52 protein-coding genes, 2 pseudogenes and 1 riboswitch (1 of these 55 only partly in view) are annotated in these 54,389 nt (G+C 67.7%); of the genes and pseudogenes, 22 read left to right on the plus strand and 32 right to left on the minus strand.

Going from position 1 to position 54,389, the window contains the following annotated elements:
- Both PVZ72_RS22125 and PVZ72_RS22130 read right to left on the minus strand, forming a co-directional pair.
- Positions 1–284 (minus strand): annotated as a pseudogene (locus PVZ72_RS22125) (DUF4398 domain-containing protein); the annotation flags it as partial.
- A gap of 106 nt (positions 285–390) precedes the next feature.
- Positions 391–1,554, minus strand: coding sequence for an HPP family protein (locus tag PVZ72_RS22130; protein WP_187980323.1), 1,164 nt, complete (start codon positions 1,552–1,554; stop codon positions 391–393).
- A 257-nt stretch (positions 1,555–1,811) separates the two neighbouring features.
- Between PVZ72_RS22130 and nhaA the strand changes: the two genes are divergently transcribed.
- Complete coding sequence (nhaA, locus tag PVZ72_RS22135) at positions 1,812–2,981, plus strand: Na+/H+ antiporter NhaA (protein ID WP_187980322.1); 1,170 nt, start codon at positions 1,812–1,814, stop codon at positions 2,979–2,981.
- 12 nt (positions 2,982–2,993) lie between these two features.
- Complete coding sequence (gene crcB / locus PVZ72_RS22140) at positions 2,994–3,371, plus strand: fluoride efflux transporter CrcB (RefSeq protein WP_187980321.1); 378 nt, start codon at positions 2,994–2,996, stop codon at positions 3,369–3,371.
- Positions 3,372–3,390: 19 nt separating this feature from the next.
- Here crcB and PVZ72_RS22145 read toward each other — a convergent pair whose 3' ends face one another.
- The gene (locus tag PVZ72_RS22145) at positions 3,391–4,443 is read right to left on the minus strand and encodes an acyltransferase family protein (RefSeq protein WP_187980320.1); all 1,053 of its coding nucleotides are present in this window, start codon (positions 4,441–4,443) and stop codon (positions 3,391–3,393) included.
- 351 nt (positions 4,444–4,794) lie between these two features.
- Positions 4,795–5,316, minus strand: a complete 522-nt coding sequence (locus PVZ72_RS22150) for a hypothetical protein (protein ID WP_187980319.1) — start codon at positions 5,314–5,316, stop codon at positions 4,795–4,797.
- Positions 5,317–5,550: 234 nt separating this feature from the next.
- On the opposite strand from PVZ72_RS22150, the gene PVZ72_RS22155 reads away from it, so the two are divergent.
- Positions 5,551–6,987 carry a dihydrolipoyl dehydrogenase gene (locus tag PVZ72_RS22155; RefSeq protein WP_273863025.1) on the plus strand — a complete coding sequence of 479 codons (1,437 nt, stop codon included), beginning with the start codon at positions 5,551–5,553 and terminating at the stop codon, positions 6,985–6,987.
- 300 nt (positions 6,988–7,287) lie between these two features.
- Here the strand turns inward: PVZ72_RS22155 and PVZ72_RS24395 are convergent, their stop codons facing one another.
- The 4 genes and pseudogenes from PVZ72_RS24395 to PVZ72_RS22170 form a co-directional block, all read right to left on the minus strand.
- Positions 7,288–8,055, minus strand: a complete 768-nt coding sequence (locus PVZ72_RS24395; protein ID WP_372240067.1) for a methyl-accepting chemotaxis protein — start codon at positions 8,053–8,055, stop codon at positions 7,288–7,290.
- Between the two features lie 87 nt (positions 8,056–8,142).
- Positions 8,143–9,231 (minus strand): annotated as a pseudogene (locus PVZ72_RS24400) (cache domain-containing protein); the annotation flags it as partial.
- A 153-nt stretch (positions 9,232–9,384) separates the two neighbouring features.
- Positions 9,385–10,797, minus strand: coding sequence for a sugar porter family MFS transporter (locus PVZ72_RS22165; RefSeq protein WP_187980316.1), 1,413 nt, complete (start codon positions 10,795–10,797; stop codon positions 9,385–9,387).
- 184 nt (positions 10,798–10,981) lie between these two features.
- Complete coding sequence (locus PVZ72_RS22170; RefSeq protein WP_208693927.1) at positions 10,982–11,875, minus strand: LysR family transcriptional regulator; 894 nt, start codon at positions 11,873–11,875, stop codon at positions 10,982–10,984.
- Positions 11,876–11,971: 96 nt separating this feature from the next.
- Here PVZ72_RS22170 and PVZ72_RS22175 point away from each other — a divergent pair, with 96 nt between their 5' ends.
- Entirely contained in the window at positions 11,972–13,141 is a 1,170-nt protein-coding gene (locus tag PVZ72_RS22175) for an MFS transporter (RefSeq protein WP_273863026.1), read from the plus strand.
- A 13-nt stretch (positions 13,142–13,154) separates the two neighbouring features.
- On the opposite strand, the gene PVZ72_RS22180 is transcribed toward PVZ72_RS22175, so the two are convergent.
- Positions 13,155–13,712 carry a carboxymuconolactone decarboxylase family protein gene (locus PVZ72_RS22180; RefSeq protein WP_273863027.1) on the minus strand — a complete coding sequence of 186 codons (558 nt, stop codon included), beginning with the start codon at positions 13,710–13,712 and terminating at the stop codon, positions 13,155–13,157.
- A 180-nt stretch (positions 13,713–13,892) separates the two neighbouring features.
- On the opposite strand from PVZ72_RS22180, the gene PVZ72_RS22185 reads away from it, so the two are divergent.
- On the plus strand, positions 13,893–14,393 hold the full coding sequence (locus tag PVZ72_RS22185) for a GNAT family N-acetyltransferase (RefSeq protein ID WP_133861392.1): 501 nt from the start codon (positions 13,893–13,895) through the stop codon (positions 14,391–14,393).
- A gap of 9 nt (positions 14,394–14,402) precedes the next feature.
- Here the strand turns inward: PVZ72_RS22185 and PVZ72_RS22190 are convergent, their stop codons facing one another.
- Positions 14,403–15,449, minus strand: a complete 1,047-nt coding sequence (locus PVZ72_RS22190) for an alpha/beta fold hydrolase (RefSeq protein ID WP_187981258.1) — start codon at positions 15,447–15,449, stop codon at positions 14,403–14,405.
- A 359-nt stretch (positions 15,450–15,808) separates the two neighbouring features.
- Between PVZ72_RS22190 and PVZ72_RS22195 the strand changes: the two genes are divergently transcribed.
- Entirely contained in the window at positions 15,809–16,060 is a 252-nt protein-coding gene (locus PVZ72_RS22195) for a hypothetical protein (RefSeq protein ID WP_133861391.1), read from the plus strand.
- A 178-nt stretch (positions 16,061–16,238) separates the two neighbouring features.
- On the opposite strand, the gene PVZ72_RS22200 is transcribed toward PVZ72_RS22195, so the two are convergent.
- From PVZ72_RS22200 to PVZ72_RS22230, 7 genes are all read right to left on the minus strand, one after another.
- Positions 16,239–17,069: a glucose 1-dehydrogenase gene (locus tag PVZ72_RS22200; RefSeq protein WP_273863028.1), complete on the minus strand. Its 831-nt coding sequence runs from the start codon at positions 17,067–17,069 to the stop codon at positions 16,239–16,241.
- Between the two features lie 69 nt (positions 17,070–17,138).
- Positions 17,139–17,618 (minus strand): hypothetical protein, encoded by a 480-nt coding sequence (locus PVZ72_RS22205; protein WP_187980311.1) that lies wholly within the window; start codon positions 17,616–17,618, stop codon positions 17,139–17,141.
- Positions 17,619–17,742: 124 nt separating this feature from the next.
- A complete protein-coding gene (locus tag PVZ72_RS22210) occupies positions 17,743–18,864 on the minus strand; it encodes a hypothetical protein (RefSeq protein WP_273863029.1) in 1,122 nt (373 codons plus the stop codon).
- A 259-nt stretch (positions 18,865–19,123) separates the two neighbouring features.
- On the minus strand, positions 19,124–20,560 hold the full coding sequence (locus tag PVZ72_RS22215) for an NAD(P)(+) transhydrogenase (Re/Si-specific) subunit beta (protein WP_187980309.1): 1,437 nt from the start codon (positions 20,558–20,560) through the stop codon (positions 19,124–19,126).
- Position 20,561: 1 nt separating this feature from the next.
- Positions 20,562–20,876, minus strand: coding sequence for an NAD(P) transhydrogenase subunit alpha (locus PVZ72_RS22220; protein ID WP_133861386.1), 315 nt, complete (start codon positions 20,874–20,876; stop codon positions 20,562–20,564).
- Positions 20,877–20,911: 35 nt separating this feature from the next.
- Positions 20,912–22,030 (minus strand): Re/Si-specific NAD(P)(+) transhydrogenase subunit alpha, encoded by a 1,119-nt coding sequence (locus tag PVZ72_RS22225; protein WP_273863030.1) that lies wholly within the window; start codon positions 22,028–22,030, stop codon positions 20,912–20,914.
- A gap of 123 nt (positions 22,031–22,153) precedes the next feature.
- On the minus strand, positions 22,154–23,026 hold the full coding sequence (locus tag PVZ72_RS22230) for an alpha/beta hydrolase family protein (protein ID WP_273863031.1): 873 nt from the start codon (positions 23,024–23,026) through the stop codon (positions 22,154–22,156).
- 73 nt (positions 23,027–23,099) lie between these two features.
- Between PVZ72_RS22230 and PVZ72_RS22235 the strand changes: the two genes are divergently transcribed.
- Both PVZ72_RS22235 and PVZ72_RS22240 read left to right on the plus strand, forming a co-directional pair.
- Positions 23,100–23,663 (plus strand): TetR/AcrR family transcriptional regulator, encoded by a 564-nt coding sequence (locus PVZ72_RS22235; RefSeq protein WP_187980307.1) that lies wholly within the window; start codon positions 23,100–23,102, stop codon positions 23,661–23,663.
- Between the two features lie 60 nt (positions 23,664–23,723).
- Complete coding sequence (locus PVZ72_RS22240; protein ID WP_166655913.1) at positions 23,724–23,861, plus strand: hypothetical protein; 138 nt, start codon at positions 23,724–23,726, stop codon at positions 23,859–23,861.
- Positions 23,862–24,372: 511 nt separating this feature from the next.
- On the opposite strand, the gene PVZ72_RS22245 is transcribed toward PVZ72_RS22240, so the two are convergent.
- From PVZ72_RS22245 to PVZ72_RS22265, 5 genes are all read right to left on the minus strand, one after another.
- Positions 24,373–25,149: an SDR family oxidoreductase gene (locus PVZ72_RS22245; RefSeq protein WP_187980306.1), complete on the minus strand. Its 777-nt coding sequence runs from the start codon at positions 25,147–25,149 to the stop codon at positions 24,373–24,375.
- Positions 25,146–26,006, minus strand: coding sequence for an amidohydrolase family protein (locus tag PVZ72_RS22250; RefSeq protein ID WP_133861381.1), 861 nt, complete (start codon positions 26,004–26,006; stop codon positions 25,146–25,148). Before PVZ72_RS22250 ends, PVZ72_RS22245 begins: the two co-directional genes overlap by 4 nt.
- Positions 26,003–27,295 (minus strand): L-fuconate dehydratase, encoded by a 1,293-nt coding sequence (locus tag PVZ72_RS22255; protein ID WP_273863032.1) that lies wholly within the window; start codon positions 27,293–27,295, stop codon positions 26,003–26,005. The genes PVZ72_RS22250 and PVZ72_RS22255 overlap by 4 nt, the downstream gene beginning before the upstream one ends.
- Positions 27,296–27,401: 106 nt before the next feature.
- Positions 27,402–28,250 carry an ureidoglycolate lyase gene (locus PVZ72_RS22260; RefSeq protein WP_108582447.1) on the minus strand — a complete coding sequence of 283 codons (849 nt, stop codon included), beginning with the start codon at positions 28,248–28,250 and terminating at the stop codon, positions 27,402–27,404.
- Positions 28,251–28,293: 43 nt separating this feature from the next.
- Positions 28,294–29,034: an SDR family oxidoreductase gene (locus PVZ72_RS22265; protein ID WP_133861378.1), complete on the minus strand. Its 741-nt coding sequence runs from the start codon at positions 29,032–29,034 to the stop codon at positions 28,294–28,296.
- Positions 29,035–29,185: 151 nt separating this feature from the next.
- On the opposite strand from PVZ72_RS22265, the gene PVZ72_RS22270 reads away from it, so the two are divergent.
- Complete coding sequence (locus PVZ72_RS22270; RefSeq protein WP_273863033.1) at positions 29,186–29,950, plus strand: FadR/GntR family transcriptional regulator; 765 nt, start codon at positions 29,186–29,188, stop codon at positions 29,948–29,950.
- Positions 29,951–30,409: 459 nt separating this feature from the next.
- Positions 30,410–31,240, plus strand: a complete 831-nt coding sequence (locus tag PVZ72_RS22275) for a PhzF family phenazine biosynthesis protein (protein WP_187980301.1) — start codon at positions 30,410–30,412, stop codon at positions 31,238–31,240.
- A gap of 7 nt (positions 31,241–31,247) precedes the next feature.
- Here PVZ72_RS22275 and PVZ72_RS22280 read toward each other — a convergent pair whose 3' ends face one another.
- Positions 31,248–33,065 (minus strand): alkaline phosphatase family protein, encoded by a 1,818-nt coding sequence (locus tag PVZ72_RS22280; protein WP_273863034.1) that lies wholly within the window; start codon positions 33,063–33,065, stop codon positions 31,248–31,250.
- Between the two features lie 133 nt (positions 33,066–33,198).
- Between PVZ72_RS22280 and PVZ72_RS22285 the strand changes: the two genes are divergently transcribed.
- The gene (locus PVZ72_RS22285; protein ID WP_187980299.1) at positions 33,199–33,981 is read left to right on the plus strand and encodes an aldolase; all 783 of its coding nucleotides are present in this window, start codon (positions 33,199–33,201) and stop codon (positions 33,979–33,981) included.
- Between the two features lie 9 nt (positions 33,982–33,990).
- On the opposite strand, the gene PVZ72_RS22290 is transcribed toward PVZ72_RS22285, so the two are convergent.
- Positions 33,991–34,272, minus strand: a complete 282-nt coding sequence (locus tag PVZ72_RS22290; protein WP_187980298.1) for a hypothetical protein — start codon at positions 34,270–34,272, stop codon at positions 33,991–33,993.
- Positions 34,273–34,642: 370 nt separating this feature from the next.
- Complete coding sequence (locus PVZ72_RS22295) at positions 34,643–36,730, minus strand: PAS domain-containing protein (protein WP_187980297.1); 2,088 nt, start codon at positions 36,728–36,730, stop codon at positions 34,643–34,645.
- 316 nt (positions 36,731–37,046) lie between these two features.
- Between PVZ72_RS22295 and PVZ72_RS22300 the strand changes: the two genes are divergently transcribed.
- The gene (locus PVZ72_RS22300) at positions 37,047–38,408 is read left to right on the plus strand and encodes an MFS transporter (RefSeq protein ID WP_133861371.1); all 1,362 of its coding nucleotides are present in this window, start codon (positions 37,047–37,049) and stop codon (positions 38,406–38,408) included.
- A 151-nt stretch (positions 38,409–38,559) separates the two neighbouring features.
- The gene (locus PVZ72_RS22305) at positions 38,560–39,630 is read left to right on the plus strand and encodes a 2-isopropylmalate synthase (RefSeq protein WP_160923929.1); all 1,071 of its coding nucleotides are present in this window, start codon (positions 38,560–38,562) and stop codon (positions 39,628–39,630) included.
- On the opposite strand, the gene PVZ72_RS22310 is transcribed toward PVZ72_RS22305, so the two are convergent.
- Together PVZ72_RS22310 and PVZ72_RS22315 are read right to left on the minus strand one after the other, a co-directional pair.
- Positions 39,611–40,399: an AraC family transcriptional regulator gene (locus PVZ72_RS22310; RefSeq protein WP_160923928.1), complete on the minus strand. Its 789-nt coding sequence runs from the start codon at positions 40,397–40,399 to the stop codon at positions 39,611–39,613. The two genes, PVZ72_RS22305 and PVZ72_RS22310, sit on opposite strands and share 20 nt — an antisense overlap.
- Before the next feature lie 4 nt (positions 40,400–40,403).
- Complete coding sequence (locus tag PVZ72_RS22315; RefSeq protein ID WP_187980294.1) at positions 40,404–40,898, minus strand: MarR family winged helix-turn-helix transcriptional regulator; 495 nt, start codon at positions 40,896–40,898, stop codon at positions 40,404–40,406.
- Between the two features lie 78 nt (positions 40,899–40,976).
- On the opposite strand from PVZ72_RS22315, the gene PVZ72_RS22320 reads away from it, so the two are divergent.
- Positions 40,977–42,191, plus strand: coding sequence for an MFS transporter (locus PVZ72_RS22320; RefSeq protein ID WP_273863035.1), 1,215 nt, complete (start codon positions 40,977–40,979; stop codon positions 42,189–42,191).
- Here PVZ72_RS22320 and PVZ72_RS22325 read toward each other — a convergent pair.
- Positions 42,188–43,549 carry an ATP-binding protein gene (locus PVZ72_RS22325; protein ID WP_187980293.1) on the minus strand — a complete coding sequence of 454 codons (1,362 nt, stop codon included), beginning with the start codon at positions 43,547–43,549 and terminating at the stop codon, positions 42,188–42,190. The two genes, PVZ72_RS22320 and PVZ72_RS22325, sit on opposite strands and share 4 nt — an antisense overlap.
- The gene (locus PVZ72_RS22330) at positions 43,546–44,211 is read right to left on the minus strand and encodes a response regulator (RefSeq protein ID WP_044341620.1); all 666 of its coding nucleotides are present in this window, start codon (positions 44,209–44,211) and stop codon (positions 43,546–43,548) included. Before PVZ72_RS22330 ends, PVZ72_RS22325 begins: the two co-directional genes overlap by 4 nt.
- Positions 44,212–44,364: 153 nt before the next feature.
- On the opposite strand from PVZ72_RS22330, the gene PVZ72_RS22335 reads away from it, so the two are divergent.
- Positions 44,365–44,631 carry a PepSY domain-containing protein gene (locus PVZ72_RS22335; RefSeq protein ID WP_133861367.1) on the plus strand — a complete coding sequence of 89 codons (267 nt, stop codon included), beginning with the start codon at positions 44,365–44,367 and terminating at the stop codon, positions 44,629–44,631.
- Positions 44,631–45,179 (plus strand): cytochrome b/b6 domain-containing protein, encoded by a 549-nt coding sequence (locus PVZ72_RS22340; protein WP_133861366.1) that lies wholly within the window; start codon positions 44,631–44,633, stop codon positions 45,177–45,179. The genes PVZ72_RS22335 and PVZ72_RS22340 overlap by 1 nt, the downstream gene beginning before the upstream one ends.
- On the opposite strand, the gene PVZ72_RS22345 is transcribed toward PVZ72_RS22340, so the two are convergent.
- Positions 45,176–46,138 carry a cation diffusion facilitator family transporter gene (locus PVZ72_RS22345; protein WP_208693958.1) on the minus strand — a complete coding sequence of 321 codons (963 nt, stop codon included), beginning with the start codon at positions 46,136–46,138 and terminating at the stop codon, positions 45,176–45,178. The two genes, PVZ72_RS22340 and PVZ72_RS22345, sit on opposite strands and share 4 nt — an antisense overlap.
- Positions 46,139–46,381: 243 nt before the next feature.
- Between PVZ72_RS22345 and PVZ72_RS22350 the strand changes: the two genes are divergently transcribed.
- Together PVZ72_RS22350 and PVZ72_RS22355 are read left to right on the plus strand one after the other, a co-directional pair.
- Entirely contained in the window at positions 46,382–48,055 is a 1,674-nt protein-coding gene (locus tag PVZ72_RS22350) for a phosphoethanolamine transferase (protein ID WP_273863036.1), read from the plus strand.
- A gap of 78 nt (positions 48,056–48,133) precedes the next feature.
- Positions 48,134–48,676, plus strand: coding sequence for a cytochrome b (locus PVZ72_RS22355; RefSeq protein WP_187980290.1), 543 nt, complete (start codon positions 48,134–48,136; stop codon positions 48,674–48,676).
- On the opposite strand, the gene PVZ72_RS22360 is transcribed toward PVZ72_RS22355, so the two are convergent.
- Positions 48,673–49,509 carry a hypothetical protein gene (locus PVZ72_RS22360; protein WP_187980289.1) on the minus strand — a complete coding sequence of 279 codons (837 nt, stop codon included), beginning with the start codon at positions 49,507–49,509 and terminating at the stop codon, positions 48,673–48,675. The two genes, PVZ72_RS22355 and PVZ72_RS22360, sit on opposite strands and share 4 nt — an antisense overlap.
- Positions 49,509–50,081 carry a manganese efflux pump MntP gene (gene mntP, locus PVZ72_RS22365; RefSeq protein ID WP_133861361.1) on the minus strand — a complete coding sequence of 191 codons (573 nt, stop codon included), beginning with the start codon at positions 50,079–50,081 and terminating at the stop codon, positions 49,509–49,511. Before mntP ends, PVZ72_RS22360 begins: the two co-directional genes overlap by 1 nt.
- 4 nt (positions 50,082–50,085) lie before the next feature.
- Positions 50,086–50,253: riboswitch (yybP-ykoY riboswitch) on the minus strand.
- A gap of 449 nt (positions 50,254–50,702) precedes the next feature.
- On the opposite strand from mntP, the gene pstS reads away from it, so the two are divergent.
- The 4 genes from pstS to pstB form a co-directional block, all read left to right on the plus strand.
- Positions 50,703–51,716, plus strand: coding sequence for a phosphate ABC transporter substrate-binding protein PstS (gene pstS, locus PVZ72_RS22370; protein ID WP_007160735.1), 1,014 nt, complete (start codon positions 50,703–50,705; stop codon positions 51,714–51,716).
- 76 nt (positions 51,717–51,792) lie between these two features.
- Positions 51,793–52,767, plus strand: a complete 975-nt coding sequence (gene pstC / locus PVZ72_RS22375) for a phosphate ABC transporter permease subunit PstC (protein WP_187980287.1) — start codon at positions 51,793–51,795, stop codon at positions 52,765–52,767.
- Positions 52,767–53,642, plus strand: coding sequence for a phosphate ABC transporter permease PstA (gene pstA, locus PVZ72_RS22380; RefSeq protein ID WP_044341612.1), 876 nt, complete (start codon positions 52,767–52,769; stop codon positions 53,640–53,642). The genes pstC and pstA overlap by 1 nt, the downstream gene beginning before the upstream one ends.
- Positions 53,643–53,647: 5 nt before the next feature.
- Positions 53,648–54,389, plus strand: partial view of a phosphate ABC transporter ATP-binding protein PstB gene (gene pstB, locus PVZ72_RS22385; protein WP_044341611.1) — the 5' portion only. 23 nt of this gene lie beyond the right edge of the window; 742 of the gene's 765 nt are visible here — the first part of the coding sequence; it begins with the start codon at positions 53,648–53,650; the stop codon falls past the right edge of the window.

Below are 54,389 nucleotides of genomic sequence, written 5' to 3' on the forward strand. Positions count from 1 at the left end.
CACTCGGCCTGCTCGGCCAGTTGCTTGGCTTCGTCGTACTTCTCGTTGGACAAGGCCGCCTGGGCCTGGGTCCACTTGTCCTGGGCCGACTTGGTCTCGATCGGAGCGAACTGGTTGCCGCCGCCGCTCACGGCTTCGTTGACGGCCGACTGGGTCACGGCCATCTGCGCGGTCGGCGGATTGCCGGCGCAGCCCGCGAGCAGCAGACCGCCGCCCAGGACCAGGCTGGCGAGCAGCGCACGAGGCGCGGAGAACGGGGAGGCGCGAGAGGGACCGGTTTTCATCCGAACATTCCTGGCAGGTCGCCCGGAATGGGCGACAGTGCTTTTGAGACGGCGAAAACGCGGCGAGGTTCGCTGCAGAGCCCCAGCCGAGGGCAGTTGAATGCGGTTAGGCCCGCACCGCCTGGTACAGCGCCCGGATCAGATCCGACTGGGTGATGATGCCGACCAGGCGGCGCGAGCCATCGATGATGGGGATGTGGCGGTGGCCGTTCTCGGAAAACACCGGCACCAGGTCGATCAGCAGGCGGTCGGCGCTGGCCACCCGCACGGTGCGGGTCATGATGTGGCCGACGCTGTTTTCGTCCTGGCGGGCCTTCGGCCGGACCAGCGAGCGCAGGCGCCAGCCGAGGCCTTCGTGGACGTCCAGGTCGATCTGCCGCATGAAGTCGGCGACGGTGACGATGCCCAGCAGATGGCCCTGGCGATCCACCACCGGCAGCGCCTTGATGCGGCGGGCGCGCATCAGCGCCCAGGCTTCCTGCAGCGGCATCTCGGCACGGGCCGTCACCGGTTCGTGGCTCATGACATCGGCGCAGCGCAATTCGCCCATCTTGCGCTGGTAGGCACGCGCCTCCACCTGTTCGAGCAATTCGGCGAGGTCGTCGCGGCTGATGTCCAGCACCTGGTTGTAGCGCGCCAGCACGGCGTCCAGGTCGGCGCGCTGCAGGCGCGTCTCGCCGCTCGGCTCGGCCGGGCGTGGCACATGGGGCCAGGGGCGCCGGGTCAGGTTGTTGTAGAGCAGGCCGGCACTCACCAGCAGCAGCGAGTCCAGCGCCACCGGACTCCAGGCATAGCTGAAATCCTGGGCGCCGATCAGCACCATCAGCAGCGCCGAGGCGCCGCCCGGGGGGTGCAGACAGCGCAGCGTGAACATGGCGGCGATGGCCAGCGCAACCGCCACCGCGGCGGCCAGGTTGGCTTCGGGAATCCACAGCGCGCAGGCGATGCCGATCAGCGCCGACAGGGTATTGCCACCCACCACCGACCAGGGCTGCGCCAGCGGACTGGAGGGCAGGGCGAACACCAGCACGGCGCTGGCGCCCAGCGGCGCCACCAGGGCCAGCGCCAGGGCGCCATGCTGATGCACCGGCTGGCCTTCCAGCCACCAGGCCGCCAGGAGCGCGGCGAGCAGGATGCCGAGGCCGGCGCCCAGGCTGGCGCGCAGGCGTTCGCGACCGTCGATGGGCAAGGGCGCTGGCCAGAAGGCACGCAGGCCCTGGAGCAGACGGGCGAAGAGGGAGGGAGACGGCGTAAGGGGTTCCTGGGGCATGGGCTAGCAACTGCTGGGCAGAACGCGGGCGCTGATGGTCCTCCCTGTACGGAGCCCTGGCAATACCGGCGAAGACCGCGGGCCGCCACCGCAAGCGGCCAGGCGGCGTCCCAGAGCGCCCGCCACCGTGAGGCGATTTTCTGCTGCGACCACCCGCGCTGCCGTAGTAGGATTATCGGCTGGGTGTCGCCGCAATCGTGCGGTAGGACAGGTTGAATCGAGCGCAGGTCGGGCCGCCGCGCGGAGTCCTGCTGCCCATGTCACCTCTGCCTTCCCCCGCCAAGGCCCTGGCCTTTCTCAATCGCTTCTGCGCCGCCGAAGCGGCCGGCGGTATCGTGCTGATGGTGGCCGCGGCCATCGCCCTCATCGTCGCCAACTCGCCGCTGGCCGACGGCTATTTCGCCAGTCTGCACTGGTATGTGGGTGGCCTTTCGCTCGGTCACTGGATCAACGACGGCCTGATGGCCATCTTCTTCCTGCTGGTGGGGCTGGAGATCAAGCGCGAGATGGCGGTCGGCCAACTCGCCAGCTGGGGCGATCGCGCCCTGCCGGGTCTCGCCGCCCTGGGCGGCATGCTGGTGCCGGCGCTGCTCTATGCCCTGGTCAATCGCCACGACTCCCAGACGCTCGCCGGCTGGGCCATTCCCGCCGCCACCGACATCGCCTTCGCCCTCGGTGTGCTGTCGCTGCTGGGTTCGCGGGTGCCGGCATCGCTCAAGGTGTTTCTCTCGGCGCTGGCGATCCTCGATGACCTCGGCGCCGTGCTGATCATCGCGCTGTTCTATACCAGCGACCTCTCCACCACCATGCTGCTGGCCGCGGCCGGTCTGGTGGCCGTGCTGTTCCTGCTCAATCGCCTCAAGGTCACCGCCCTGCTGCCCTATCTGCTGGTCGGGGCGCTGCTGTGGTTCTGCATGCTGCGCTCGGGCATCCATGCGACCCTGGCCGGGGTGATCCTGGCGCTGTTCATTCCGCTGGGCGATACCGAGGCCGACGATGCCTCGCCGCTGCTCCGGCTGGAGTCCGCGCTGCACCCCTGGGTGGCCTTTCTGATCGTGCCCCTGTTCGGCTTCGCCAATGCCGGGGTGTCCCTGGCCGGGATGTCGCCCGCCAACCTGCTGGATCCGGTCCCGCTGGGTGTGACCCTGGGGCTGTTTCTCGGCAAGCAGGTAGGCATCACGCTGATGGCGGTGCTGGCCATCCGCAGCGGTCTGGCGCGACTGCCCGAAGGTGCCAGCTGGCTACAGCTCTATGGCGTGGCGCTACTCTGCGGCATTGGCTTTACCATGAGTCTGTTCATTGGTGCCCTGGCCTTTCCGGGTGCGCCCTTCCTGGTCGACGAGGTCAAGATCGGCGTGCTGCTGGGGTCGCTGCTGTCCGCCCTGGCCGGCATTGCCGTCCTGCTCCTGGCCGCCCGCCGTCGTTGAGAGGAACCTGAGATGCCCTATGCGCTGTTCGCGGTGATGGTTGGCGGTGCTCTGGGCAGCGCCTGTCGCTGGTGGGTCGGCCTGCGGCTGAATGCGCTGTTCCCACTGCTGCCCCTGGGCACCCTGCTGGTGAACCTGGTCGGCGGCTTCGTCATCGGTCTGGCGCTGGGACTGTTTTCCCGCTATCCGGGGCTGGAAGCCCAGTGGCGATTGCTGCTGGTGACCGGCTTCTGCGGCGGTTTCACCACCTTCTCGACCTTTTCCGCCGAGGTGGTGGGGCTGCTGCAGAGCGGTCGCCTGGGCTGGGCGGCGCTCACCATCACCATCCATGTGCTGGGATCCTTGCTGTTGACCCTGGCCGGTTTCGCCCTCGCCGGTCGCCTCGGCTGAGGCGACCGGCCATCCGGGGTCAGGCCGGTGCCACCGGCGCGGTCGGGGCCTGGCGGCGCGGCTTGAATCTCAGCGCCGGCGCCTCGATCAGGTGCCAGGAGAGCACCGCGAAGCCCAGGGTCAGGACGTAGCTCACCAGCAGGAAGCCGGGCAGCGAGAAGCTGTCGGGAAACCAGTGCATGAGCAGTTGCTGGACCGGGAAGTTGAACAGGTAGAGGCCGTAGGAATAGTCGCCGAAGCGGCCGAAGCCGTGCAGCACCGGTACCTGCACCTGGGCCAGGTAGATGATCACATAGGCCAGCGACACCAGGTGGATCACCGGCAGGATATGCCAGACGATGGCCGCCAGCGACAGCAGGCAGAGCGCCAGGGCGATATCCAGGCGCCAGGGGATGCGCGGCCCCGCGAGTTGCAGCAGGGCGCCGGCGAAAAAGAACATCCCCAGGCTGAACACCTTGTGCAGCACGAAACTGGCGACGCCCATCTGCGGCAGCAGCAGGAAGTTGCCCAGCACCAGCACCACCAGAGTGGCCATGACCACCGAGCGGGTCAGCAGCCCCAGCACGCCGATGATCAGCAGCGACAGGTACATGAACACCTCGTAGGGCAGGGTCCAGTAACTGCCGTTCACCGTGTCCGGAAAGGGATTGCCGGTGAAGACGCCGGGCAGCTCGAAGCGGGTCATCAGCAGGATGTTCTTGAAGAAGCCCAGGGTCTGGCGATCGCTGAAGTAGGCGCTCGTCTCGCGACTGGTGGCGAGCCAGCCCACCACCAGCACCGAGAACAGCACCGAGACGATCAGCGCCGGAAAGATCCGCAGGGCGCGCTTGAGGATGAAGTCCAGGGGATTGCGACTGCGCTGGAAGGACGCCGTGATCAGGAAGCCGCTGATCACGAAGAACACATAGACGGCGATATTGGCCGCGTCGGTAAAGCCGGTGAAATTGAGGATCGGCTCGGCGCCGATGTGTCCCGAGAGCCAGAAGCCATGGCCGATCACCACGGTGGACGCCGCGGCGAATCTCAGGAAATCGAAGTTGTTGCGTCCGTGGGGGACGTGAGCGGTGGTCATGTCTGCTCCTCGCAGCCGTGGCCCATGCCGCGGCCGCCGCCCGGGAGCGAACTCCAGGCGGACAGCGACGCAGACGGCATCGGCGGAAACGCCCGTCGTGAGACGCGCGCAGGCAAAGGCCGCTGCCGGCTGGACCGGCAGCGAAAGGGCGACAGCCGACGCGATCAGCGCGATCGGTCGGCCGGCGAGGGCAGGGGCGCTATGGGGGGCTGAGCGGCGCGAAAGCGGGCGTCATGCGCCAGGACTCCGGAAAAGCGGTACTGCAAGAAGGAACGGGGGCGGCGAGGCGCGCGCAGGCGATCGGGGTCTGGGGCCTCCCGGCCGCCCCGGTCGTTGCGTACGCCTCGCTCATCAGGCGCTGGCCTGCAGCGGCTGTTCGTGCACGTCTTGCGACTGTTCCAGGGCGAAGGGTTCCTGGGCGAAATAGAGGGCGGCGCTCTGGCGGGCGTGATCGCCGAATTCATGCGGATGGCGCATGACGATCTGTTCGAAGGCGCCCGGCTCCAGGCCGTCTTCGTAGAAGCCGTTGTGGCACTGCAGGATGCCCGAGGCGCAGACGCTGCGCTCGACCGCGGCGATCAGGCCGCCGGCTCTGAGGCTCTTGACGATGTTGTGCGGCAGCCGCTGGCGGCGTCTCAGACTGGCGGCGGTGTCGCTGAGGGTATCGAGGATCTCGGTCTCGGCCGGCGACAGCTTGCGCACATCCAGCTTGGACTTCTGCACCAGGTAGCGACGGGAGAGCAGACGAGCCTGGTCATTGAGGGCCTTGAGTACCACGCCGCTGAGTTCACCACGGGTGAACAGGCCGGTTTCCAGGGCGATCAGGTAGGACCAATCGTTGATGAGCGGAATCTTGCTGATGTCACGTTCCATGTGAGTGCCTGCGTCCATTTAAGTTGGCTAATTGAGGATAGGACACCCTCAATGGTTCCAGTTCGCCAGTATAAAGTGACGAGTGGCATGGAATTTGACAGTCCTGACAAGAATTGTCGGTTTTTTGTCGAAGTGGGTCACGCCTTGGGAATGCAACCTCAACGCTGCGCTTGGGGTCCCTTGCTGGAGCCCTGGCGCGAGTCGGGTTAATCCTTCGCAACGTCAGGTGATGAGATGAGTGATCCCGCAGCCCCTTCCAGCTCTGCCGATCTCGACTGCGATGTCGCCGTGATCGGCGCCGGAACCGCCGGCCTCGCCGCCGAACGCGCCGCCCGGCGCCAGGGCGCGCGGACCCTGCTGATCGACGATCGCTGGGCCGGGACTACCTGTGCCTCCGTGGGCTGCATGCCCTCCAAGCTGCTGATCGTTGCCGGTGAGGCTCATCACGCCGTCCGCCGTGCTGCTACCTTCGGCATCGAAGTGGGTAGCGTCAGCGTCGATGGCGCGGCGGTCATGGCGCGGGTACGCCGTGAGCGCGACCATTTCGTCGCCGCCACCAAGCAGGGTTTCGCCAAGTTGCCCGCGGGCGTGGCCCAGCAGGCCACCGCGCGCTTCGTGGCGGCGGATCGTCTACAACTGAGCAATGGTAAGACTATAAGTGCCCGCAGCGTGGTCATCGCCACCGGCTCCTATCCCCTGGTGCCGGAACCTTTCGCCGCGCTGGGCGAGCGGGCGCTGACCAACGAAACGATCTTCGAGCTGCCCGATCTGCCACGCTCCCTGGCGGTGATCGGCACCGGTCCGGTGGGCCTGGAACTGGCCCAGGCCATGGCCCGTCTGGGCGTGGCCGTCACCCTGTTCGGCCAGGACGATGGCCTGGGCGCGCTCAAGGATCTGGAGGTCAAGGCCGAGTTGCGCAAGATCCTGGAACAGGACCTGACCTTGCTGCTGGACGTCGAGGTGGACGCCCGCCGCGAAGGCGAGGGCGTGCGATTGTCCTGGTCCGGCGCGGCGAGCGGCGAGGGCGCGTTCGACTACGTGCTGGTGGCCGCCGGGCGACCGCCACGGCTCAAGGGCCTGGGTCTGGAAAGCACCGGCATCGAGCTGGACGACCATGGCACCCCGGTCTACGACCCCGAGACGCTGCAGTGCGGCGCTTCGTCGATCTTCATCGCCGGCGATGCCGACCACGACCGGCCGATCCTCCATGAGGCCTCCGACGAGGGCGCCATCGCCGGGCACAATGCCGCCTGCTATCCCGAGGTCCGACCCACCCCCAGGTCGCCGCTGTTTTCGCTGATCTTCACCGATCCGCCGGTGGCCGTGCTGGGCAGTCCGCCCGACAAAGGCAGTCTGATCGGCACCTCTTCCTACCACGACCAGGGCCGCGCCCGGGTCGAGGCGCGCAACCAGGGCATCGCCCGTTTCTATGCCGAGCCGGGCACCGGCAAGCTCACCGGCGCGGCCATGGTGGGGCCGGGCATGGACCATATCGGCCATCTGCTGGTGCTGGCGCTGATCCATGGCGAGACCGCCAGTTCGCTGCTCGACATGCCCTTCTACCACCCCACCCTCGAAGAAGGCCTCAAGAGCGGCCTGCGCGAGATTTGTCAGGCCGCCCATAGCAGCCTGCGTGGCGATCGCGACCAGGGCTTGCCGTCCGGAGCTTGAGGGGAGTGTATCGGGACCGCGTCGTGGCGTCGTAGGCTGGGTTGAGCGCAGCGAAGCCCAACGGGGTTGCCAGATCCAGCAGTGGAAAAGGCTGCGCCGTTTTCCACGCTACGGTTTTGCTAGAGGCACCCTCATCCAAGCCCTCTCCCAGGGGGAGAGGAGGCCGTTCGGCGCAGTGGGTAGGTTCAACGTCCGTAGGGCGGATAACGGCGCAGCCTTATCCACGCGCCACCGAAATCCCGCCCAACAAAAAGCCCCGCCGGAATAACCCGCGGGGCTTCTGCTACCGCCAAACAGCCATCAGGCCTTGAAGCGCCTTACCAGGCCATCCAGTTCGCCCGACAGTTGCGACAGGCGCGAGGAGTCGCGGGTGGTGGACTGGGCCAGGCCTTCCACCTGCTGGGCGTCGTCGTGGATCTGGGCGATGTGGCGGTTGATGTCCTCGGCCACCTGATGCTGTTCCTCGGCCGCCGCGGCGATCTGCAGCGCCTGGTCGCGGATCTCGTCCACCGACTGGCGGATGCCTTCGAAACTGCCACGCGCCTCGCTGATGGAGGTCACGCTGGTCTGCGACAGCTCCAGGCTGGTCTCGATCTGGCGGGTGACCTCCTGGGTGCGCCGCGCCAGACTGCCGAGCAGGCCGTCGATCTCGCCGGTGGAGTCGGCGGTGCGCTTTGCCAGGGCCCGCACCTCGTCGGCCACCACGGCGAAACCGCGCCCCTGCTCGCCGGCCCGCGCCGCTTCGATGGCGGCGTTGAGCGCCAGCAGGTTGGTCTGTTCGGCGATGCCGCGGATGGTGTCGAGGATGGTGTTGATGTTGTGGCTGTCCTGCTCCAGCACCGCCATGGCCTGGGCCGACTGGGCCAGGCTGCCGCTGAGGCGGTTGACGTTGCCGGTGGCCTTCTCGATCTGGCCGTAGCCTTCCTGCACCTTGTGATGACCGGCGTCGGCGGAGGCCGCGGCCTGGCTGCAGGAGCGCGCGACCTCGTTGGAGGTTGCGACCATCTCGTTGAAGGCGGTGGAGACCAGCTCCACGGCTTCGCGCTGGCGACCGGCTACCTCGTTCATGCTGGCCGCCGCCTGGGTGGTGGTCTGCGAGGCCTGCTGCAGATCGTTGGAGGCCTGGCCGATGCGTTGCACCAGCTGGCGGATGCTGGCAAGGAACTGGTTGAACCAGCCCGCCAGGGCGGCGGTTTCGTCCTTGCCCTGCACGTTCAGGCTCTTGGTCAGATCGCCTTCGCCCTGGGCGATGGATTCCAGGCCGGCGGAGACACCGCGGATCGGCCGCACGATCATGCCGGCAAAGGCCGCGCCGAGCACGGCGAACAGCAGCGCCAGCACCGCGGTGATGCCGGCGATCTGCCAGGTCAGGGCGGTGGCCTTACCCATGACTTCGCTGCGCTCGATCAGGCCGATGAATTTCCAGCCGAGGTCCTTGGCCTGATAAACGTTGACCATGTAGTCGGTGCCGTTGAGATTGACCTCACCCAGCCCGCTCTGGATGCCGCTGAGGGTCTGGTAGGCGTCGCCCAGCTCCTTGAGCTGCTTGAAGTTGTGCTTGGGATCGCGGGGGTCGACCAGCACGTTGCCGTTGTCTTCCACCAGCATCAGGTAGCCGCTCTGGCCCAGGGTGATGCTCTTGACCAGGTCGGTGAGCTGCTTGAGCGAGATGTCCAGGCCCACCACGCCGCGGACCTTGCCGCTGGCGTCTTCCATGGTCCGTACCACGCCCATCAGCGAGACGTCGTCGGTCGCCCAGTAGTAGGCCGGGGTGCGCACCACCTTGCCCGGATTGTTCATGGCCGCCTGGTACCAGGGGCGCACGCGCGGATCGTAGTTGGCCAGCTTGGCGTCGTCCGGCCAGCTGACGTAGCCGCCATCGGCCAGGCCCACCGACAGGTAGGCGGTGGTGGGGTGGGTCTTGGCGAAGCGGGTGAAATAGCTCAGCGCCTGCTGGCCGGCTGCCGGTTGCGGGATCTGGGCGGCATCGGCGCCGCTGTAGTTCTTCAGCCCCTCCAGGGCCAGGATGTTCGGCTCCTTGGCGAGGAAGTCGACGTTCTGCTGGATGCCGGCAAAGAACTGCTGGATGTTGCGATCGATCTGGCGGATTTCGCGCCCGCTGCCGTCGAGGAAGTCGCCGGTGGCCTGACTGCGCACGTTCATGATGACCACGCCCGCCACTAGGATCACCGGGAGGCAGGCGGTTACCGCGAAAAGCGAGGTGAGTTTTTGTTTGATGTTCATCGAAAGCCCCGGTCGCGCGCTGCGCGAAGAGTGACGGCAACATGCCTTCACTCTGCATCGGCTTGGATAAGTCCGACTTGATACGGAATGAAAAATTATTCCATTCGGTCCGCAGCAAGCCGGAAAATCGCCGATCGGTCGGCTAACGACCCGCTATAGCTCTTTCTTCAGATGGCGTTCGATTTCTTCCAGAGACTTGCCGCGGGTCTCCGGCAGGCAGAAATAGACGAATACCAGCGAGCCCAGGTTGATGGCGGCGAATACATAGAAGGTGTAGTTGCCGATGGCTTCCAGGGCCACCGGAAAGCTGAAGGCCACGGTGGCGTTGCACAGCCATTGCACGGCCACCGCCACCCCGGTCAGCAGGCCACGGACCTGGTTGGGAAACAGCTCGGACATCAGCAGCCAGTAGACCGGGGCGATGCACATCTGCATGAACAGCAGGAACACCAGGATGCAGGCCAGCGCCAGGTAACTCTGGGTGAGGTTCTGCGGCAGCCACAGCAGCACGCTGCCCAGCGCCAGTTGCGCCACGACCACGATCACCAGGCCGATCAGCAGCAGGGTGCGCCGTCCGGCGCGGCCGATGGCCCAGATGCCGAGCAGGGTGGCGATCACCGAGACCACGCCATTGCCGATGGTGGCGGTGAGGGCCGCGCTGGTGCCCATGCCGGTGCTCTTGAGGATGATCGGGGTGTAGTACATGAAGGCGTTGACCCCGGTGAACTGGGCGACGAAGCCCAGGCCGATGCCCAGCAGCAGCAACTTGACCACCCAGTCCTGGCCGAGCAGTTCGCGCAGGGGTGGGCGATGCCTGGCCTGCTCCTCGCTCTCGCGCATCTCCTGGACCTCGCGCTCGACCTCCTCGGGGGTGTCGCGCAGGCGCTCCAGCACGGCTTCGGCTTCTTCGATGCGGCCCTTGGCCGCCAGCCAGCGCGGCGAGGTGGGCAGCAGGAAGGTACCGGCGAACAGCAGGATGCCCGGCACCATGGCGATGGCCAGCATGTAGCGCCAGATGCCGTTGTCGTGCACCAGCCAGGCGAGCAGGGCGCTGAGCACATAGGCCAGCAGCTGGCCGCTGACGATCATCAGCTCGTTGCGACTCACCAGGCGACCGCGGCGCTTGGGCCCGGCGATCTCGGCGATGAACACCGGCACCGTGGCCGATCCGCCGCCCACCGCCAGGCCGAGCACGAAGCGCGCGACCACCATCAGCTCCACCGAGGGCGCCACCGCGGTACCCAGGGCGCCGACGACGAAGAGGATCGACAGCAGGCGCAGGGTGGTGCGGCGGCCGTAGCGATCGGCGAGATAACCCGCCGCCAGCGAGCCGAAGGCCGCGCCGACGATCAGGGCGGCGGTCACCAGCCCCTCGGTGTAGGCGTTGAGGCCCAGGCCACCCTGGTCGGGTGGCAGGGTCATGAAGGGTAGGGCGCCGGCGATGATGCCGGTGTCGTAGCCGAAGGCCAGGGCGCCCATGGTGGCGACCAGCACGGTAATGAAGATCAGCCGACGGGCCGAGGCCTTCTGGTCGGGGTCGACGGCGGGGGAAGCGGAAGCGGACATGGCAGAGCGGGATCCTGGCAAGACACGAGAGGGACCGGCGAACGGGGCGCCCTCAGGCCAGCGAAGCGAACGATTGGAGCGTTGCGAGTCAGCGAAGGGGCGCCATGGATGCGGGCGTGGGGGGTTAGGGCAGGGATGCCGGCTGGAGTTCCCGAGGTGGGCCGGCCGGGCGCGCCGCGCACCTTCAGCTGCCCAGCCGCTCCACCAGGAAATCCACGAACACCCGGACCCGCGCCGGCATGGTCGAGCCGCCGACGAACACCGCGTGGATGGGCTCCAGATCGCCCGGATTCCAGGCCTCCAGCAGCGGCACCAAGGCGCCGCTGCGCAGGTCCTCGGCCACGCTGAATTCGCCGATGCGGGCGATGCCGGCGCCTTCGCGGGCGAGCAGGGCCAGGGCCTCGCCACTGTTGCATTCGATGTTGCCGCTGATCTTCAGGGCGAAGGCCTGGCCGTCACGGACGAAGGGCCAGTCGGGCAGGGCGCGGCGGAAGTTGAATCTCAGGCAGTTGTGGTCGAGCAGGTCTTCCGGCACCTGGGGCGTGCCGTGGCGGGCGAGATAGGCGGGCGAGGCCACCACCACCTGCCCGGTGACGCCGATGGGGCGGGCGCTGAGGGGGCTGTCGGCCAACTGGCCGAAGCGGATCGCCACGTCGGCCTGGCCGGCGAGGATGTCCACCACCTCGTCGCCCAGCGCCAGGTCCACGACGATATCCGGATAGCGCGTGCTGAAGGCCGCCACCAGCGGCACCAGGGTCATGCGGCCATGACCGAGGGCGGCGCTGACCCTCAGTCGTCCTCTGGGCACGCCCTGGTCGGCGATGGCGTCTTCCACCTCGGCCAGGTCCGCCAGGATGCGCCGCGCCGCGCGCAGATAGGCCGCGCCCTCGGCCGTGAGGGTGATGGCCCGGGTGGTGCGCAACAACAGCCGCGTGCCGAGGCGCTGTTCGGTGCGGGCGATGGAGCGACTCACCGCCGAAGGCGTCAGGCGCAGGGCCCTGGCGGCAGCGGACAGGCTGCCGGCCGCCACCACCTGGGCGAACACCGCCATCTCTCCCGAGCGACCATTGAGATCCACTTGTGACTCCAGGGCAAAGGTGCATGCCAAAACCGCCGTCTACCGGCGTTCGAACGAGGAGCTTAGCATTCACGGCATAGATAAGGAGTCCTTCCCATGCGTATCAATCCACCCCTGCTGGCCCTGGCCACCGGTGCCTTCGGCATCGGCGTCACCGAATTCGCGCCCATGGGCATGTTGCCCGGCATCGCCGCCGATCTTGGCGTCTCCATCCCGGCGGCGGGCCTCCTGATCAGCGCCTATGCCCTGGGCGTGCTGATCGGCGCGCCGCTGATGACCCTGACCACCGGCCGCATTCCGCGCCGTCATCTGCTGATCGGCCTGATGGCCATCTTCACCCTGGGCAACCTGATGTCGGCGCTGGCCACCGACTACACCAGCTTGCTGATCGCCCGGGTGGTGACCTCGCTCAACCATGGCGCCTTCTTTGGCGTCGGCGCCCTGGTGGCAGCCAGTGTGGTCGCCCCGGACAAGCGCGCCGGGGCGGTCGCCGCCATGTTCATGGGCCTGACCCTGGCCACCATCGGCGGCGTGCCCCTGGCCACCTGGTTCGGCGAACTGCTCGGTTGGCGCCAGGCCTTCTGGGGCATCGCCGGTCTCGGCCTGCTGACCATGGCCGCGCTCTGGTTCGCCCTGCCCAACGTGGCCCTGCCACCGAGCGACGGGGTGCTGGCCGAGATCCGCGTGCTGGGTCGCCCGCCGGTGCTGGCCGCCCTGGGGCTGACCGTGGTCGGCTCGGGCGCCATGTTCACCGTCTTCACCTATATCGCGCCCATCCTCGCCCGCGAGACCCATGGCTCCACCGCCTTCATCACCGCCATGCTGGTGCTGTTCGGCGTCGGCCTGACCCTGGGCAATCTCTGGGGTGGCAAGGCGGCGGACAAATCCATCGACCGCACCCTGATCGCCTCTCTGGGCGTGCTCATCGTGGTGCTGCTGGCCTTCAGCGTGCTGATGCGCTGGCCGCTGGCGGCCGCCGTGGCCATCCTCGTCTGGGGCATCGCCAGCTTCGCCCTGGTGCCGCCGCTGCAGATGCGCGTGATGGAAGCCGCCAAAGACGCTCCCAACCTGGCCTCGGCGGTCAATATCGGTGCCTTCAACCTGGGCAATGCCCTCGGCGCGGCCCTGGGCGGCGCGGTGATCGATGCCGGTCTCGGCTATCCGGCGATCTCCCTGGCCGGCGCCGGCATGGCCGCCCTGGGCCTGGCGATGGCTCTGGTCCTGGCCTGGCGCGGTCGGGCCGGCGCTGCGGCGGTGGCCGCCTAGGGCCGCGTCGGCGTCATTCGGCGAAGGGGCGGGGCGTATCGCCGCCCCGATCCACCGCGAAGGCATTGAGGGTCATGGCGACCAGGCTGTAGTAGCCATAGACGCCCACCAGTTCGACCATTCCCGCTTCACCAAACAGCGCCACCCCCTGGCGATAGAGATCCTCGGGAATCCGCCGGGTGTCATAGAGCGCGACGCCTATGGCATGGACACAGGTCTCCGCGGGCGTTTCGAAGGCTGGCACGGCGCCTAGCCTGAGCGCCTCGATCACGTCCTCCAGGCCCGCCTGGCGGGCGATGGGTTCATGGATCTGCCATTCCGCCTGGGAGCGCCACCAGGCCGCGGTGGTGAGGATCGCCAGCTCCGTGAGGCGCAGGTCCAGCCGGGTGCCATAGCGGCAGAAGGCGCCCAGCCGCTGGGCGTGATCGGCCAGCGCCGGGCTGTGCACCCAGGCCAGGAAAGGACCGTCGAGATTGCCCCGCGGGCCGCTCTGGATGGCGTCCAGCACCCGCTGCTGCTCGGGCGTGGTGTTCTGGTCGGACAGGGGCGTCAGGCGCGACGAGAGGGGCATGGCAGTGATCCTCGAAAGGGAGCGGGCAGCTCGGTTGGCTCATCCAATACCACCTCGGACCCCCAGGGCAAGGTCGCGCTGCCGCGCTCGAACAGTCTTGCCAAGGGTCGCAATCAGACTGGCAGCGCACCCCCGGGTCTGGTCACAATCGGCGCTGACCTTTTCCAGGGAGTCTTGGCGATGGACCGGACCTGCACCACCTTCTACCTTGAAATGACGTCTTCGGCCGAGTTGCGCGAGAAGCCGCCACGGCCCGACCTGCAGATCGTCGAGTGCGAGGTGCCGCAACCCGAACTCAACCGCTTTCTCTATGCCCTGGTCGGCCAGGCCTGGGACTGGAGCGATCTCGACAGCTGGAGCGAGGCGCAGTGGCGCGAACTGGTGGAGCAGGAGGGGCACCGCACCTGGGTCGCCTATCACCGCGGTGCCATCGCCGGTTACTACGAGCTGTACCGCCCGGATGGCCGCAACGTGGAGATCCGCTACTTCGGCCTGGCCGGCGCCTTCATGGGGCTCGGCTTCGGCGGTCCGCTGCTCAGCCACGCCCTCCGCTGCGCCTGGGACTGGGTGGGCACCGAGCGCGTCTGGGTACACACCTGCACCCTGGATCACCCGGCCGCCCTGGCCAACTACCAGGCGCGCGGGCTGCGGATCTACCAGGAAGAAACGACTCCGCTCTAGGCCAGGGGCCTAGCGCCCGGCAGGGACGCTGGGCAGCTTAGCGACGAATTGCGCCAGCTCCGCCGCATAGAGCCTGGCCAGCCCGGTGGTACCGTGCCCGCGCGTGTCGGCGCTGCCCGGAATCAGCAGATAGCGGGCACTCGGCACCTGCTTGAGCGCTGCCTGCATGAGGCCGGTTTCCGGTGGATTGCGCTCGTCATCCGCGGCGTTGATGGCCAGCACCGGCACCTTGATCTTGGCCAGCCCCGGCTCGGCGTTGTAGTCGGCCGAGGACTCCCACTGGTAGATGAAGTCATTGGCGTCGACGGCCACCGAGGCCGCCAGGCGCTTGTCGACCAGCGCATCCGCCTGGGCATGGGTGCCGGCGATCTCCTGGTAGTTCAGGGTGCCGCCACTGGTGGCGAATTCGAACATCGTCTTGGCCAGGCGCAGGGACGGCGGCTGGGACTGGTAATTGCCCTGGTTCCAGGCCGGGTCCTGCCTGATGGACTCCACCAGCATGCGCCTCATGATCCAGTTGCGGCCGGCCATCTCCGTCGGCTGCGCCGCCATGGGCACCAGGCCATCGGCGAAGCCGGGGTGCAGGCCGCCCCACAGCCAGGTCTGCATGCCCCCCATCGAATTGCCGATGATCAGCCGCAGGTGCTCTATCCCCAGCCCCTGGGTCAGCAGCAGGTAGTGCGCCTGCACCATGTCGGCATAGTTGTAATGGGGAAAGGCGGCGCGCAGGCCATCCGACGGCTTGGTCGAGCTACCGGTGCCGATCGCATCCGGAATCACGATAAAGAACTTGCTCGCATCCAGCGGCTGGCCCGGACCGAACAACTGACCGCCGACATCCTTGCTCAGCATCGCCGCCGCCTGCTGGCCGGTGCCGTGCAGCACCAGGACCACGGGATTGCCGCGCTTGCCCAGCGTCAGGTAGTGCAGGCGGAAGTCGTCGAGGGTTTGACCGGTATGGAAGGTGAAGCGCGGCACCACGAAGTCGCCTTCGACCGGCTTGGGTGGCTCGTCCGCCTTGACGCCCAGGGTGGTCAGCAGCAGCAGGAAGGTCATGGCCGAGTACAGGGTGGCCGTGGCGCGTCGCACGGTGCGAATGCTGTTCATTGAGGCCTTTCCGTTTCTTATTAAAATAATGATGAATCGAAAGGTATAAGTCCTAACGGCGCCGCTGACAACTCAGTCGCTCGGCCACCGCGGCAGTCGTCCCGCCGCAGCCAGGCACTCTCTCGTCTCCGCCGCTGAGTCGGTGCGCTGAGGGTCAGGTGCGCGCCCGTTGTGAAACGGCGCTGTGCAGGGCGGGGCGGGTAAGGGCTCCCGTCAGCCCTGACCGACGTTGGCGAGCGAAGCGCTGGAACACGGGCGCCAGCGGTCGAGTCGTAAGGAGCAATACCACCTGGAGAACCCTTGGCTCTATGCAAGCTCTTCGTAGTCAACTGGCGGCGCTGGACCCTCCCATCAAGCACGAAATCCAATCCCAGGGTGACAACCTGCTGATCACCCTCATCGACCCCGCCCGGCCGGCGCGGGTGTCGCGTACCCTCAACCAAGCCCTGGTGCGCAACACGGCGCTGCTCTACGAGGTGATCCGCGACGCCATCAACGAATTGCGCGCCGGCGGCAGCCTCCCGGACATCACCGCGGCAGACATCTATCCGGATAGCTAGCGACCTGCGCGATCCTTCTACCTGGCAGCCGGCCTAGGGCCTGCCGCAGGTGGCTGCTCACGGATGGCCACGGCGGACTGCTGGCGATGGATATCGACATCGCCAGTACGGACCTCTGGCCGCCGCCGCGAGGACCTGGCCGGACAGCCTGGCGCCCAATGGCGGCTGAGCGTCAAGGTCAGGGAGGAGTGGGCGAGGGCGCTTCCGCCGTCGCGGGCGTCACCGCCGAACCGGCCAGCAGGCCGCCGTCCAGATTCAGCTCGCTGCCGGTCATGTAGGCGGCTTCGTCCGACGCCAGCAGCAGCGCGACGGCCGCCACCTCCTCGGGGCGGCCAAAGCGCCGCAGCGGCGTGTCTCGCACCAGCGCCGCCATGCGCGCCGCGCGGTCCGGGCCATCGCCCAGCATGGGCTCCCACATGGGCGTGAGGATGGCGGCGGGATGGATGGAATTGCAGCGGATAGCCAGGCCCTGCTCCGCGCAATAGAGCGCTACCGTCTTGCTGTGATTGCGCACGGCCGCCTTGGACGAGGCATAGGCCGCCGCGCCGGGGATGCCTACCAGCCCGGAGCGCGACGAAATATTGATGATGGACCCGGCGCCTGCCTGCCGCATGGCACGGATGCCGTATTTGCAGCCGAGAAAGACGCCATCGAGATTGGTGCGATGCACCGCATGCCAGTCTTCGAGACTGGCGTGTTCCGGGTCGTGGGCCACCATGCCCTGTTCGAAGCCGGTGATCCCCGCGTTGTTCACCAGCACATCCAGCCGGCCGCGCTCATCGAGGATCTGCCGCGTGATCTGCTGCCAGTCGGCTTCCAGGCGCACGTCCAGGGGCAGGTAGCAGGCACCGTCCCCCAGCTCGGCGGCGACGGCGCGGCCAAGGTCAGCGTTGAGGTCGGTGATATAGACGAAGGCGCCTTCCGCCGCGAAGGCCCGGGCGATGGCGGCGCCTATGCCCTGGGCCGCGCCAGTGACCAGCGCGGTCTTGTCCTTGAGTCTGGCTGCCATGCGAGTGCGCCCTCCAGATCGTGACTAGCCTCCGAGGGTAGCCCAGGTGGTTCGGTCAGGGGGCCAGCATCACGCCCGGGCGCTGACCCCGCTGGTGGTTTCGCCGGCCTTCTTCAGGGCTTCGGTGTAGGCAGCATAGGCGGTCGTCAGGGCCTCGCTGGCGGCAGCGACATTGGCCTGGGCGGCCTCGCGCGCGGCCTGGCTGGCCTCGTCAGCCTTGCCTTCGCCCTTGCTCCGGGCCTCCACCGCGCGCAACTGCTTCTGCGCCAGCTCCAGTTGCCGCTTGGCCATGTCGATGGCTTTCTGCAGGCTATCCAGGGTCTTGTTGCCGGTGCTGCCTTTCTCGCTGGCAGGGGCGGCGTCGGCTTCGGCCTGGTCCTTGATCTGGTTCAGCGGATTGGGCTTGCCGATGCCCTTGGACTTCTTGGCTTGCTCCACCTTGGCCGCCTCGTCCTCGGCGGTGGGCTTGGCAGTCGCGCCACCCAGCCTGAGCGTGGGCGCGCGCAAGATGCCGTGGCCAATGCCATTCACCGACAGCGTGCTGGACATCGCGGACTCCTTGAAAGGTACATCTCAAGGGTAGCGGCCGCCTGGGGCAAAGATTGAGCGAGCGGGGCGGCAGCAACCTCAGCCGCCGCCGGAGCGCGCGGGGGCTGGCCCCGCTGATCCCTGACTACTGGCGGATGACGGCGTGGTTGGAAAAGCCGCTCTGGGTGATGTTGATGGCATTGCCGGCGGTGTTCTGGGTCAGGTCGGCGGTGTGCTGGAAGCCGCTCTGGCTGGCGGTGATGCGGGAGGCGTCGCCGGTGACGTAGGCCGTTACCCCAAGGCCGTTGCCCTGCTGATCCACCTTCAGTTGGCCGTCGTTGCCGAGGTAATAGGCATTGATGCCATTGCCGTCGCCAGTGGACGCGAGGTCCAGCTGATTGCCCTCGCCCGAGACGGTGGCAGAGGCGCCATTGCCGTTACCGGTCTGCGCCAGGGTCAGGGTGCTGCCCACGCCATAGACATTGACATCGGCGCGGTTGAGATCGCCGCGCTGGGCGATGTCGACGCTGCTGGGGCGCGAGTAGCCGCTGGAGTGCCGGACCCGGGCATCGTTGCCGTTGCCTTCCTGCACCACCTTGGAATCCACCCGCTCGCCAGCCTGCTTGAGGCCGACATAGTTGTCATTGCCGCGCTGCTCGATGAGCGTCTTGGAGTCCTCGCCGTTCTGGCTCACCCAGACCCCGTTGCGCAGGCCGAAACTGGTCACCTGCAGGTCCTGGCGGTCACCATGCTGCGCCAGGTCGAGCTTGCCGTCGAGGCCATCCTGCCGCACCGTCAGGGTGTTCTGGCCTGCGGCGTAGCTGTCCTGCTCGATATCTATGCGGTGATAGCCGCCGTCCTGATGGACAGAGGTGTCCTGCCGCAAACCACTCTGCCGCACCACCGTCTCGTTACCACTGCCCGGCCCCTGATCGACCTGCACCCGGTCATAGCCGCCATCGCGCTGCTCGATATCCACCAGGCGCTGCGAGCCCCACGCCTGGTTGATCTCGACAGCGCTCTTGCCATTGGTCTGCAGCACCCGCACGCGGTCATCGGCATCGTTCTGCTGGGTGACCTGGGCATTGAGAAAACTGCCGCGCTGCTGGATATCCGCCTGGTTGCGCGCCGACAGCTCGCTGCCCTGGTTCAGGTTCACCACGTTGAAGCCGCCGTTCTGCTGGACGTTGGCCGTATTGGACGCGGCCCAGGCGGCACCGGTGTTGGCTAGCAGCAACGCGACCAGGAGGGAGCGGGAGGTTGGCATGGGGACGGTCCTTGTGAGGGCTGGGAGAGCCCGGAGCGTGAGCGTTCGATTGGGGGGTAGGGGATAGGTGAGGCGCTGAGAAATAATCTGATTAGTAAGGCTGAAGGCGCAATCGGTCGAAGGAGCGATGCTGATCCTTGCTTGAATAGCCTTGCGTTGAGTGCGTAAGCCTAAAGACTTCGAGAGAGAAACGTATGTCTTATGGGGTGCCAACGAACAGCTCCTCGCGACCACTCAGGCGGTCGCGAGGAGCCACGGCTTAATCCACCGCCTTGACCATCTCCTCGATGACCTTCTTGGCATCGCCAAAGACCATCAGGGTCTTGTCCAGGTAGAAGAGTTCGTTGTCCAGACCCGCGTAGCCGCTGGCCATGGATCTCTTGTTGACGATGATCGTCTTGGCCTTGAAGGCTTCGAGGATGGGCATGCCGGCGATGGGGGAGGTGGGGTCGTTCTTGGCGGCCGGGTTGACCACGTCGTTGGCGCCGAGCACCAGCACCACGTCGGCCTGGCCGAATTCGGAGTTGATGTCGTCCATCTCGAACACCTGGTCGTAGGGCACCTCGGCCTCGGCCAAGAGCACGTTCATATGGCCGGGCATGCGGCCGGCCACCGGGTGGATGGCGTATTTCACCGTCACGCCGTTATGGACCAGCTTTTCGGTCAGCTCCTTGAGCGCGTGCTGGGCGCGGGCGACGGCCAGGCCGTAGCCGGGGACGATGATGACGCTGTCGGCGTTGCCGAGCAGGAAGGCGGCGTCGTCCGCCGAGCCGGCTTTGACCGGGCGCTGCTCGCCGCTGCCATTGCTGGCCGCGGCTTCCGTCGCGCCGCCGAAGCCGCCGAGGATGACGTTGAAGAAGGAGCGGTTCATCGCCTTGCACATGATGTAGGAGAGGATGGCGCCGCTCGATCCCACCAGCGAGCCGGCGATGATCAGCATGGAGTTGTTGAGCGAGAAGCCGATGCCGGCGGCGGCCCAGCCGGAGTAGCTGTTGAGCATGGAGACCACCACCGGCATGTCGGCGCCGCCGATGGGGATGATGATCAGCACGCCGATGATGAAGGCCAGGGCCACCAGCACGGCGAAGGCGCCAAGGTTGCCGCTGAAGGTGAAGACCAGGCCCAGGGCAAGGATGGCCAGGCCGATCACCAGGTTGAGCGGGTGCTGGCCGGCGAAGCGCACCGGGGCGCCCTGGAACAGGCGGAACTTGTATTTGCCGGAGAGCTTGCCGAAGGCGATCACCGAACCGGAGAAGGTGATGGCGCCGATGGCCGCGCCGAGGAACAGCTCCAGGCGGTTGCCGCTGGGGATCGCTTGGCCGAAGGTGGCGACGATGCCCAGGGACTGCGGCTCGACCACCGCGGCGATGGCGATGAACACCGCGGCCAGGCCGATCATGCTGTGCATGAAGGCGACCAGCTCGGGCATCTTGGTCATTTCCACGCGCTTGGCCATGTAGGCGCCGGCGCTGCCGCCCACCAGCAGGCCGACGATGACGTAGCCGATGCCCTGTACTGCCAGCTCGCTGCCGAGCTTGTGGATCAGCGCCAGGGTGGTGAGCACGGCGAGGGTCATGCCGGCCATGCCGAAGGCGTTGCCGCGGCGCGAGGTGGTGGGGTGGGAAAGGCCCTTGAGCGCCTGGATGAAGCACACCGAGGCGACGAGGTAGAGCAGGGTGATGAGGTTCATGCTCATGTCAGCGCTGCTCCGCCGGGGCCTTGGGGGCCTTCTTCTTGAACATCTCCAGCATGCGGCGGGTGACTAGGAAGCCGCCGAAGACGTTGACCGCCGCCAGGGCCACGGCCAGGGTGCCCATGGTCTTGCCCAGCGGGGTGACGGTGAGGGCCGCGGCGAGCATGGCGCCGACGATGACGATGGCGGAGATGGCGTTGGTCACCGCCATCAGCGGGGTGTGCAGCGCGGGGGTGACGTTCCAGACCACGTGGTAGCCGACATAGATGGCCAGCACGAAGATGATCAGGTTGTAGAGGCCGTCGGAAATCAGGTCCATGGGGGCAGTCCTTGTGAGGGGCGGAGAGCGGGCGCTCAGGCGTTCTTGCGGCGCAATTCGCCGCCGTGGCACATCAGGCAGGCGGCGACGATGTCGTCGGCCAGGTCGAGGTGGAAGGCCCCGTCCCTGAGTACCAGCTTGAGAAAGTCCAGCAGGTTGCGGGCATAGAGCGCCGAGGCGTCCGCCGGCACCCGGGCGGCCAGGTTGCCGTAGCCGACCAGGGTGACGCCGTGCCTGACCACCACCTGGTCCAGCTCGGTCAGCGGGCAGTTGCCGCCCTGGCTGGCGGCCAGGTCGACGACCACCGAGCCAGGCTTCATCTCGGCCACGGTGGCTTCGTGCAGCAGGGTGGGGGCGCGGCGACCGGGGATCAGCGCGGTGGTGATGACGATGTCGGCCTGCCTGGCGCGCTCGTGCACGGCCTTGGCCTGGCGCTCCATCCAGGTGGCCGGCATGGGCCGCGCATAGCCGCCGACGCCTTCGGCGCACTGGCGTTCTTCCTCGGTCTCGAAGGGCACGTCGACGAACTTGGCGCCGAGGGACTCGATCTGCTCCTTGACCGCCGGACGCACGTCCGAGGCCTCGATCACCGCGCCGAGGCGCTTGGCGGTGGCGATGGCCTGCAGGCCGGCCACCCCGGCGCCAAGGATCAGCACCCGCGCGGCCTTCACCGTGCCGGCGGCGGTCATCAGCATGGGCATGAAGCGCGGATAGTGGTCGGCGGCCAGCATCACCGCCTTGTAGCCGGCGATGTTGGCCTGGGAGGAGAGCACGTCCAGGCTCTGGGCGCGGGAGGTGCGCGGCGCCGCTTCCAGGGCGAAGGCGGTGAGGCCGCGGGCGTTGAGCTGGTCCAGGGTCTCTTGGGCGAAGGGGTTGAGCATGCCGATCAGCACGGCGCCGGGCTTCATCAGCGCCAGCTCGGTGGCATCGGGCGCCGCCACCTTGAGCACCAGGTCGGCGCCCAGGGCCGCGGCGGCATCGCCGAGCTGGGCACCGTTGGCGGCATAGGCCGCGTCGGGCACGCTGGCGCGCTCGCCAGCACCCCGTTGCACCACCACCTGGTGGCCCTGGCCGATCAGTTTCTTGAGGGTCTCGGGGGTCGCGGCCACGCGCGTTTCCCCCGCACCGGTTTCCATCGGGATGCCGATCAGCACGGGTGTTTCTCCTTGTTATTCGTGCCGCCACAATGGGACCTGGGGCAGCGGGATGACTGTCCGGAAACGACGGAGAGCTTTTGGAAAAGCGACAGGCACGCCCTGGGGCGGCCTGTTCGGGGCTCAGTTCACGCCCGGTGCCCGGGGCAGGGCGGCGAACCAGTCCAGGGCGCGGTCCCAGAGTGGCTCGGCGCTGGCGCGGAAATAACCCATGTGGCCGATGGCGCCGCCGTGCTGGCGGGGGTCGAGGTCTTCGCGCTGCAGGTCGACGTTGCGATAGGCCTGCATGAAGGCGTCGCGCGAGCGCGGGGTGGCCCAGAGATCGTCCAGGGCGTTGACCGCGACGATGGGGGTGCGCACCGCGGCATATCCGGCTTCGATGCCCTGCATGGCCGGGTCGTCGAAGAAGTAGTGGGGATAGCTGCACCAGTGGCGCCACTGGCGATAGACGTCGCGCGGCAGGTCTTCGCCCAGGCCCAGGGCGCTCCAGGGGCAGTAGCCCTTCCACCAGGTCAGCACCGGCAGCACCAGTTTCCACATGGTCAGCACCTTGAGTCTTTCCAGCGGCGGCATGTAGCCGTACCAGCCGGCGCTGGTGCCGAAGACATAGAAGCCGGCGACCTTGGCATGGTTGGGCAGGAGGCCGAAGGCATGGCCGCCATAGGAGTGGCCGACCAGGTAGAGGGGGACGTCGCCCTGGGCCATGGCGTCCACTGCGGCGGCGAGGTCCTGGCGCGCCCAGTCCAGCAGGTCCATGCGAAAGCCCTTGAGCGAGGCCGGCGCCGAGCGACCGACACCGCGATAGTCCAGGGTCAGGGTCTCGAAACCGCGGGCCGCGGCGTGCTGGGCGAAACGCCGGTAGAAGCCCTGGGGCACGGCGGTGGCGCCGGCGACGATCAGCCGTCCCTGCAGCGGCCCCTGGGCGGGAAAGCGACTGGTGCTGAGGCGATAACCGTCCGCGGTGATCAAATCCTCGACGAGGGCGTCGCTTGGCATGGGGTGGTCCCTATGACAGTTGTTATAATGGCTGGACGGTAGATTATGACGACTGTCATAGCAAGGAGAATGGATGACCGAGCAGTCGACGGTACGGGAGCGGGTGGTGGTGGCGGCGTCGGCCATGCTGGCGCAGCACGGCCTCAATGCCACCAGCATCCGCGAGACCATCAAGCGCGCCGAGGCGCCGCTGGGGTCCACCTATCATCACTTTCCCGGCGGCAAGCACCAGCTGGTGGTGGAAGCGGTGGAGCTGGCCGGCGCCCAGGTCAGTCGCGATCTGGAGCGGCAGCTGCAGGCCGGGGCGCTGGCGGGGATCCAGGGCTTTTTGCGCCTGTGGCGCGACATCCTGCTGGACTCGGATTTTCGCGTCGGCTGCCCGGTGATGGCGGTGGCGGTGGAAGAACCGGTGGACGAGATCGCCCAGCGCGAGCTGGACGCGGCGGCGGGCATCTATCGCCGCTGGGAGGCGCGCTTGCAGGTGGCGCTGGTCGAGCACGGCCATACAGAGCAAGCGGCCACGGGGCTGGCCACGCTGCTGGTGGCGGCGGTGCAGGGAGTGATCCCGCTGTGCCGGGCCCAGCGCAGCATCGACCCCTTCGACCGGGTGGCCGAACGTCTGGTGGCGCTGGTCTAGCGGGAACGCCACCAGGGCTGGTGGACTCCACCGAGGGCACTTCTTTTATTGGAGTACCTCATGAATCCCGAACCCGCGGACGACCAGCAGACCCCCCACGACTACGACGAATACGGCGACGTGCCGGATTCGGCGAACACCACCACCACCGAGGAGCGCGAAGACCAGGACGACAGTCCCTTGAGTCCGAAGCGTTAGCGAGTTGGGTGCCCGGCGGGTGGACAAGGCTGCGCCGTTGTCCACGCTACAGGTGCCTCGCTGCGGTCCTCTTCGTTGGGCTTCGCTGTGCTCAGCGCCAACCTCCGGTGGATGGGTAGCGTGGAAAACCGTGCAGCGTTTTCCACGTACGGATGATCCTGCCACTGACACCGATGCCACCCCCTCTCCTCCGGGAGAGGGTTGGGGTGAGGGTGGTCACGGCGGCAGGCCTGCACCTTAGCGGCGGTTTCGGTGCCCGGCGGGTGGACAAGGCTGCGCCGTTGTCCACGCTACAGGTGCCTTGCCGTGGTCCTCTTCGTTGGGCTTCGCTGTGCTCAGCGCCAACCTACGTCGAGCGCGCGGCTTTTTCACGCGCCGATGATCTCGGCTAACGCCGAACCTGAACACGATCCGCTGAACCGCCCCCTCTCCCTCTGGGAGAGGGTTGGGGTGAGGTCGCCTGCCCCTTGTTGGGCTTCGCTGCGCTCAGTGCCAACCTACGGCCACGTCTTCACGTCAGCGCCCGATCCAGATGCAGGTAGCCGCCATCCACGCTCAGCCACTGGCCTGTCGTATGGCTGGAGCGTGGCGACAGCAGGAAGGCCACGGTGTCGGCGATCTCCTCCGGGGTGGTCATGCGCCGGCCGAGGGGAATGCGCGCGGTTATGGCGGCAAGCTTGGCGGCCGGGTCGGGAAAGCCCTGCAGCCAGCGTTCGTAGAGCGGGGTCATGACCTCGGCGGGGATCACCGCGTTGACGCGGATGCCGTCGTCCAGCAGCGAGGCGGCCCATTCCCGGGTCAGGGCCAGCACGCCGCCCTTGGCCGCGGTGTAGCCGCTGGTGTCGCCCTGGCCGGAGAGGGCGGTCTTGGAGGCGATGTTGACGATGGCGCCGGTGCTGGCGCGCAGCGCCGGCAGGCAGAGGTGCGCCAGGTGGTAATAGTGCACCAGATTGCGTTCCAGGGAGGCGACGAAGGCGGCGCGACCCGCGCTGAGACTCACGCCATCATTGACCCCGGCGTTGTTGACCAGTCCGTCGATGCGCCCATAGGCATCCTGCACCGCGGCCACGGTCCGCTCGCAAGCGGCTTCGTCGCACAGCTCCACGGTGACGGCCCGCGCCCTGGGCTGACATTCGGCCAGTTGCGCGGCGAAGTCGGCCGCCAGCGGCTCGCGGGCGAGGATCACCGGAATGGCGCCTTCGGCGGCCAGGGCCAGGGAGATGGCGGCGCCGATGCCGGAGCCGCCGCCGGTGATCAGGAACACCTTGTCGGTCAGCTGCAGATTCATGCCACCTTCTCCCGTGGCTGGGTGCCGAGGCCATAGAGGCGGGCCGCGTTGCCGCCAAAGACCGCTTCGCGCTCACTGGGCGTGAGATCCAGCAGCGCCTGTTCGGCCAGGTCGACCACCTCGGCGTAACTGGCGGCCAGGGTGCAGACCGGCCAGTCGGAGCCGAACAGCAGCCGCTCCGGCCCGAAGGCCTCCAGGGCGATGCGCGCATAGGGCAGCAACTGCTCCGCCTGCCAGCCGTGCCAGTCGGCCTCGGTGACCAGCCCGGACAGCTTGCAATGCACATGGGGCAGCCGCGCCAGGGGCGCCAGCAACCGGGCGTATTCCGCAGGCGCCACTCGGCCCGGCGGCTTGCCCAGGTGGTCCAGCACCAGCACGCCGTGGTCGTGGCGCGCGGCGAAGGCGGTGGCGGCGGGCAGGGTCTCGGCGTGGATCAGCAGTTCATAGAGATAGCCATGCCGCTGCAGGGTGGCGACGCCCTGGTTGGCGGCGGCATCGGCCAGCCAGGCGCCGGGATCGGCCTCGTCCTGCACCGGATGGCGAAAACCGCGCAGGTGACGACTGCCCTGGCGACGTTCCAGGCGCGCCACCAGGTCGGCGGCGCGCAGATCGGTCCAGCCGACCACCGCCTGCACCCAGGGCGTCCGGGCGGCGAGGTCGAGCAGAAAGTCCGTCTCTTCTTCCAGGGTGCGCGCCTGGACGGCGACGCAGCCGTCGAAACCGGCGCGCTGCAGGTGCGGTTGCAGATCGGCGGGCAGGTGGTCCCTTTGCAGGCCGGCCATGCGCCCGTCGATCCAGGCGAATTCGGCCGGCCGATAACGCCAGAAATGCTGGTGGGCATCCAGGCGCGGGCTCATGACGGCTGCTCCCCGGCATGGCGATATCGCGCCCGGGAGGCGGCCTTGATGGCGATGGAGAAACCCGGCGCCTGGGGTGCCAGGTAGGCGGCGCCGCGCACCCGGCAGGGGTCCTCGAAGTGTTCGTGGAGGTGGTCGACGTATTCCACCACCCGGCCCTCATGGGTGCCGGCGACGCAGAGGTAGTCGATCATCGCCAGGTGCTGCACGTATTCGCAGAGGCCCACGCCGCCGGCATGGGGACAGACCGGCAGGTCGTACTTGGCGGCCATCAGCTGTACCGCCAGCACCTCGTTGAGGCCGCCCAGGCGGCAGGCGTCGAGCTGCACCACGTCCAGACCGCCGCGCATGATGAATTGCTTGAAGAGGATGCGGTTCTGGCACATCTCGCCGGTGGCCACCTTGACCGGCGCCACCGCCTCGCGGATGGCGCGATGGCCTTCCACGTCGTCGGGGCTGGTGGGCTCCTCGATGAACCAGGGCTTGGCGAACGCCAGTTCGCGCACCCAGTCGATGGCCTCGCCGACTTCCCACACCTGGTTGGCGTCGATCATCAGGTGGCGCTCGGGGCCGATCACCTCGCGGGCGATGCGCACCCGGCGGATGTCGTCGGCGAGGTCGCGACCGACCTTGAGCTTGATGTGGGAGAAGCCGGCGTCGATGGCCTCCTGGCAGAGGCGGCGCAGCTTGTCGTCGGGATAGCCGAGCCAGCCGGCCGAGGTGGTGTAGCAGGGATAGCCCTCGGCTTCGAGGCGCTGCAGCCGCTCGGCCTTGCCCTCGGCGCACTGGCGCAGCAGGGCCAGGGCCTCTTCGGGAGTGATGCAGTCGGTGAGATAGCGGAAGTCGATGCAGCGCACCAGCTCCTCGGGGCTCATCTCCGCTACCAGGCGCCAGACCGGCTTGCCCACGGCGCGCGCCCAGAGGTCCCAGGCGGCGTTGACCACCGCGCCGGTGGCCAGGTGGATGGCGCCCTTGTCCGGGCCGATCCAGCGCAACTGGCTGTCGCCGGTGATATGGCGCCAGAAGCGGCCCGGATCTTCCTGGATCCACTCCAGGGTCAGGCCGCGCACCCGCGGCTCCAGGGCGCGCAGGGCGGCGCAGCAGATCTCGTTGCCGCGGCCGATGGTGAAGGTGAGACCGTGGCCTTCCAGCCCCGGCTGGTCGGTCTGCAGGATGACGTAGGCGGCGGAGTAGTCCGGATCGGGGTTCATGGCATCGGAGCCATCCAGCGCCTGGCTGGTGGGGAAGCGGATGTCTTCGATCTGCAGGCCGGTAATTGTTGTTGGCATGGCGCTGTCCTCGAGGGGATTTCGCGGGCTGAGCGAGCCCGGCCCCGTGCCCGCTCGATGAAAGCGGGCACGGGGAGGCTGATAGGCAGGGATGGGGCTGTCGGGTCTAGTCGGCGGCGACGGTGCGCTGGTGCTGCTCGCCCAGGCCCTGGATGCCCAGGCGCATTTCCTGGCCGGGCTTGAGGTACACCGACTGCGGCTTGACGCCCATGCCCACGCCCGGCGGGGTGCCGGTGGAGATGACGTCACCCGGTTGCAGGCTCATGCAGCGGCTGAGGTAGGCGATGATCTGGGCCACCGTGAAGATCATGGTGCGGGTGTTGCCGTTCTGGTAGCGGTGGCCGTCCACCTCCAGCCAGAGATCGAGATTTTGCGGATCGGCCACCTCGTCGGCGGTGACCAGCCAGGGGCCGAGCGGGCCGAAGGTGTCGAAGCCCTTGCCCTTGTCCCAGGTGCCGCCGCGTTCGAGTTGCCACTCGCGCTCGGAGACGTCGTTGACCACGCAATAGCCGGCCACATGGTCCAGGGCATTGGCCTCGTCGATGTAGCGTCCGGCCTTGCCGATCACCACGCCCAGCTCCACTTCCCAGTCGGTCTTGGTCGAGTCGCGGGGGATCTGCACCGCGTCGTTGGGACCGCAGATGGCGCTGGTCCACTTGTTGAACACCACCGGTTCCTTGGGTACGTCCAGGCCGGATTCGGCGGCGTGGTCGGCGTAGTTGAGACCGATGCAGATGAACTTGCCGACCCGACCCACGCAGGGGCCCAGGCGCGGGGTGCCGTCCACCAGCGGCAGACTGTTTGGGTCCAGCTGGCGCAAGCGGGCCAGGGACTCGGCGCCGAGCGCTTCGCCGGCGAGGTCGGCCACCTGGCCGGAGAGATCGCGAAGCCGGCCCTGGGCATCCAGCAGACCGGGTTTTTCCTGGCCCTGGGGGCCGTAGCGCAAGAGTTTCATCGGAGCTCCTATGAGGGGAAAAGGGTGCGGACGAAAAACGGCGTCAGACGCTCCAGCCACCATCGATCACCTGGGCGGTCCCGGTGACGAAGGCGGCGGCGTCGGAGGCAAGATACAGGGCGAGGGCGGCGATCTCCTCCGGCCGACCGACGCGACCCATCGGCTGGCGGGCGGCGAAGGCGGCCTGCACCTCGGCTTCGCTGCGGCCTTCGCGGGCGGCCTGGTCGGCGATGCGCTGGTGCAGCGAGGGGGAATCCACGGTGCCGGGGCAGATGGCGTTGCAGCGGATGCCCTGGCCGACGTAGTCGGCGGCCACCGACTTGGTCAGGCCGATCACCGCCGCCTTGCTGGCGCCATAGGCGCAGCGATTGGCCACGCCCTTGAGGCTGGAGGCGATCGAGGCCATGTTGATGATGCAGCCGCCGCCCTGGGCCAGCATGCCGGGCAGCACGGCGCGGATCATCCGGTACATGGCGGTGGCATTGAGTTCGAAGGAGAAGCGCCAGGCCTCTTCGTCGCAATCGAGGATGCTGCCGGCGTGGACATAGCCGGCGCAGTTGAACAGCACGTCGAAGCTACCCAGCTCGGCGACCAGGGCGGTCACGGCGGCCGCGTCGGTGACGTCGAGCACCCGGGTCTGCAGCCCTTCGAGGCTGTCCAGGGCGGCGGCATTGATGTCGGTGGCGATGACCTCGGCACCGGCGCGATGGAAGGCGAGGGCGGTGGCCCGGCCGATCCCCTGGCCGGCGGCGGTGACCAGGACGCGTTTGCCTGCGTGACTCATGTGGAGACCTCTTGGCTGATTATTGTTGTGAGGTGCCCGACCGCCAGCGGTCAATGGTCAGGCCATTGGTCCTATTGTTTAGACCCTGCTAGGCTCTCAGGCAAGGATTTTTTCGCGGCAGACTGCGCGAGCTGCATGAGACGAGACCGCCATGCCCCTTCAGGTGATTGAAAAACCACGGCTTTACCGGCAGATCGCCGACCAGTTGCGCGCCCTTATCGACGGCGGCGAATACCCGCCGGGCAGTTGCCTGCCCGCCGAGCGCGAACTGGCCAAGCAACTGGGGGTGAGTCGCGCCTCGGTGCGCGAGGCGCTGATCGCCCTGGAGGTGATCGGCCTGGTGGACGTGCGCGTCGGCGACGGCGTACGGGTCTGCGCCCCCAGTGCCCCGCCGCCACCGGACACCCCGGTGCTGGAGCTGGCTGGGCGTGGCCAATGGGCGGAGATGGATCCGGAGCTGAGCCTGGCGCTGGATCTGGACGCCGAGATCCCGCCCTTCGCCCTGCTGCAGGCGCGCCGCCTGGTGGAACCGGAAGCCGCCGCCCTGGCCGCCCGGCACGCCAGCGCCAGCGAACTGGCCGGCATCCGCGCTGCTTATGGTCGCAACGTCGAGGACAACCGCCTGGGCTCCACCACCCATCCCGGCGACCGGCTGTTCCATATCCGCATCGCCCAGGCCAGCGGCAATCCGGCCTATGCGCTGCTGCTGCGCCACCTGCTCGGCCATCGCTACGGCAGCATGTTCCAGCTCCTGCAGCGCCGCTACACCCCGGAAGACATGACCGACCGCTCCCAGCAGGAGCACCTCGCCATCCTCGACGCCCTGGAAGCCCACGACCCCGACGCCGCCCGCCAGGCCATGGCCGCGCACCTGGATGCGGTAACCCGAATTTTCGGGCGACCAGCGGTGGAGTGAGGGACTGCCCTTTCCTTCGGGGTGAGGGCGGACGCCCCTGTTGGGCTTCGCTGCGCTCAGCGCCAACCTACGGGTGACCGGTGATTCGTTCGCGGCGCCGCCCTGCGCTCGGAACCGCCCCCTCTCCCTCGGGGAGAGGGCTGGGGTGAGGGCGGGTGGTCCGACCGTTGGGCTTCGCTGCGCTCAGCGCCAACCTACGGGTGACCGGTGATTCGTGCGCGGCGCCACCCTGCGCTCGGAACCGCCCCCCCCCCTTCCCTCCGGGAGAGGGCTGGGGTGAGGGCAAGCCCCGCGTCGATGCCGTAGGGCAACACCGTAGAGTGGAAAACCGCGCAGCGTTTTCCACGCGAATCCCACGCGCAATACCCTTCTGTACGGCCCCTTGGCCACCTGGCTGTGGCTGTTCCTAGCGCCTGCCAACCGCGGACAATCGGCTCTTTGCCCCAGGAGTCCGCCGTCATGTCCCTCGTCTTTCATCAGGTCGATGTCTTCGCCCAGCGCCCCCTGGAGGGCAATGCCCTGGCGGTGGTCTGTGGCGCCGATGGGCTTTCCACCGCGCAGATGGCCGCCCTGGCGCGCTGGACCAACCTGTCGGAGACCACCTTTCTCCTCGAACCCACCGATCCAGCGGCGGACTACCGGGTGCGCATCTTCACCCCGCAGCGCGAGTTGCCCTTCGCCGGTCATCCGACCCTGGGCAGCTGCCATGTCTGGTTGCGTGAAGGCGGACGACCCAAGGGCGGCGAGGTGATCCAGGAATGCGGCGCCGGCCTGGTGGCGATCCGTGCCGCCGGAGAGGAACTGGCCTTTGCCGCGCCGCCGCTGGTGCGAGGCGGCGCGGTGGAGCCCGAGGTCCTGGCACGCATCGCCCGCGGCACCGGTCTTTCGCCCGAACGCATCCAGGCCAGCCAGTGGGCCGACAACGGTCCCGGCTGGGTCGCGGTGCTTCTGGAGAGTCGTGAGGACTTGCTGGCGATCCGCCCGGACTATGCCGCCCTGGAAGGCCTCAACGTCGGCCTGATCGCCCCCTGGACGGGCAGCGATGCCGAGGCGCAATTCGAGGTGCGCGCCCTGATGGGCGAGGAATTCGCCGAAGACCCGGTCACCGGCAGCCTCAACGCCAGCCTGGCGCAGTGGCTGATCCCGGCGGGCCTGGCGCCGGAGCGCTACCTGGCCAGCCAGGGCACGGCGCTGGGCCGGCGCGGCCGGGTACGGGTAGCCCGTATCGCCGACCGCATCTGGGTGGGTGGCGCGGTGCAGGACTGCATCCGCGGCACCCTTAGCCTCTAGGCACGGATCAGAGCCCGACCGAGCGTCCCTTGAAGCCGGCGGCATCGAAGTAGCGGGTGTCGCCGACATTCTGGGTCTTGAGTTCGGTGACCAGCCCGCCCGCCGCCGGTGCCGAGCGCTGCACCTGGTGGCTGGCCTTGACCGGCTTGCCGCCCTCCAGACTCTCGCCGATCACCCGACCGACCAGTTGCCCCTTGGCCGGGATCTCCAGGTGCAGCAGGTGCGCCAGGGTCTGGCCGACGTCGGCGTTGCTGACCGGACTCAGGTCGACGAAGCCCTTGCGGAAGTCCGGACCGATCGCCGCCATGAAGTTGTAGGTATCGCCGCGGCTGAAGCTGCCGTGCATGCCCTGGCCCTGCTGCAGCCCGGTGTCGGCCACTTCCACGGCGCAGACGTCGGGTTTGCCGCAGCCGCTGTCATAGGAGCGGAAGTTGACCACGATGGCCGGATAGGGGGTGAGCGCCGAGCCCTTGAGGTTGATCGCCGAGAGCGGCAGGGTGCCGGGGATCTTGCCCAGGTCGTCGTCGACGAACAGGCCGCTGACGTAATCCTGCTTGAGCAGCGCCGCGACCACCTTGGGCGCCAGCGCCTTGGCATCGCCCTGGGGCAGATAGACCAGGTCCGAACCGCCGTTGGCCGCCACCACCACCTCCGGCTTGGCCGCGTCGGGGCCGATCAGGCCATTGGCCTTGCTCGGGTGCTGGCCCTGGTCCATCGCCACCGCAGCGCCCTTGGCGTCCGGATCGAGCAGCGGCAAGTTCAGCGCGGCGGCGAGATCCAGGGCGAGGAAGCCGGGCGGCAGCTGCCCCTTGGGCACGTCGGGGTAGCTGGCCTTGGCCGCCGGACTGGTCTTGCTCTCCTTGGAAATGGTGGAGAAGCCGTGGTCGGCGCTGACGAAGATGTCGGTGTTGCCGTCCAGGCCCAGTTCCTTCAGCCGGGCGCGCAGGGCGCCAAGGTTGGCATCGACGTTGCGGATGGCGGCCAGGCTGGTGGGGCCGTTGATGCCCGGGGTGACCTTGCCCAGGCTGTCGCCCTGGTTGTGCTGGGTGCCGTCGGGATCGCGCGACCAGAACACCAGCACGAAGGGCTTGCCGCTTTCCTTGAAGCGCGGCAGCAGCACCTGGTTGGTGACATCGAGGAAGTAGCGCTGCTGCTCGACGTTGGCGCTCAGGGTGCCCGGCGTGGTGGCGTTGCCGGCCTTGCCGTTGGCGCCCCGGCTCGGGGCTTCCAGCGGCAGACCGGCCTGTTTCAGGGCGTCCTGCATGGCCGCGCTCAGGGGAATGCCGGTGGGATGGCCGGTGGAGTCGTCGACGATCACCGTCTTCTCGCCGTCGCGGGCGGTTACGTCCTGGATGGCCACCGGGCCGAGCTTGCCGACGGCGGCGGTGGAGAGGCCCGCCTGGCGCGCGGCGGCGAGCAGGGTTTCCTCGTCCAGGTAGTTGCCGGCGAAATGTTCGTCGACGTCGCCCAGGACCTCGTCGTTTTCCAGGAAGGGTGTGACGCTGTTGTTCGCCCCTGGAACCGGGAAGGCGGTGTAGATCGTGTTACTGAAATCCCCGGTGTCGCCCAGGTAGTGCCCGGTGGCCAGGGCCGAGGCATTGGGCGTGGTGAAGGTCGGGAACAGCGAGTGGCTGTTCTGGAAGTTCACGCCCTCGCGCCGCAGCTGGGCCAGATTCGGTGCGGTCTGGGCATCGACGATGTTGGCGCGCAGGCCATCGGGGATGAAGAGGATGACGTTGCGCGCCGGTTCCGCGGCCATGACGGCCGAGCTGGCAAGTAGGGCGAGACTGCAGGCACGGGCAAGACGGGTAGGAAGGAGCGTCATGGAAGATTCTCTGCGCAGGTGGAAAGACAGCAGAGATGTAACAAGGGATTGCTGCAATTTTATGATGACAACGCCATGACAGGGGGGCGGCATCCTTTGTGCAACGGCTGGGTCCCCGTCCAAGGAGCTGCCCATGGCCCACGCCTTCGAGAGTACCGTCGCCGCTACCCGTCACCCTGATCTGGATACCCCGGTCATCCGCCAGGCCCGCATCGATCTCGCCGCCTGTTTTCGCATGGCCGCCCGCCTGGGCCTGGGCGAGGGGATCTGCAATCACTTTTCCTTCGTGGTGCCCGGCCACGACGACCTGTTCCTGGTCAATCCCTATGGCCTGGCCTTCGCCGAGGTTACGGCGTCCGCGCTGCTGATCTGCGACTTCGCGGGCGGTGTGGTCGTGGGGGAGGGGGCACCCGAGGCCACCGCCTTTTATATCCATGCCCAGCTGCACCGGCTCAATCCCCAGGCGCGGGCGGCCTTCCACACCCATATGCCCCACGCCACGGCGCTCTGCCTGCTGGAGGGCGACCCCTTCGTCTGGGCCGGGCAGACCGCGCTGAAGTTCTATGACCGCCTGAGCGTGGACGAGGACTACAACGGCCTGGCGCTGGATGCGGCCGAAGGCGAACGCATTGCCCGGGCGGCGGGTGACGCGGCGGTGGTCATGCTGAAGAATCACGGACCGCTGGTGCTGGGACCGAGCATCGCCGAGGCCTGGGATGATCTCTACTACCTGGAGCGCGCCGCCGAGGTGCAACTCAAGGCCATGGCCAGCGGCCGGCCGTTGAAGCCAGTGGCACCGGCCATCGCGCACGCCGCCTGCCAGCAGCTGCTGCAGGGCAACGCCGACAGCGCCCGGCTGCATCTGGAAAGCGTGAAGCGCCAGCTGCTGCGGCTGGAGCCGGATTATCGGGACTGAAAGGGACGGTCAGCCGCCGCGGCTGCGACGCTGCGGCAAGGCCTGCGGTTGCGGGGTGGAGCGTTCCAGCGCGGCGGCCGCGACCGCGGGCAGCTGGGCATCCAGTTGTTCGACCAGCCGCTCGCGCAACTGGCGCTTGAGCTCGCGACTCATGTCCAGCTGGCCATGATGATCCAGCGCCAGAAAGCCCTGGCGGAGCAGATCGATGGACAGGGACTGGACGTCGGCGCCGAGGGGGCAGACATCGAAGGCGAGCGACTGAGCGTGGGCTGACGGCATCCTGGTGATCATGACTGTCCCTCCTGGACCTGAGCCTCATCTTGCCAGGCCCGGCAGAGGGCGCTGCAGTGGCAAAGCGCGGACCCGTGGACTGCTGCGCATTTTGTCGACGCGAAAAAAAAGCCCGGGATCCTCCCGGGCTAAAAGCGCAGATGTCAGCTTCTACGATGCCTTTCGGCATGGAGGAGAGCTTGCCACCGCCCGCCTTATGGCTGCCTTAACGCCGCTAGCGAATCAACTCGGCCAGCAGGGCCATGCAGGCGATGGTGGTAAAGATCAGCAGCAGGTGAAGCAGGGAGAGCTTGTCCATGGGCGAGGGCACGGGTAGCGACGCAGAGGGCGGATGATAGCAAAGAGCTATCACATGTTGCCCGGTCGCCGCTCAGGACGGCTGCAGCATCGCCTGGATCCGTCGCTCAAGGGTATCCAGGGTGAAGGGCTTGGTCAGGACCCGCATGCCGGCGTCGAGATCGCCGTCCCCGATGACATTGGCCTCGGCATAGCCGGTGATGAACAGCACCGGCAACTGCGGCCGTAGCCGGCGCAAGGCATCGGCCAGCTGGCGGCCATTGAGCGTCCCCGGCAGGCCGACGTCGGTCACCAGCAGATCCAGAGGGGTAGCAGACGTGACCAGTGCCAGGGCGGTGGCGGCATCGGCTGCCTCCAGCACCTGGTAGCCCTGGGCGAGCATGGCATCCACCAGCAGGGTGCGGATGGTCGGCTCGTCATCCACCACCAGGATGGTCTCGCCCCGGCCGGGCCGGCTGGGTTCGAGCTCGGGATAGATCGGCGCGCTGGCCACCGGTGCCAGGCGCTGGCGCGGCAGATAGAGATGTACCCAGGTACCGGCGCCGGGCGCGGAGTCGATGCGGATCTCGCCACCCGACTGCAGCACGAAGCCGTGCACCATGGACAATCCCAGGCCGGTGCCCTGGCCAATGGGTTTGGTGGTGAAGAAGGGGTCGAAGGCCCTGTCGAGCACCTCGTCGCTCATGCCGCTGCCGGTATCGCCCACGCTCAGGCGCACATAGTCACCCGGGGGCAGCGCCTGGCGCTCGGCCTGGGTCTCGTCCAGGCGCTCGTTGCTCAGGACGATACGGATGCGCCCGCCGTCGGGCATGGCGTCGCGGGCGTTGAGGCAGAGGTTGAGCAGGGCGTTTTCCAGCTGCGCGCCGTCGATGTGGGTCAGCCAGAGCCTGGGATCGGCCTCGCGCTCCAGGGCGATCTGCGGGCCGATGCTGCGCTGGATGAGGTCTTCCAGACCGATGACCAGTTGCTCCAGGGCCACCGGCTGCGGATCCAGGGTCTGGCGACGGGAAAAGGCCAGCAACCGGTGGGTCAGGGCGGCGGCGCGCTGGGCGGCGCTGCGGGCGGTGCCGGTGTAGCGCTCGAGGTCCTGCAGCCGGCCCTGGCGCAGGCGCAGGTCGAGCAATTCCAGCGAACCGAGGATGCCGGTCAGCAGGTTGTTGAAGTCATGGGCGATGCCACCGGTGAGCTGGCCGACGGCCTCCATCTTCTGCGATTGCCGCAGGGCTTCTTCCATGAGCCGGATGCGCTCCTGCTCGTTGAGGCGCTCGGTGACGTCATAGGCGAACTGATAGGCGCCGATGCGCTGGCCCTCGGCGTCGAGCAGCGGACTGAATTGCAATTCGTAATGATGCTGCAGCGATCCCCTGTGCACCGAGATGATGGTGCTGAACGTCTCGCCGGCGAAGGCGCGGCGCCAGTGCGCGAGGATGCCGTCACGCAGGTCAGGCCGCCGCTTCAGGCTTTCGCTGAAGGAGTCGCCGATGCGCGGCCTTACCCCGATCACCTCTTCGAACACCTCGGCGCCGGAGCCGTTGACCGCCAGCCAGCGGAAATCGAAGTCCAGTACGTGGATCATGGAGCTGGCGGCGTCCACCACGTTGGCCAGGATGCGATTGGCGACCAGCGCCGCCTGCACCCGCTCTTCGAGGGTTTCGTTGAGTTGCCGCAGGGCCACCTCGGCGCGCTTGCGTGGGGTGATGTCCTGGAACAGCACGGCGACCTGGCGGCGGCTGGCCGGCTCGATGCGAAAGGCGGTCAGCTCCAGGTAGCGCCCGGTGGCCACCAGTTCCTGCTCGAAGCGGATGGCTTCGCCCGTACGCAGCACATGGCCATAGCGATCCAGCCAGGCCTGGGCCTCGTCGCCGACCATGTCGCGCAACTTCTGGCCCACCACGTTGGGAATGCCGGCATGGGCGGCATAGGCCGGATTGGCCTCGACATGCACGTAGTCGCTCAGCGGCCCAAGGGGGCCGTCGATGAATTCGATGATGCAGAAGCCTTCATCCATGGCGTTGAACAGGAACTGGTAGCGTTCGCTGGCCAGGGTCGTGCTGTTTTCAGGAGGCGCAACGCGGGCGTCGAGCTGCTGGCGCAGCTGCTCATTGCTCTGCTCCAGCTCGGCAAGGCGCGCCAGCAGGGAAGGGATGTCGGCGACAGGCACGGCAGGCTCGGCAAGAGGGATGAGGCGACGGCTTCGCTTCAAAGACCGGCATTAGACGGCCCGGGATGAGAAAGTGCCAGGCGCGTCACAGATTCTTCACGGCGGTGTCCAGGGGCCGGGCGGGTGCCCGGCGCGAGCACCAGGGCGGGCTTGAGCGGCCCGGGTCTAGCCTCTTGAGAGATGTCTGACCACTCTGCTTTGGGTGGATTGACACCTTCGAAAGTCACTCATACGATGTCATATGAATATCTGGTAACAGCTTTCCAACGACCCCGGTTCACGCCGGTCAATAACAACAAGTCAGGAAGCCCATTCAATGACTATCCAGGTCACTCCCGAGACGGAGTCCGCCCTGCGGCCGCAGGTCCCGCCCGTCGCCGCTACCCAGCAAGCCTCCCGCATCACCCGCTACCGCTGGCTGATCTGCGCCCTGCTGTTCATCGCCATCGGCATCAACTACATCGATCGCCAGATGATCGGCATCCTCAAGCCCACGCTGCAGGCGGACCTGGGCTGGACGGAGACCGACTACGCCAAGATCGTGTTCTGGTTCCAATGCGCCTATGCCATCGGCTTCCTGACCTTTGGCCGCATCATCGACAAGGTCGGGGTGCGCATCGGCTATGCCCTGGCCTTCACCATCTGGACCATCGCCAGCATCGGTCACGGCATCGCCCATACCGTCACCCACTTCGTGCTGGTGCGCTTCACCCTCGGCTTCGGCGAGTCCGGAAGCTTTCCGGCCAGCCTCAAGGCGGTGTCGGAATGGTTTCCGCAAAAGGAACGCGCCCAGGCCACCGGGCTGTTCAACGCCGGCACTGCCATGGGTCCGATCATCACACCTTTGCTGGTTCCGGCCATCACCCTGGCCTGGGGCTGGCGCGCGGCATTCATCTCCATCGGCATCGTCACCGCCCTGTGGCTGATCGCCTGGCTACTGATCTATCGCCGCCCCCACGAGCACCCCAAGGTGAGTCGTGAAGAGCTGGCCTATATCCAGGCCGACGACGGCTCCCCGGTGGCGGCTACCCCGAGCGCCCCGACCAAGATCTCCTGGTTCAAGCTGCTGACCTTCCGCGAGACCTGGGCCTATGCCGCCGGCAAGTTCCTCACCGATCCGATCTGGTGGCTGTACCTGTTCTGGCTGCCGGACTTTCTCGGCAAGACCTACGGCCTGAATCTGAAATCCTTCGGTCCGCCGCTGATCGCCATCTACATCCTCGCCGACATCGGTTCGGTGATGGGCGGCTGGGGCTCTTCCAAGCAGATGAAGCTGGGCCGCAGCGCCAACCTGGCGCGCAAGACCACCATGCTGCTCTGCGCCCTGGCGGTCGTGCCCATCGTCACCGCCCAGTTCGTCTCCAGCCTCTGGCTGGTGGTCGGCATCATCGGCCTCGCCGCCGCGGCCCACCAGGCCTGGTCGGCCAACCTGATGACGCTGCCGTCGGACCTCTTCCCCAAGGAAGCCGTGGCCTCGGTGATCGGCATCGGCGGTACCGCCGGCGCCATTGGCGGCATGCTGATGACCACCTACAACGGCTACATCCTGGAGATCTTCAAGTCCTACCAGCCGATCTTCATCGTCGCCGGCAGTGCCTATCTGGTGGCCATCGTGGTCATCCATGTGCTCACGCCACGACTCAAGCCGGTGCCGCTGGAACGCATCTCGGTGGGCTGACCTGGGAGCGCTGACAGAGAAGCCGCCGGGGCCTTCCCCGGCGGTTTTTTTTCGCCCGTCGCTGTCCGGATCGCGCAGGGGGCTGTCCTGCTCGCGAGCGCAGCGGACCGGTGGGGCGGTCAGACTCTGAGGCCCAGCCCTGGAGTCCCCCATGCTCAAGCAACCCCAGACCAAGTACCGCGCCTTCGCCGCGCCCTCGTTACCCGACCGCCAATGGCCGGGCCGTCAGCTGACCCAGGCACCGCGCTGGTGCTCAACCGACCTGCGCGATGGCAACCAGGCACTGATCGAGCCCATGGGGCTGGAGCGCAAGCGGCGCTTCTTCGCCCTGTTGCTGGCGATCGGCTACCGGGAAATCGAGGTGGCCTTTCCGGCGGCGTCCCAGACCGACTTCGATTTCGTGCGCGAACTGGTCACCGCGGACGGCCTGCCGGACGATCTCTGGCTGCAGGTGATGACGCCGGCGCGCAGCGAATTGATCGAGCGCACCTTCGCGGCCCTGGTCGGGGCACCCCGCGCCATCGTTCATCTCTACAACGCCACCGCGCCGCTGTTTCGCCGGGTGGTGTTCGACCAGGATCGCGCCGCCACCCTGGCCATGGCGGTGGCCGGTACCCAGCGGGTGCGTGCCCTGTGCGACGCCCAGCCGGAGACGGCCTGGATTTATCAGTATTCGCCCGAAACCTTCTGCTTCACCGAAGCGGACTTCGCCCTGGAGATCTGCCAGGCGGTGCGCGAGGCCTGGCAGCCGTCGGCGGACCGCCCGCTGATCCTCAATCTGCCGGCGACGGTGGAAGTGGCCACGCCCAACGTCTATGCCGATCAGATCGAGGGCTTCATCCGCGGCCTGGGTCCGGCGCCCCACGTGACCATCAGCGTCCATCCGCACAACGACCGCGGCACCGGCGTCGCCTGCGCCGAACTGGCCCAGCTGGCCGGGGCCACGCGGGTGGAGGGCTGCCTGTTCGGCAATGGCGAGCGCACCGGCAACGTCGACCTGGTGACCCTGGCGCTGAATCTCTACAGCCAGGGGATCACGCCGGGGATCGACTTCTCCCGTCTGGAGGAGGTGGCCAGCGTGGTGGAAGCCTGCAATCAGCTGACCATTCATCCGCGCCATCCCTATGGCGGTCGCCTGGCCCTGGCCGCCAATACCGAGCAGGGCGCGGCCCTGGGACTCGTCGATCCGGCCGAGCTGGGACTCAGGGCGCGGCGGGGCTGACCGCGTCGGGCAGACCCGCCTGGCCGCGATAGGCCGAGGGCGATACCCCCAGCACCTGGCGGAAACGAGTGGCGAAGGCACTGGGGCTGGCGTAGCCGTGGTCCAGGGCGACGTCGACGATGGCGTGGCCGGCGGCCAGGGAGGTCAGACTGGAATCCAGTCGCGCCCGCTGCAGCCACTGGCCGAAGGTCAGGCCGGTCTCCTTGAGGAACAGCCGGCTCAGGGTCCGCTCGCTGACCGCCAGTCGCGCGGCGGCGCCGGTCAGCGTCCAGCGTTCGCCCGGGTGCTGGCGCAGGTGGCGGCAGAGTTCAGCGAGGGTGGCATCCACCGGCCAGGGCAGGTGCAGTCCGGCGGTGGGCGAGCCCTGCAACTCGTCGAGCATCAGCTGCAGAATATGGTGGGCGCGCCCTTCGGCAAGTCTGTCGGCAGGCAGGGGCAGGGCGGCCAGGATGAGTTCGCGCAGGAGCGGCGAGACGGCGATCAGCTGGCAGCGTGTCGGCAGCTCGGCCCGTACCTGCGGATCGACGAACAGGGTGCGTACCTCGACGCGGCCCAGCAGGTGCAGGTCGTGCTCTTCGCCGGCGGGCACCCAGACGCCCCGTCCGGGCGGTACCACCCAGCGCCCCTGGGCGGTGTTGACGATCACGATGCCGCAGAGCGCATGGATCAGCTGCGCCTGGCGATGGCTATGGGGCGGCACCCGTTCGCCATGGGCATAGTCCTGGGCCACGGCGTGCAAGCCGTTGCATGAGCTGAAGTCGATGAGCATGGCGTCAGGCCGTCGCGCGGCTGGCCAGCCACTTGCCCAGCAGGGCGTCCAGCTGCTGCTGCTCGGCCTCGCTGAGCGTCGCCAGGGCCCGGCGCTCGTTGTCGACGTGGGCGGCCATCAGGCCATCGATCAGGGCGAAGCCGTCCGCGGTGAGGGCCACCAGGGTACTGCGGCGATCCTCGGGATTCCTGCGCCGCTCGATCAGGCCGGCTCGCTCCAGGCGGTCGAGGCGATTGGTCATGCCGCCCGAGGAGATCATGGCCGACTCATAGAGCACCGTGGGACTCAGGGCGTAGGGCTCGCCCGCTCGCCTCAGGGTGGCCAGGACATCGAACTCGCCATAGTGCAGTCGGTGCTCGTCGAAAAAAGGCTGCAGCACATCGCGATTGAGCACCTGGGCCACTTCACCCAGGCGGCCCACCAGGCGCATGGGCAGGGCATCCAGGTCGGGGCGCTCGCGATGCCACTGGTCCACGGCGAATTCGGCGCGATCGGCCATCGGCTTACCTCGGGAATATATCTTGATGTTAAGATACTTCTCATCAAGAGAAATACCGCGTCATTCTGGAGATTGTCCATGCTTTCCGCTTCACCTTCATCCCCGACCACACCCGCGCCGCGCCAGGACGCCTTTCTCGCCGTGCTGCTGGTGCTGCTGGTCGGCCTCAACCTCAGACCCATCCTGGCCGCCATCGGCCCGTTGCTGGATGGCATCCAGGCCGCCACCGGCCTGGAAGGCAGCGGCGCCGGGGCGCTGACCACCCTGCCCATCGCCGCCATGGGTCTCTGCGCCCTGGGCGGCGCCCGGCTGCAGGCCTGGCTCGGCGAGCGCCGTGGCATCGCCCTCGGCCTGCTGCTGCTGGCCCTGGCCAATGCGCTGCGCTGGGAACAGCCGAGCGGCCTGGGGCTGATCCTCACCGCCGGTCTGGGTGGCGTCGGTATCGCCCTGGTACAGGCGCTGATCCCCGCCTACATCCGTCGCTGCCATCCGCAGCGCACCAGCACCCTGATGGGCCTCTACACCACCGGCATCATGGGTGGGGCGGCCGTGGCGGCGGCCACCGCCGCGCCCCTGGCCGAACAGTGGGGCTGGGCCCAGGGCCTGGCGCTCTGGACCCTGCCGGTGCTGCTGGCGCTCGGCGTCTGGCTGGCCCTGGCGCGTCCGGATGCGCCGGCGCAGCACGCGGCACCCCGCGCGCAACCCTGGCGGCAGCGCCAGGCCTGGCTGCTGCTGGCCTTCTTCGGCATCGGTACCGCCGCCTATACCCTGGTGCTGGCCTGGCTGCCGCCGTACTACACCGGCCTCGGCTGGCAACCGGCCGACAGCGGCCTGCTGCTGGGCGGCGTGAGTCTCGCCGAGGTCAGCGCCGGCCTGCTGCTGTCGGCCACCATCGCCCGGCTGAGCAATCGCCGGCCGCTGGTGCTGGGGGTGCTCGGCGTGGTGCTGGTGGGGTTGCTGTGCCTGGCACTGGCGCCGCTGCAACTGGCGGTGCCGACCGCCATCCTGCTCGGCCTGGGCATCGGCGCGCTGTTTCCGCTGTCGCTGATCCTGGCGATGGACCAGGTGCGCGATCCCGCCGAAGCCGGTGCCTTGCTCGGTTTCGTCCAGGGCGGTGGCTATCTGATCGCCAGCCTGGCGCCGCTGGCCGCCGGCATCCTGCGCGACCATCTGGACAGCCTGGCCAATGCCTGGCTACTGATGGCGGTGGGCGTGGTGCTGCTGATGGGCCTCGGCCTGCGCCTGACCCGACCCGCGCGGCCGGTCCTGGCGCGCGGTTGCCAGCAGGCCTAGCCCGCGCGCGGCAGGCGCAACTCCACGCAAAAGCCGCCCCGCGCCCGATTGCTGAAGCTCAGGGCACCGCCCAGGCGGCGGGTGATGGTCTCGACGATGGCCAGCCCCAGCCCAGCGCCCTGGGGGTTGCCGGCGCTGTAGAAACGATCGCACAAGCGCGTCAGTTCGGCCTCGTCCACCCCGGGGCCGCGATCCTCCACCCGCAGCAAGACGCCCTGGTCCTGGCTGGTTTCGATGCCGACTTCCACCGCACTGCCGGCGGGGGCGAAGGCCAGGGCGTTGGTCACCAGATTCTGCAGGGCGATGGCGATGGCGTCCGGATCGCCGAGCACCGCCGGTCCGGCCTGGGCCGCCAATACCAGTTCCACCTGCCGCTTCAGTGCCAGGGGCGTCAATTCCGCCAGCTCCTCGCGCACCAGGGGCTCCAGGTCCAGCGCCTGGACCTGGGTGGCGCCGGGTTCCAGGCGCGCCAGGGTCAGCAGCTGGCTGGCCAGGCGGGTGGCCCGGCTGACGCCCTGGCGCAGATAGCCCAGGGCTTCGTCGCGTTCCTCGGCCGTCTCGGCGCGCTGGGCGTTCTGCGCATGCAGGTCGAGGATCGCCAGCGGCGTACGCAATTCGTGGGCGGCGTCGGCGATGAAGCGCCGCTCCCGGTCGAGCAGGGCGCGCAACTGGGCAAGCTGGTGATCCAGGGCGCCGCGCATGGGTTGCAACTCCGGTGGCAGCGGGCCGCCCGGCAGCGGCGCCAGACTGTGCGGGTCACGCGCGCGCAGGCCGCGGGCGAAGTCCTGCAGCGGTCGCAGGCCCCAGCCCAGCAGCAGCCAGAGCACCCCGACCAGCAGCGGCAGGCCGACCAGGGTCGGCCAGAGGGTATGGCTGACGATGCGCTGGATCAGGTCCTGGCGCAGGTCCTCGCGCTCGCCGACCCAGATGCGCAGGCCGCCATCGGCGGTACGCACCAGCATCCCGCACCATTCGCGTCCGTTGTCGAACACCTCGTGCAGCCCTTCCGGCGGCACCTCGGTCAGCCGCGGCGCATTGCCGGAACGAGCCAGCAACTGACCATCAGCGGTCCAGATCTGGAAGGTCAGCTGGTTCTCGTAAGGGTGCGCCGGCACGCTGCCGGGCACGGGTTGCATGGCCCGATCGAACACTCGGATCAGCTCCGGCCAGCTGGCCGCCGCCGGCGTGCCGGCCTGCAGCAGGCCTTCCAGCAGGCGCGCGCCCTGGACCAGCTGGGCGTCGTAGATGCCCTCGATCTCGCGATGGCTGTCGCGCAGGGCCAACAGCGCGAGGGCCAGGCTGCCGGCCAGCACCAGGGCCAGGGTGGGCGCGAGGATGCGGGTGCGGATGGCGATCATGGCTGACGCTCCAGCAGATAGCCCACCCCGCGCACGGTGCGGATCAGGCCGCTGTCGAGTTTCTTGCGCAGGTTGTGGATGAGCACTTCCAGGGTGTTGCCCGAGGCGGCTTCCTGCCAGCCATAGAGGGCGTTGCTCAGCCGCTCGCGGGTGATGACGGCGCCCGGTCGCAGCAGCAACTGGTGCAGCAGCTGGTATTCCATGGGCGTCACCGCCACCTCGGCGCCGTGGTAGTGCACCACCTGGCTGGCCGGATCGAGGCTGATGCCGGCGTGCTCCAGCAGCGGTTGCGCGCGACCACAGCTGCGGCGGATCAGGGCGCGCAGGCGTGCCTTGAGTTCGTCCAGGTCGCAGGGCTTGACCAGGTAGTCGTCGGCGCCGGCATCCAGGCCCTGGATGCGATCGGCCTTGGCGTCGCGAGAGGTGAGCACCAGCACCGGCACCTGGCCGTCGGGCTGGCTGCGCAGGCGGCGCAGCAGGTCGAGGCCGTCGAGGCGCGGCAGGCCCAGGTCCAGCAGCACCAGGTCGAAGCGCTCGGACGCCAGGGCGTGCTCGGCGGCCAGGCCGTCAGCCACCCAGTCCAGGGTATAGCCCTCGCCGCGCAGGGCCATGCGAATGCCCTGGGCCAGGGCCGCGTCGTCTTCCACCAGCAGTACCCGCACGATCGCCTTCCTCTCTCGGCAATGCCGCCAGGGCGCCATCATCGCCGGCGTCCTGGCGCAGCGGCAGGGGCAACTGTTACCGGGCGTTGCGTCCTAAGACTGCATTAAGCTTCGGCGCCGAGTCTGGCCACTCCAACCACGAGGAGTGTCGCCATGCGCCGCCTGCTGCTGCCGTTGCTGTTCGCAAGTCCCTTGGCCCTTGCCGCCGAACCCCAGTGCACCCAGGCGGACAAGTCCACCTGGCAGGACGCCGAGAAATTCCAGGCGCAGCTGCGAGACCAGGGCTACGAGATCAAGAAATTCAAGATCACCAAGGGCAACTGCTACGAGATCTACGGCTTCGACAAGGACAAGCGCAAGGTCGAGATCTATCACGACCCGGTGAGCGGCAAGGCGGTCAAGAGCGAGATCGGCAGCTGATGAAGACGGCGACCGTGCGGCTCTGGGACCCCCTGGTACGGCTGTTCCACCTGTCGGTCGCCGCCGCCTTCTTCGCCAACTATTTCTTCAACGAGAAGGGCGCCTTCTGGCACCGCTGGATCGGCTACTACGCCAGTGCCTGGCTGCTGGTGCGGCTGGTCTGGGGCTTCGTCGGCCCGCGCAGCGCGCGCTGGAGCGACTGCTGGCCGACCCGTGCGCGGCTGAGCGCTCACCTGCGTGATCTCTGGCAGGGGCGGCCCCATCATCGCCTCGGCCATTCGCCCCTGGGCGCCCTGGTGATGCTGCTGATGATGGCTGCCATCGGCGGCCTGGGCGTCACCGGCTTTCTCATGCGCGAGGTGGATGCCCTCTGGGGTGCCGACTGGCCCGAAGACCTGCACGCGCTGTTCGCCAACGGCCTGCTGGCGCTGGTCTGCCTGCATGCCGTGGCCGCCGTGGTGGAGAGCCTGCGGGTGGGCGACAACCTGCCGCTGTCGATGCTGACCGGTCGCCGCCGCCCGCTGGATGAGTCTTCCCCGCGTGACTAGGCGCAGTGCCCGTCGAGGGTGCCGGGCGGATCCACCTGTACCGTCACGTGCTGCAGGCCGTGGCGACTGCGCAGCAGCTCGCCCACCAGGGTCGGCAGACGCAGGGGGTCGCTGCCCGGCGCCGGGGTGATGTGCAGGGTGGCGATGCGGGTTTCGTCGGTCAGCGTCCAGACGTGCAGATGGCCCACCTCGGCCACCTCCGGCAGGGCGCGGACCGCCGCCGTGGCGCCGGCCGTGTCGAATTCCCGCGGCGCCGCCTGCAAGAGCACCGCGCCGGCATCGCGCACCAGGGTCCAGGCCGATTTGACGATGAGCAGGGCGACCAGGATCGACAGCGCCGGATCCAGCCAGGTCCAGCCGGTCCAGAGGATGCCCAGGGCGGCGACGATGGCGCCCACCGAACCCAGCAGGTCACCGGCCACATGGAGCAGGGCGCCGCGCAGGTTGCTGTCGTCCTTGTGGCCGCTGTTGAGCACCACGAAGCCGACGATATTGACCACCAGGCCGATCACCGCCACCACCAGCATGGGGCCGGAGAGCACCTCGGTGGGCTCGCGCAGCCGCATGATGGCTTCCCAGCCGATCCACAGCACCAGCAGCAGCAGGGCGACGCCATTGGTCAGGGCGGCGAGGATGCGTACCCGGTGGAAGCCATAGGTGAAGCGCGCATTGGCCGCCTTGGCCGCCACGCGGTAGGCCACCAGGGCCAGCAGCAGGGCCGCGGCATCCGAGACCATGTGCCCGGAATCGGCGATCAGCGCCAGGGAGCCGGACCACCAGCCGCCCACGGCCTGGACGATGGCGTAGCCAAAGGTCAGGACGAAGACCAGCTTGAGCTTGCGCTCGTTGGCGGCGGTCACCCGCGGGGCGTGGGAGTGACCATGGCCATGGTCGTGGCCATGCTGATGGTCGTGGTCGTGGTCGTGGTCGTGGTCGTGGTGAGGGGTGGAGCCACTCATCTACAGGTCTCCGAAGCGTTGAGGAGGCAGAGGGCAAAGGCCCTTTGCCGATCATCCTGAAGCCTGAAGTGACTTCAGGGTCAAGCCGGTCGGCTGGTATCTGACCTCTCGGCTCATCTGTTACCGCGCATGAGCCGCTAAGACTTCATTAAGGTTTGCTCCTCAGGGTAGCGGCTCCCTGTCGCTGGAGCCCGCCATGCCCGCTTGCCTTTGCCTTTCCTCGCGCGTACGCAGGGCACCCTGATGCTGCTCGCAGCCTTCTCCCGCCCGCGCGTCTTGGGTTGGCGGCCCTGGCGCAATCTGCTGCTGCTCAGCAGCCTGAGTTGCCTGCTGCTGCTGGCCGACGACGTCCTGCAGCAAGGCTTCACGCCAAACAACCGCGCCGAGCTGGAAGCGGGCTATGTGGCCGCGCTCTGGGTGTTCAGCCTGGCGCTCTGGCTGAGCAACCTGCCGCGCCTGGCGGCGGTCATCCTGCTGGGGTTCGCGCTGATGCAGCTGCTGCAGCTAGGCAACCTGAGTTTCTTCGGCGAGCCGCTCAGCGCCATCGACATCCAGGCCCTGCTGGGCGATACCGCCGAGGTGCGCCAGACGCTGTGGCTCAGCCTGCCCGAACACTGGCCGGTGCTGCTCTGCGTGGGCCTGCCCTATGGCCTGCTGATCACCCTGCATCTCCAGCTGCCAGGCCGGGTACCGCTGCCAGCCAGTCGCTGGGCGCTGCTGCTGATCGCCGCGGTGCTGCTGTCCAAACCCTATCGCGCCACCTATCGCAACCTCGACGCCTTCGTGCCCAGCCCCAGTCGCAGCGGCCTGCACAACAGCCTCAACGCCTTTTCCGCCTGGGCGGTGCGCCTGGCCGGGCGGGACGATGTCGTCCTGCCGCCCACCGCCTATGCACCCTATGGCCTGGCCCCCATACCCAGCACTGCGCGGCATGTCTGGCTGGTGGTGGCCGATTCCCTGCGCAGCGATCGCCTGGGCGCCTTTGGCTACCCGCGCGATACCAGCCCCAGGCTGTCGGCCTACCTGGCGGCCAATCCCCAGGCGCTGATCCGACCCGGTATCGCGGCGGGGGTGGCCACCGACGTGAGCCTGCCCTATCTGCTCAATCCGATCCGCGAACCGGGCCAGGACCAGCGCCTGCGCAGCGGCGAGATCAATCTGTTCCGCTTCGCCCAGGCCGCCGGCTTTCGCACCCATTGGCTGTCGTCCCAGGAGTCCAAGCTGCTGGCGCACCTGGGCAGTCGCTACCTGGACGTCTCCATTACCCGCGAGGACCATCCGCTGCGCTTCCTGCAGCGCCAGGATCGCGCCCTGCTGGAGATCCTCGACGAGCAGCAGTGGGCGCCGCGCAACTTCGTGGTGCTGAATCTGCGCACCGCGCACCTGCCCTATGCGCAGAACTACCGGCACGAGAGCACCCCGGCGCCCTGGCCGGATAGCGGGGCCGAGGGCCAGGCCAATGCCTATGACAATTCCCTGCACTATCTCGACGGCCTGCTCGCCGAGATCCTTGCCGATTTCGATCGCCTGGAGGGTGAGCGCTATCTGATCATCACCGGCGATCACGGCCAGCGACTGGGGGAGGGTGGTCACTGGGGGCACAACGATCTGGTGCCCGAAGTCAGCGACGTACCGGTGATCGTGGTGGCGCGGGACGCTCCGGCCAAGACGCTGGACGACCTGCGCGGCGAACGCTGGATCAGCCACTACGAGGCCGGCAGCTGGCTGGCGGAGCGCCTGGGGACCCGCCTCGACAATCCCAATCGCCGCCCCGACGAACACTTCGTCCATGGCAAGCTCCTGTTCAGCGACAACTTCGTACAGCGCGTCTGCGAATCACCCACCGGCCTGGTGCACCAGCCGCCACAGCAGTTGAGCAAGCTGCTGCTGGATACCGCGGAAAACCCCTGTGGCTAGAGCCTTGCACCCATACCTTCAACTCCCGGGCGCCGCTACACTGCCGGCGCCTCTTCACCTCAGTAGCAGGATCCCGTCATGCCTTCCGCTTCTCCTGTTTCCCGCTATGCGCGCAGCGCCCGGCTGCTGCACTGGCTCATGGCCCTGCTGGTACTGCTGGCCTATGTACTGATCCTCAATCGCGGGCAGTTCGAACGGGGCTCGCTGGAGCGCCAGTGGGTGGTGCTCAGTCATTTCTGGGTCGGCCTGCTGGTCCTGGCGCTGGTCCTGCCGCGACTGCTGGTGCGCCACCGCCATCCGGTACCGCCGATCACGCCGCCGCTGGCGAAGAGCCTGGAGACCGTCGGCCGGCTGACCCACTACGGGCTCTATGCCTTTCTGCTGGCCCAGCCGCTGCTCGGACTGTTCACCGTCTGGCTGACCATCGGCGCGGTCAAGATCCCTTCCAGCACCTGGGCGCTGCCTTCGCCCTTCCCGGTTGACCCGGAACTGGCGAAGACGCTCAAGGGCGTGCACCTCTGGCTGGGCAAGGCCTTCTACTGGGTGATCGGCCTGCACGTGCTGGCCGCGCTCTGGCATCACCTGGTGCGCAGGGACGATACCCTGAAGCGCATGCGCTAACGCGGCTCGAGGGCGATGATGCGGTTGCGTCCGCCTTCGGCCAGCAGGTAGCCGTCGCCCCGTGGCAGCAAGGCCTGGGGCGCGCGTAGGAAGGTCAGGATGGCGCGCGGGGCTGACTGGCGATCCCAGAGCAGCAGGCGGGCGCGGTGGGTGGAGTCTTCGCTGATCCACAGGCCGCGCCGGTCGCAGAGCAGAAAACTCGGCTCGCGCAGTTCGCTCAGCGCCGGCGGATCACGGCCGTCGTCGCTCAACTGACGCACCAGGCCGCGGGCTTTCTCGGTATAGAAGGCCGTGCCATCCGGGCAACGGGTAAAGGACTCCGCCTCGTTCAGGTGGTCGCGCAGCACGGTCAGGCTGCCATCGGCGGCGTCGTAACGCAGCAGGCGCCCTTCGCCCTTGCGGTCTTCCACGGCATAGAGCCGCTCGCCTTCGGCCCAGAGGCCCTGGGCGTTGATCCCGGTGAAGAGATCGCGACTGCCGGCGGCGTCGAACCAGCGGATGGGGTGGGTGCCACCTTCCTGGCTGTAGGCGAAACCGTTGCGGTAGGGCACCAGGCCATCGGGCTTGTACAGCCCCTCGCTGAGCACGCTGCGCCGGCCCTGGGCATCGATGCGCAGCAGCCGGCCCTTGCCGTCCTTGAGTTCTTCCGCGGTGAGCAGGGCATCGCCCTGCCAGGCCAGGGCACTGGCCTTGGCGATGTCGCCATGGGCCACTTCGTAGCGCCAGCCCGGAGCGGCCTGGGCCGGCCAGAAGCGCTGCCAGGCGAGAAAGCCCAAGGCTGCCAGCAGCAGGGCGGCCAGGACGAGGAGGGCGCTACGCCAGGGCCGGGCCATCAGCTGGCCACGGTGGCCAGGTGCTCGTGGAGGATGGCCGCGCCGATCACGATCAGCACCACGCCACCGAGCATCTCCGCGCGCTTGCCGACCAGATTGCCCATCACCCGGCCCAGCATCACGCCGGTGGTGACCATGATCATGGTGGCGAGGCCAATGGCCAGGGCGGCGGTGATGATGTTGACGTCGATGAAGGCCAGGCCCACGCCCACGGCGAGGGCATCGATACTGGTGGCCACGGCGGTCAGGGCGAGCAGCATGAAGGAATGCTGGCGGGGCTTTTCCTCTTCGGCCTCGGGCGCGCCGAAGCCGGCCCAGATCATGCGCAGGCCGAGCACGGTGAGCAGGGTGAAGGCGATCCAGTGATCCCAGGGCTGGACGTACTGGGCGGCGGTGAGGCCGACGGCCCAGCCGATCACCGGGGTGATGGCTTCGATGACGCCGAAGATGGCGCCGGTACGCAGGGCTTCGCGCAGGCAGGGCTTGTGCAGGCTGGCACCCTTGCCGACGGCGGCGGCAAAGGCATCGGTGGACATGGCGAAGGCCAGGAACATCAGGGAAGCGGGATTCATCGTGACAGCGCCGGCCGGGCTCGATCCACAAGGCACCCCCGCACGCCCGGCATGGCGCGGTGATGCCTCTGGTCTCGCCAACCCTGACTGGCTGTCCTGACCACGGCGGTTGCCGAGTATGTTGATCAGGACGCTTTCCACCGCGGTGGAAGCAGGCTACTCCCCAAAGAGGCCGCCACCTTACCCATCCGGATAGAGAAAGTCTATCTTGTAGATAGTTCTAATATATATAGCCTTGGCTAAATTTCTGCTGCCAAGCCGCCCGCACGGATGCGCCGAAAGGCCTGCAAGGCCCGCCATGGCTGGATCGTGGCCACGGCACAGGCTGCTGAGACGACCGCGGGCGGCAGACAGGCGTGTCGTCTGGTGACCACCGGAGGTCGCTGGTAGAGGCTGGCCGGGACGAGGGCGAACCTTCTGCCATCCGCAGTGCGGGGTGGATTGTCGAAGCGGTCTGCCGCGAGGCCCAGGCGCGGACACCTTGGCTTGCCAGCGCAGGAACGGTAGCCGCCGCCCGCAATGATGGCGCTCTGCCGTCCCTGTTTCGTCATGCCGCTGACACTTAATTGTCACATTTCGGCAATAGCCTAGCGCCAGCCCTCACTAGGTAATGGAGCCACCATGAAACGCACGTTCAGCCTCTCTCTGTTGTTGTCGGCCTTTTGCCTGAGCACCGCCGCTCACGCCGTGGATGTCACGGGCGCCGGCTCGAGCTTCGTCTTCCCCGTTCTGTCGAAGTGGTCGCAAGGCTTCAGCGAGAAGACTGGCAACCGTATCAACTATCAGTCCATCGGCTCCGGCGGCGGCATCGCCCAGATCAAGGCCGGCACCGTGGACTTCGGCGCCACCGACGCCCCCATGAGCACCGACGACCTGCAGAAGGGCGGTCTGGGCCAGTTCCCGACCATCATTGGCGGCATCGTGCCGGTGATCAACGTGGAAGGCATCGAGCCTGGCAAGCTGAAGCTCGACGGTCCGACCATGGCCAAGATCTTCATGGGCGAGATCAAGACCTGGAACGACCCGGCCATCGCCGCGCTGAACCCCGGCATGAAGCTGCCTGAGGGCGCCATCACCGTGGTGCGTCGTTCCGACGGCTCCGGCACCTCCTACAACTTCACCAACTACCTGGCCAAGGTCAGCCCGGAGTGGAAGGAGAAGTTCAACTTCGGCACCACCGTCAACTGGCCGGTCGGTGTGGGTGGCAAGGGTAACGAGGGTATCGCCGCCTACGTGAAGCAGATCAAGGGCTCCATCGGCTACGTCGAGTACGCCTATGCGCTGACCAACAAGATGACCCACGTGCAGCTGAAGAACGCCGCCGGCAACTTCGTGCAGCCCGAAGCCAAGAGCTTCCAGGCCGCCGCCGCCACCGCCGACTGGAAGAGCGCCAAGGACTTCAACCTGCTGATGACCAACGCCCCGGGCGCCGACGCCTGGCCAATCACCGCCACCACCTGGATCGTGATGTACAAGGAACCCAAGAACGAAGAGCGCAGCAAGGTCGCCTTCGACTTCTTCAAGTGGTCCCTTGAGCATGGCCAGAAGGATGCCGCGGCCCTGGATTACGTCCCGGTCCCGGACACCCTGGTCAAGCAGATCGAAGGCTACTGGGCGTCCGACTTCAAGAAGTAAGCACGACTGTTCCGCCGCCTGGATCCCCTGGGGTCCAGGCGGTTTCGCGCGTCCTTCCAGGTAGACGGAAAGCTCCATGACCGACCAGACCCTGCCCCTCTCCGCCGTTCAGGAACAGCGCATCCGCCGGGATACCCGCGCCGATGTCTGGTTCCGCCGGCTGCTGTTTTCCGCCGCGCTGCTGGTACTGCTGGTACTGGTCGGCGCCGCCGCGTCCACCCTCTGGGGCGGTCGCCATGCCTTCATGACCTTCGGCCTGGACTTCATCACCTCGGCCGAATGGGATGTCGGCGCCGAGAAATTCGGCGCCCTGGTGCCCATCTACGGCACCCTGATGACCTCCTTCATCGCCCTGCTGCTGGCCGTGCCCACCGCCTTCGGCATCGCCCTGTTCCTCTCGGAGATCGCGCCGCCCTGGCTGCGCGGCCCGGTGGCCACCGCGGTCGAGCTGCTGGCGGGCATTCCCTCGATCATCTACGGCATGTGGGGCCTGTTCGTCTTCGGCCCCTTCATGGCCGCCTACATCTCGCCCTTCATCAACGACTACCTTGGCGCCATCCCGGTGATCGGGGTGCTGTTCCAGGGCCCGCCGCTGGGCATCGGCATGCTGACCGCCGGCATCATCCTGGCGATCATGATCCTGCCCTTCATCACCTCGGTGATGTACGAGGTGTTCCGCAGCGTGCCGGCCCAGCTCAAGGAATCGGCCTACGCCCTGGGTTCCACCACCTGGGAAGTCTGCTGGGACATCGTGCTGCCCTACACCCGCTCGGCGGTGGTCGGCGGCGCCTTCCTCGGCCTGGGCCGCGCCCTGGGCGAGACCATGGCGGTGACCTTCGTGCTGGGCAACGCCCACCAGTTCTCGCTCTCGCTGATGATGCCGAGCAGCTCCATCGCCTCGGTGATCGCCAACGAATTCAACGAGGCCTACACCGATCTGCACCGCTCTTCGCTGATCGCCCTGGGCTTCCTGCTGTTCGTGGTGACCTTCTTCGTGCTGCTGGCGGCACGGCTGATGCTGTCGCAACTGTCGCGCAAGGCAGGTAACTGATGCACATCGACGCCTATCTCTATCGCAAGCGGCGGATCAAGAACGGCCTCGCGCTGATCTTTGGCAGCGCCGCCGCCGTGCTCGGCCTGGGTTTCCTGGCCTGGATCCTCGGCACCACCCTGATCAAGGGCGTCAGCGCCCTGAGCCCGGCCCTCTTCGTCGAGATGACGCCGCCGCCCGGCGCCGCCGACGGCGGTCTGGCCAACGCCCTGTTCGGCAGCGTGCTGATCACCCTGCTGGCCACCGCCATCGGCGCGCCCATCGGCATCCTCGCCGGGCTCTGGCTGGCCGAATACGCCCGCCACTCCAAGCTCGGGCTGGTGGTGCGTTTCGTCAACGATATCCTGCTGTCGGCGCCGTCGATCGTCATCGGCCTGTTCATCTACACCGCCGTGGTGGTGACGCTGAACCAGTACTCCGGTGGCAGCCTGGGCTTCTCCGGTTTCGCCGGCTCCCTGGCACTGGCCATGCTGGTGGTGCCGGTGGTGACCCGTACCACCGACGAGATGATGCAGCTGCAGCCGCCGGCCATGCGCGAGGCGGCGCTGGCCCTGGGCATTCCCCAGTGGAAGGTGACCCTGCAGATCCTGCTGCGCGCCTCCCGCGCCGGCGTGGTGACCGGGGTGCTGCTGTCCATCGCCCGCATCACCGGCGAGACCGCACCGCTGCTGTTCACCGCCTTCGGCAACCAGTACTGGAACGCCGACGTGCTCAAGCCCATGGCCACCGTGCCGGTGACCATCTTCCAGTTCGCCATGAGTCCGTTCGAGAACTGGCAGCACCTGGCCTGGGCCGGCGCCCTGCTGCTGACACTGTTCGTGCTGCTCCTGAACCTCTCCTCTCGCTTCTTCTTTCGTAACCGGGATTCCAAGTGACTACCATGCAGACGCAGATACCGGAACTGCAGGCGCGCGACGTCGGCTTCCGTTACAAGGGCCACCAGGCGCTCAAGTCGATCAACCTGGACATTGCGGCCAAGCAGATCACCGCCATCATCGGCCCGTCCGGATGCGGCAAGTCCACGCTGCTGCGCATCTTCAACCGCATCTACTCGGAATACCCGGGGCTGGAAGCGAGCGGCGAGATCCTCATGGACGGGGAGAACATCCTCGATCCCAAGTACTCGCTGAGCCGCCTGCGCAGCACCATCGGCATGGTGTTCCAGAAGCCGGTGCCCTTCCCGATGTCGATCGCCGACAACGTCGCCTACGGCATCCGCCATCACGAGCGGCTGTCCCGCGTGGAGCTGCAGGATCGCGTCGAGCAGGCGCTGCGCGGCGCGGCGCTGTGGGACGAGGTCAAGGACAAGCTCAACCAGAGTGCCCTGGGTCTCTCCGGCGGTCAGCAGCAGCGGCTGTGCATCGCCCGCACCATCGCCCTGCGTCCGCGGGTGCTGCTGCTGGACGAGCCGACCTCGGCCCTGGACCCCATCTCCACCGCGCGCATCGAGCAGTTGCTGGCCGAACTCAAGCAGGAGTTCACCGTGGTCATCGTCACCCACAACATGCAGCAGGCGGCGCGCTGCTCCGACGTCACCGCCTTCATGTACCTGGGCGAGCTGATCGAAGTGGACAAGACCGACAAGATCTTCACCAAGCCGGACAAGAAGCAGACCGAGGACT

The sequence above is a fragment of the Pseudomonas sp. LA5 genome, assembly GCF_028640825.1.
Taxonomy (GTDB): Bacteria; Pseudomonadota; Gammaproteobacteria; order Pseudomonadales; family Pseudomonadaceae; genus Chryseomonas; species Chryseomonas aestiva.

Excerpts from the sequence above, each read along its gene's own strand:
- PVZ72_RS22310 (WP_160923928.1), bottom strand. The coding sequence starts at position 40,399 with ATGCTCATCGACTTCAGCTCATGCAACGGCTTGCACGCCGTGGCCCAG.
- PVZ72_RS22200 (WP_273863028.1), bottom strand. The coding sequence starts at position 17,069 with ATGGCAGCCAGACTCAAGGACAAGACCGCGCTGGTCACTGGCGCGGCC.
- PVZ72_RS22270 (WP_273863033.1), top strand. The coding sequence starts at position 29,186 with ATGCCCCTTCAGGTGATTGAAAAACCACGGCTTTACCGGCAGATCGCC.
- PVZ72_RS22350 (WP_273863036.1), top strand. The coding sequence starts at position 46,382 with ATGCTGCTCGCAGCCTTCTCCCGCCCGCGCGTCTTGGGTTGGCGGCCC.
- PVZ72_RS22145 (WP_187980320.1), bottom strand. The coding sequence starts at position 4,443 with ATGACCACCGCTCACGTCCCCCACGGACGCAACAACTTCGATTTCCTG.
- PVZ72_RS22285 (WP_187980299.1), top strand. The coding sequence starts at position 33,199 with ATGGCCCACGCCTTCGAGAGTACCGTCGCCGCTACCCGTCACCCTGAT.
- PVZ72_RS22315 (WP_187980294.1), bottom strand. The coding sequence starts at position 40,898 with ATGGCCGATCGCGCCGAATTCGCCGTGGACCAGTGGCATCGCGAGCGC.
- PVZ72_RS22240 (WP_166655913.1), top strand. The coding sequence starts at position 23,724 with ATGAATCCCGAACCCGCGGACGACCAGCAGACCCCCCACGACTACGAC.
- PVZ72_RS22130 (WP_187980323.1), bottom strand. The coding sequence starts at position 1,554 with ATGCCCCAGGAACCCCTTACGCCGTCTCCCTCCCTCTTCGCCCGTCTG.
- crcB (WP_187980321.1), top strand. The coding sequence starts at position 2,994 with ATGCCCTATGCGCTGTTCGCGGTGATGGTTGGCGGTGCTCTGGGCAGC.
- PVZ72_RS22255 (WP_273863032.1), bottom strand. The coding sequence starts at position 27,295 with ATGCCAACAACAATTACCGGCCTGCAGATCGAAGACATCCGCTTCCCC.
- PVZ72_RS22180 (WP_273863027.1), bottom strand. The coding sequence starts at position 13,712 with ATGCCCCTCTCGTCGCGCCTGACGCCCCTGTCCGACCAGAACACCACG.
- pstS (WP_007160735.1), top strand. The coding sequence starts at position 50,703 with ATGAAACGCACGTTCAGCCTCTCTCTGTTGTTGTCGGCCTTTTGCCTG.
- PVZ72_RS22220 (WP_133861386.1), bottom strand. The coding sequence starts at position 20,876 with ATGGACCTGATTTCCGACGGCCTCTACAACCTGATCATCTTCGTGCTG.
- PVZ72_RS22345 (WP_208693958.1), bottom strand. The coding sequence starts at position 46,138 with ATGAGTGGCTCCACCCCTCACCACGACCACGACCACGACCACGACCAC.
- PVZ72_RS22150 (WP_187980319.1), bottom strand. The coding sequence starts at position 5,316 with ATGGAACGTGACATCAGCAAGATTCCGCTCATCAACGATTGGTCCTAC.
- pstC (WP_187980287.1), top strand. The coding sequence starts at position 51,793 with ATGACCGACCAGACCCTGCCCCTCTCCGCCGTTCAGGAACAGCGCATC.
- PVZ72_RS22195 (WP_133861391.1), top strand. The coding sequence starts at position 15,809 with ATGCAAGCTCTTCGTAGTCAACTGGCGGCGCTGGACCCTCCCATCAAG.
- pstA (WP_044341612.1), top strand. The coding sequence starts at position 52,767 with ATGCACATCGACGCCTATCTCTATCGCAAGCGGCGGATCAAGAACGGC.
- PVZ72_RS22300 (WP_133861371.1), top strand. The coding sequence starts at position 37,047 with ATGACTATCCAGGTCACTCCCGAGACGGAGTCCGCCCTGCGGCCGCAG.
- PVZ72_RS22360 (WP_187980289.1), bottom strand. The coding sequence starts at position 49,509 with ATGGCCCGGCCCTGGCGTAGCGCCCTCCTCGTCCTGGCCGCCCTGCTG.
- PVZ72_RS22210 (WP_273863029.1), bottom strand. The coding sequence starts at position 18,864 with ATGCCAACCTCCCGCTCCCTCCTGGTCGCGTTGCTGCTAGCCAACACC.
- PVZ72_RS22335 (WP_133861367.1), top strand. The coding sequence starts at position 44,365 with ATGCGCCGCCTGCTGCTGCCGTTGCTGTTCGCAAGTCCCTTGGCCCTT.
- PVZ72_RS22280 (WP_273863034.1), bottom strand. The coding sequence starts at position 33,065 with ATGACGCTCCTTCCTACCCGTCTTGCCCGTGCCTGCAGTCTCGCCCTA.
- PVZ72_RS22320 (WP_273863035.1), top strand. The coding sequence starts at position 40,977 with ATGCTTTCCGCTTCACCTTCATCCCCGACCACACCCGCGCCGCGCCAG.
- PVZ72_RS22205 (WP_187980311.1), bottom strand. The coding sequence starts at position 17,618 with ATGTCCAGCACGCTGTCGGTGAATGGCATTGGCCACGGCATCTTGCGC.
- PVZ72_RS24395 (WP_372240067.1), bottom strand. The coding sequence starts at position 8,055 with ATGAACGAGGTAGCCGGTCGCCAGCGCGAAGCCGTGGAGCTGGTCTCC.
- PVZ72_RS22265 (WP_133861378.1), bottom strand. The coding sequence starts at position 29,034 with ATGAGTCACGCAGGCAAACGCGTCCTGGTCACCGCCGCCGGCCAGGGG.
- PVZ72_RS22155 (WP_273863025.1), top strand. The coding sequence starts at position 5,551 with ATGAGTGATCCCGCAGCCCCTTCCAGCTCTGCCGATCTCGACTGCGAT.
- PVZ72_RS22290 (WP_187980298.1), bottom strand. The coding sequence starts at position 34,272 with ATGATCACCAGGATGCCGTCAGCCCACGCTCAGTCGCTCGCCTTCGAT.
- PVZ72_RS22355 (WP_187980290.1), top strand. The coding sequence starts at position 48,134 with ATGCCTTCCGCTTCTCCTGTTTCCCGCTATGCGCGCAGCGCCCGGCTG.
- nhaA (WP_187980322.1), top strand. The coding sequence starts at position 1,812 with ATGTCACCTCTGCCTTCCCCCGCCAAGGCCCTGGCCTTTCTCAATCGC.
- PVZ72_RS22165 (WP_187980316.1), bottom strand. The coding sequence starts at position 10,797 with ATGTCCGCTTCCGCTTCCCCCGCCGTCGACCCCGACCAGAAGGCCTCG.
- PVZ72_RS22215 (WP_187980309.1), bottom strand. The coding sequence starts at position 20,560 with ATGAGCATGAACCTCATCACCCTGCTCTACCTCGTCGCCTCGGTGTGC.
- PVZ72_RS22175 (WP_273863026.1), top strand. The coding sequence starts at position 11,972 with ATGCGTATCAATCCACCCCTGCTGGCCCTGGCCACCGGTGCCTTCGGC.
- PVZ72_RS22190 (WP_187981258.1), bottom strand. The coding sequence starts at position 15,449 with ATGACCTTCCTGCTGCTGCTGACCACCCTGGGCGTCAAGGCGGACGAG.
- PVZ72_RS22260 (WP_108582447.1), bottom strand. The coding sequence starts at position 28,250 with ATGAAACTCTTGCGCTACGGCCCCCAGGGCCAGGAAAAACCCGGTCTG.
- PVZ72_RS22250 (WP_133861381.1), bottom strand. The coding sequence starts at position 26,006 with ATGAGCCCGCGCCTGGATGCCCACCAGCATTTCTGGCGTTATCGGCCG.
- PVZ72_RS22325 (WP_187980293.1), bottom strand. The coding sequence starts at position 43,549 with ATGATCGCCATCCGCACCCGCATCCTCGCGCCCACCCTGGCCCTGGTG.
- mntP (WP_133861361.1), bottom strand. The coding sequence starts at position 50,081 with ATGAATCCCGCTTCCCTGATGTTCCTGGCCTTCGCCATGTCCACCGAT.
- PVZ72_RS22235 (WP_187980307.1), top strand. The coding sequence starts at position 23,100 with ATGACCGAGCAGTCGACGGTACGGGAGCGGGTGGTGGTGGCGGCGTCG.
- PVZ72_RS22230 (WP_273863031.1), bottom strand. The coding sequence starts at position 23,026 with ATGCCAAGCGACGCCCTCGTCGAGGATTTGATCACCGCGGACGGTTAT.
- PVZ72_RS22340 (WP_133861366.1), top strand. The coding sequence starts at position 44,631 with ATGAAGACGGCGACCGTGCGGCTCTGGGACCCCCTGGTACGGCTGTTC.
- PVZ72_RS22305 (WP_160923929.1), top strand. The coding sequence starts at position 38,560 with ATGCTCAAGCAACCCCAGACCAAGTACCGCGCCTTCGCCGCGCCCTCG.
- PVZ72_RS22245 (WP_187980306.1), bottom strand. The coding sequence starts at position 25,149 with ATGAATCTGCAGCTGACCGACAAGGTGTTCCTGATCACCGGCGGCGGC.
- PVZ72_RS22185 (WP_133861392.1), top strand. The coding sequence starts at position 13,893 with ATGGACCGGACCTGCACCACCTTCTACCTTGAAATGACGTCTTCGGCC.
- PVZ72_RS22275 (WP_187980301.1), top strand. The coding sequence starts at position 30,410 with ATGTCCCTCGTCTTTCATCAGGTCGATGTCTTCGCCCAGCGCCCCCTG.